32 protein-coding genes and 1 pseudogene are annotated in these 40,990 nt (G+C 44.9%); 19 read left to right on the top strand and 14 right to left on the bottom strand.

From position 1 onward, the window contains the following. Positions 1-72: 72 nt before the first annotated feature. Positions 73-570 (bottom strand): GNAT family N-acetyltransferase, encoded by a 498-nt coding sequence (locus R7F67_RS21675; RefSeq protein WP_054702612.1) that lies wholly within the window; start codon positions 568-570, stop codon positions 73-75. Between the two features lie 396 nt (positions 571-966). Between R7F67_RS21675 and napG the strand changes: the two genes are divergently transcribed. From napG to R7F67_RS21695, 4 genes are all read left to right on the top strand, one after another. After that, positions 967-1,737 (top strand): ferredoxin-type protein NapG, encoded by a 771-nt coding sequence (gene napG / locus R7F67_RS21680; protein ID WP_042521643.1) that lies wholly within the window; start codon positions 967-969, stop codon positions 1,735-1,737. Then, positions 1,737-2,591, top strand: coding sequence for a quinol dehydrogenase ferredoxin subunit NapH (napH, locus tag R7F67_RS21685; RefSeq protein WP_017635480.1), 855 nt, complete (start codon positions 1,737-1,739; stop codon positions 2,589-2,591). Before napG ends, napH begins: the two co-directional genes overlap by 1 nt. A 199-nt stretch (positions 2,592-2,790) precedes the next feature. Then, positions 2,791-3,972 carry an MFS transporter gene (locus R7F67_RS21690; RefSeq protein ID WP_005375129.1) on the top strand — a complete coding sequence of 394 codons (1,182 nt, stop codon included), beginning with the start codon at positions 2,791-2,793 and terminating at the stop codon, positions 3,970-3,972. Between the two features lie 206 nt (positions 3,973-4,178). Then, positions 4,179-4,460 carry a YrhK family protein gene (locus R7F67_RS21695; protein ID WP_025768568.1) on the top strand — a complete coding sequence of 94 codons (282 nt, stop codon included), beginning with the start codon at positions 4,179-4,181 and terminating at the stop codon, positions 4,458-4,460. Between the two features lie 122 nt (positions 4,461-4,582). Here R7F67_RS21695 and R7F67_RS21700 read toward each other — a convergent pair whose 3' ends face one another. From R7F67_RS21700 to deoD, 9 genes are all read right to left on the bottom strand, one after another. Continuing rightward, positions 4,583-5,422 (bottom strand): energy-coupling factor transporter transmembrane component T family protein, encoded by an 840-nt coding sequence (locus R7F67_RS21700; RefSeq protein WP_053307919.1) that lies wholly within the window; start codon positions 5,420-5,422, stop codon positions 4,583-4,585. Next, positions 5,419-7,158 (bottom strand): ABC transporter ATP-binding protein, encoded by a 1,740-nt coding sequence (locus R7F67_RS21705; protein ID WP_213904621.1) that lies wholly within the window; start codon positions 7,156-7,158, stop codon positions 5,419-5,421. The genes R7F67_RS21700 and R7F67_RS21705 overlap by 4 nt, the downstream gene beginning before the upstream one ends. A gap of 6 nt (positions 7,159-7,164) precedes the next feature. Next, positions 7,165-7,713 (bottom strand): ECF-type riboflavin transporter substrate-binding protein, encoded by a 549-nt coding sequence (locus tag R7F67_RS21710; RefSeq protein ID WP_005375133.1) that lies wholly within the window; start codon positions 7,711-7,713, stop codon positions 7,165-7,167. A 335-nt stretch (positions 7,714-8,048) separates the two neighbouring features. Beyond that, a complete protein-coding gene (locus R7F67_RS21715) occupies positions 8,049-9,179 on the bottom strand; it encodes an HlyD family secretion protein (RefSeq protein WP_005375134.1) in 1,131 nt (376 codons plus the stop codon). After that, positions 9,179-9,559 (bottom strand): DUF3302 domain-containing protein, encoded by a 381-nt coding sequence (locus R7F67_RS21720; RefSeq protein WP_005375135.1) that lies wholly within the window; start codon positions 9,557-9,559, stop codon positions 9,179-9,181. Before R7F67_RS21720 ends, R7F67_RS21715 begins: the two co-directional genes overlap by 1 nt. A 244-nt stretch (positions 9,560-9,803) precedes the next feature. Continuing rightward, entirely contained in the window at positions 9,804-11,387 is a 1,584-nt protein-coding gene (locus tag R7F67_RS21725; protein WP_017820511.1) for a GGDEF domain-containing protein, read from the bottom strand. Further along, positions 11,371-12,855: a hypothetical protein gene (locus R7F67_RS21730; protein WP_005375137.1), complete on the bottom strand. Its 1,485-nt coding sequence runs from the start codon at positions 12,853-12,855 to the stop codon at positions 11,371-11,373. The genes R7F67_RS21725 and R7F67_RS21730 overlap by 17 nt, the downstream gene beginning before the upstream one ends. Before the next feature lie 166 nt (positions 12,856-13,021). Further along, positions 13,022-14,491 carry a lactate dehydrogenase gene (locus R7F67_RS21735; protein ID WP_017635476.1) on the bottom strand — a complete coding sequence of 490 codons (1,470 nt, stop codon included), beginning with the start codon at positions 14,489-14,491 and terminating at the stop codon, positions 13,022-13,024. 70 nt (positions 14,492-14,561) lie between these two features. Continuing rightward, a complete protein-coding gene (gene deoD, locus R7F67_RS21740) occupies positions 14,562-15,272 on the bottom strand; it encodes a purine-nucleoside phosphorylase (RefSeq protein ID WP_005375140.1) in 711 nt (236 codons plus the stop codon). A 398-nt stretch (positions 15,273-15,670) separates the two neighbouring features. Between deoD and R7F67_RS21745 the strand changes: the two genes are divergently transcribed. The 4 genes from R7F67_RS21745 to R7F67_RS21760 are packed head-to-tail and all read left to right on the top strand — an operon-like array spanning position 15,671 to position 19,782. Further along, positions 15,671-16,621, top strand: coding sequence for a YbgA family protein (locus R7F67_RS21745; protein ID WP_017635475.1), 951 nt, complete (start codon positions 15,671-15,673; stop codon positions 16,619-16,621). Further along, complete coding sequence (locus R7F67_RS21750; protein ID WP_213904618.1) at positions 16,611-17,411, top strand: MerR family transcriptional regulator; 801 nt, start codon at positions 16,611-16,613, stop codon at positions 17,409-17,411. Before R7F67_RS21745 ends, R7F67_RS21750 begins: the two co-directional genes overlap by 11 nt. Positions 17,412-17,433: 22 nt before the next feature. Next, complete coding sequence (gene phrB, locus R7F67_RS21755; RefSeq protein ID WP_318057370.1) at positions 17,434-18,849, top strand: deoxyribodipyrimidine photo-lyase; 1,416 nt, start codon at positions 17,434-17,436, stop codon at positions 18,847-18,849. A 6-nt stretch (positions 18,850-18,855) separates the two neighbouring features. Continuing rightward, on the top strand, positions 18,856-19,782 hold the full coding sequence (locus R7F67_RS21760; protein ID WP_081886423.1) for a L,D-transpeptidase family protein: 927 nt from the start codon (positions 18,856-18,858) through the stop codon (positions 19,780-19,782). 26 nt (positions 19,783-19,808) lie between these two features. Here R7F67_RS21760 and R7F67_RS21765 read toward each other — a convergent pair whose 3' ends face one another. Next, positions 19,809-20,063 carry an Lpp/OprI family alanine-zipper lipoprotein gene (locus tag R7F67_RS21765; RefSeq protein WP_005375145.1) on the bottom strand — a complete coding sequence of 85 codons (255 nt, stop codon included), beginning with the start codon at positions 20,061-20,063 and terminating at the stop codon, positions 19,809-19,811. 550 nt (positions 20,064-20,613) lie between these two features. Between R7F67_RS21765 and R7F67_RS21770 the strand changes: the two genes are divergently transcribed. The 6 genes from R7F67_RS21770 (at position 20,614) to R7F67_RS21795 (ending at position 30,737) form a co-directional block, all read left to right on the top strand. Next, positions 20,614-21,957, top strand: coding sequence for a DEAD/DEAH box helicase (locus R7F67_RS21770; RefSeq protein WP_005383932.1), 1,344 nt, complete (start codon positions 20,614-20,616; stop codon positions 21,955-21,957). Between the two features lie 324 nt (positions 21,958-22,281). Then, positions 22,282-24,279: a prolyl oligopeptidase family serine peptidase gene (locus R7F67_RS21775; RefSeq protein ID WP_086047249.1), complete on the top strand. Its 1,998-nt coding sequence runs from the start codon at positions 22,282-22,284 to the stop codon at positions 24,277-24,279. Beyond that, positions 24,280-26,421 (top strand): TonB-dependent hemoglobin/transferrin/lactoferrin family receptor, encoded by a 2,142-nt coding sequence (locus R7F67_RS21780; protein WP_318057371.1) that lies wholly within the window; start codon positions 24,280-24,282, stop codon positions 26,419-26,421. It abuts the gene before it with no gap. Positions 26,422-26,430: 9 nt separating this feature from the next. After that, positions 26,431-28,683: a proprotein convertase P-domain-containing protein gene (locus tag R7F67_RS21785; RefSeq protein WP_318057372.1), complete on the top strand. Its 2,253-nt coding sequence runs from the start codon at positions 26,431-26,433 to the stop codon at positions 28,681-28,683. A 25-nt stretch (positions 28,684-28,708) separates the two neighbouring features. Next, positions 28,709-30,160 (top strand): DUF1566 domain-containing protein, encoded by a 1,452-nt coding sequence (locus R7F67_RS21790; protein ID WP_047104502.1) that lies wholly within the window; start codon positions 28,709-28,711, stop codon positions 30,158-30,160. A gap of 1 nt (position 30,161) precedes the next feature. Further along, positions 30,162-30,737 carry a DUF1566 domain-containing protein gene (locus R7F67_RS21795; RefSeq protein WP_017635423.1) on the top strand — a complete coding sequence of 192 codons (576 nt, stop codon included), beginning with the start codon at positions 30,162-30,164 and terminating at the stop codon, positions 30,735-30,737. A 108-nt stretch (positions 30,738-30,845) separates the two neighbouring features. On the opposite strand, the gene R7F67_RS21800 is transcribed toward R7F67_RS21795, so the two are convergent. After that, entirely contained in the window at positions 30,846-32,489 is a 1,644-nt protein-coding gene (locus R7F67_RS21800; RefSeq protein WP_017635422.1) for a methyl-accepting chemotaxis protein, read from the bottom strand. Positions 32,490-32,819: 330 nt separating this feature from the next. Between R7F67_RS21800 and R7F67_RS21805 the strand changes: the two genes are divergently transcribed. The 5 genes from R7F67_RS21805 to R7F67_RS21825 all read left to right on the top strand — a co-directional run bounded on the left by R7F67_RS21805 (position 32,820) and on the right by R7F67_RS21825 (position 38,821). Beyond that, positions 32,820-33,641: a phosphate ABC transporter substrate-binding protein gene (locus R7F67_RS21805; protein WP_005375153.1), complete on the top strand. Its 822-nt coding sequence runs from the start codon at positions 32,820-32,822 to the stop codon at positions 33,639-33,641. A gap of 100 nt (positions 33,642-33,741) precedes the next feature. Then, positions 33,742-34,674 (top strand): phosphate ABC transporter permease subunit PstC, encoded by a 933-nt coding sequence (gene pstC / locus R7F67_RS21810; protein WP_005375154.1) that lies wholly within the window; start codon positions 33,742-33,744, stop codon positions 34,672-34,674. 22 nt (positions 34,675-34,696) lie between these two features. Then, on the top strand, positions 34,697-35,560 hold the full coding sequence (gene pstA / locus R7F67_RS21815; RefSeq protein ID WP_005383923.1) for a phosphate ABC transporter permease PstA: 864 nt from the start codon (positions 34,697-34,699) through the stop codon (positions 35,558-35,560). 60 nt (positions 35,561-35,620) lie between these two features. Next, positions 35,621-36,370, top strand: a complete 750-nt coding sequence (gene pstB / locus R7F67_RS21820; RefSeq protein WP_005375156.1) for a phosphate ABC transporter ATP-binding protein PstB — start codon at positions 35,621-35,623, stop codon at positions 36,368-36,370. Between the two features lie 327 nt (positions 36,371-36,697). Then, entirely contained in the window at positions 36,698-38,821 is a 2,124-nt protein-coding gene (locus R7F67_RS21825; RefSeq protein ID WP_318057373.1) for a GGDEF domain-containing protein, read from the top strand. A 128-nt stretch (positions 38,822-38,949) separates the two neighbouring features. On the opposite strand, the gene R7F67_RS21830 is transcribed toward R7F67_RS21825, so the two are convergent. Next, the gene (locus R7F67_RS21830) at positions 38,950-40,596 is read right to left on the bottom strand and encodes a BatD family protein (protein ID WP_053303852.1); all 1,647 of its coding nucleotides are present in this window, start codon (positions 40,594-40,596) and stop codon (positions 38,950-38,952) included. 4 nt (positions 40,597-40,600) lie between these two features. Continuing rightward, positions 40,601-40,990, bottom strand: a pseudogene (locus R7F67_RS21835) (hypothetical protein); the annotation flags it as partial.

Consider the following 40,990-nt stretch of genomic DNA (forward strand, 5'->3'; position numbering starts at 1 on the left):
TTAAAATACAAAACGCCCGATGAAGTACATCGAGCGTTTTAGTTAAAAAGTGTCAACCCATATCAGGACGGGTCATTGGCCTGGTCTGATGCGCGCCATGTAATAGGTATTGATGAATTCACCATCACGGAAGGAACCGTCAATCGCTTCACCTTCAATTTGAAATCCATGCTTTTTATAAAGCCCAATGGCGGCGTCGTTATCGGCATTGACCTCTATCTGAATTCTTCTCACATTTAACCAGTTATCTGCTAGTTCAGTGACTGTTTCTATCAATTTGCTACCAATACCGAGTCCATGGAAACTATCATGTACTCCGATGCCAAACGATGCCGTGTGCATCGTTCTTGGACGTAGAGAGTGGTGAAAGCCAATATTTCCGACGACTTTACCATCAATTTCAGCGACATAGCTATAAACACCATCAGGTATGTTTGACAATCTTTCCACCCACATCGCGAGCGAAGGCTTTGGGAGTTGCAGGGTTTCACGTTGTGCTTTTGGTTGTGAATAGATTTCTACGAGTGCCGCTGCGTCTTCGACGGTCGTTGGACGTACGATAATTTCCATGCCTCTCTCCTTCGCTTTTTAGTTTTAATTTTTAATCTAACCACAGTTTTCTTATTTGGATAGTGTTTTTTTTATGTTTAATGGATAAATGCCTTTTAAATTAGCTTGTTATGATGTCATTTTTTGAATTTTTAGTAGTGATTTATCATCGAATTGAGCGAGTAGATTGCAAAGGTGTTGAATTATTGTACTGAGAATGGCGCGTACTGCAGAGTATCGTGGTGAATTTCATGTCGCAGTAAATAAACGCATTTAGTCAAACTGTGACGACGGCACTGTGCGTCAGTTGACTTGAATCAATAGAGGATGGGGTTACCTCCTATGAGGTATAGGGAAACGACACGTTTAGGGCTATTTATGCTTAACTTGATAAGGGAGTTTTGTTGAGGAAATAGCATGAAATCCTCTCAGTCTAAAATATCGCAAAGTCGGCGCCGATTTTTGCGTGATACAGCTCGAACTGCGGCTGGTGTTGGCGCAGCTGCGTGTGTATTGGGCTTACAATCGCTACAAAGCCAAGCTCGAGAAACCAAAGGTGTGCCTATTCGTCCGCCTGGTGCACTGCCGGAAGGCGATTTCGAATCAGCTTGTATTCGATGTGGCTTGTGTGTTCAGGCATGTCCTTACGATACCTTGAAACTTGCGACATTACTTTCACCCGTCGCGACTGGCTCACCTTACTTTACTGCACGCGATATTCCCTGCGAAATGTGCGAAGACACTCCTTGTGTTGTCGCTTGTCCGAGTGGGGCGCTGGATCCGAAACTAACCGATATTGATGATGCTCGAATGGGTACAGCGGTTCTTATTGACCATGAAACTTGCCTTAACTGGCAAGGGTTACGATGCGACGTTTGTTATCGCGTTTGTCCGCTGATTGATGAAGCCATCACGTTAGAGATGGTTCACAACGATCGAACTGGCTATCACGCCAAACTTATCCCTACAGTGAATTCCGAAGTGTGTACCGGATGTGGTAAGTGTGAACAAGCGTGCGTGTTGGATGTCGCTGCTATTAAAGTCGTCCCGACGGATTTGGCGAAAGGCAAAGTGGGCAGCCACTACAATTTTGGTTGGAAAGAGCTCGACAAACCACTCGAAAATATCCTCCCTAGTGAGACGCCTGTGCCGGAAGGTGCGCTTGAATCGCTAAAAGGAGGTAAGTAATGGCAAAGAATTTAGCTCAAAATGCTGGCAAAGAAGCGCTTGAAAAGCTTGGTTGGTGGCGCGCGCATCGGTTTTTGATTTTACGTCGGCTATGTCAGTTCACCATCATTGCGCTGTTTATGGCTGGGCCGACGCTGGGAATTCTAACTGGTAATCTGTCATCAAGTATGTTGCTCGATACCGTGCCGTTAAGTGACCCGTTAATTGTGCTTCAAGCTTTGGCGACAGGGCATGTTCCGGAGTTTAATGCGTTGTTAGGCGTAGTGATTGTCGTGGTGTTTTACGCGATTTTGGCGCCGCGCGCATTTTGTGCTTGGGTGTGCCCGTTGAACATCGTGACAGACTTGGCGGCGTGGTTGCGTCGAAAGCTCAACATTAAAGCGAGCTATCGTTGGTCTCCCGTGATTCGTTATTGGCTGATCCCTGTTTTGATGTTGGGCAGTGCGCTGTCTGGCGCAATTCTTTGGACATGGTTAGATCCGGTGGCGGCACTGCATCGCGGGTTGGTGTTTGGTATGGGCGCAGGTTGGGTGTTGATCGCCCTAGTGTTCGTGTTGGATTTACTCTTGGTTGAGCATGGGTGGTGTGGGCACTTATGTCCACTGGGGGCTACCTATGGCGTGATAGGCCGAAAAAGCCTGTTGCGCGTTACTGCTGTTCGCCGCGAAGATTGCACCAAATGCATGGATTGCTTTTACGTTTGCCCAGAACCAGAAGTGCTTCGGCAGCCTTTGAAAGAGGGAGATCGTCGAGTTATGGATCAAAACTGCATTAGCTGTGGTCGTTGTTTGGATGTATGTCCAGAACATGTGTTTGAATTTAAAAATCGCCTATCAGTAAAAGTCATTGATTAAGCCACTGAGCACATTTACTCATGCTTTATTTCTCTTGATACTTGAACATCGCGCTTAGCCAAGGAGTTAAGTGCGATGTTTATCTTCATAACAATATCCCTCAGCCATATTTGCTTGCTCTGGGCTGAAAATAATAATGATATTGCGAATTTGTTACATTTAAAGCTATGATGATGCCTTCATATTTAAAGGATACATCATGACTACCTCATCGCACGGCTGGAGAACGCCGCAAAATTTCCTCCTGTTAATTTCCATTATCGTGCCCATTGCTTTTTCTACCTGGATGGCGTTGTTGAACAACTTTGTTATCGAGAAAGCAAACTTTGATGGTGCCGACATAGGCCTATTGCAAAGTGTGCGCGAAATTCCGGGTTTTTTGGCCTTTACCGCCGTGTTTGTATTGCTGTTTATCCGAGAGCAACGCTTTATGCTCGTCTCTTTGGCGATGCTTACGCTTGGTACGGCATTAACAGGTTATTTTCCCACTTTGTACGGTCTACTTTTTACAACCTTGTTAATGTCCACCGGCTTCCATTATTTTGAAACACTCAAGCAGTCTTTGTCTTTACAATGGCTATCTAAAGAAGAAGCGCCAGAAATGCTGGGTAAGTTTATTTCTGTTGGAGCTTTGGCTTCTCTGTTTACCTACGGCGCCATTTGGGTTTCGCTCGAACAGCTCAAACTTGATTTTAAAACGGTCTATTTAATGGCTGGTGGTTTAGGTTTTGTGCTCATTTTGGTGATGGCATTTGCCTTCCCACAATTTAAGACAAAAGTGCCTCAGAACAAGAAGCTCATCCTGCGTAAACGTTACTGGTTATACTATGCGCTTACGTTTATGAGTGGAGCACGCCGTCAAATTTTTACGGTGTTCGCTGGTTTCTTGATGGTAGAAAAGTTTGGTTACTCCGCCGCAGATATTACGTTGCTGTTCCTGATTAACTATGTCTTTAACTTCTTGTTTGCGAAGCGAATAGGCCGTTTTATCGGCGTTGTTGGTGAGCGCAAAGCGTTGATGTTTGAATACGTCGGTTTGATCTTCGTGTTCGTCGGGTACGGTTTGGTGCAAACGGCAGAGTGGGCGGCAGCATTGTATGTTGTCGATCATTTATTTTTCGCGTTAGCGCTTGCGATTAAAACCTACTTCCAGAAAATTGCCGATCCTGCCGATATGGCGTCGACCGCAGGCGTTGCGTTTACGATTAACCATATTGCGGCGGTTGTAATACCTGTTACGTTTGGTGTGATTTGGCTGGTTTCACCTGCTAGCGTATTTTACATCGGCGCTGGTATGGCAGCAGTGAGCTTGCTGTTGTCACTCAATATTCCAGCGAAGCCGGAAGAAGGCAATGAAACTCGTTTGTTGAAGTGGAGTTAAGTTGGTACTCACTATCTAGCCATTGAAGTGAATACCTGTAATTAGACTCGCTGAAAAGGGTGCTTATGCGTCCTTTTCTTTTGATTGCAAATAGATAATCCCCCCAATGGTTGTCAATGCATGCCACGTCCGTTAGGGTTTAGAACTAAGTATTTCGAAATAACTTGGGCATAACTGACGCGAAACAATAAGAGGGGATCTATACAGTGCAGATACATGGCAGAGAGTTGGATTTAGATCTAGGAAGCCGTCACATCGTTATTCAGCGCCGCTATGAGGCGTTAGGAGCTGCAAACGACCTACTCATTGCTATTTGGTTTTTAATTGGTAGCTTTTTCTTTTTGAATGATTCGTTGATTGAAAGTGGTACTTGGCTTTTCATTGTAGGCAGTGCGCAGTTGATCATTAAGCCCCTGATAAAACTGATGAGTTTAGTTCATGTTGGTCGTTTGAATAAGCAACTTTCTGGCACATCAGCGAGCCGCTGAAATTACCGCTTCTTTTGAATACTTGCAAGCAAGAAGCCAACAGGCGAGTTATCGAGGGGAAAGACGGAAGATAACGTGGTCACAACACTAACCACGTTATGTTCAGTTTGAAGCTTCAGAATTTAAAACGGATACCAGAACAGTTGTGTGTCGATAACACGCTTGCTGATCGCCGCAATCACTATCACTGCAATCCCCGCCATGCAGATCATATCGGCTTTGGTCAGGGGTTTTAAGCTGTACCAAGTGCGAGAGGAGTGGCGGCCAAAACCACGTAGCGTCATCGCGTTTGAGATTTGATCGGCTCTGTCTAAACTAGAGAAAATCAGAGGTCCAAGAATCTTCGCGACGTTCTTCATACGATTGAACAACGGAGCCTTCTTGCTCAGTTCTACTCCGCGTGCTTGTTGCGCGTGCATGATGTTAACAAAGTCCTTTTTCACTTCCGGCAAGTAGCGCAGCGTTAAGCTTACGGCATAGGCGATTTTGTAAGGTACACCCAAGCGGTTCAAGCTGGCTGAAAACTCCGTCGGGTGAGTGGTAAATACAAACACCAACGCGATTGGAAACATGCTGAAGTATTTCAACGTCACTGTTACTAGGTAAAACAACGTCTCTTGAGTGAGCGAGTAATTACCGGGTAACGAGAGTAAAACCGTTGATGAGCCCATGAATTCAGTACCTTGTTGCGGTGCTAACGCGAACATAAACAGGGCATTGATCAGTAATACCGTGCCTGTACCGAATAACAGCGGTTTGTAGACATGAAAGGGCACTTTGGTCATTTTCAGTAAGCCTAAACCAAGCACGATCAACAGTGCGATGATTCGCAAGTCAAATGTGGTCAACACCACCGTTACCCAAGCAATGAAAAGCAAGAACTTAGTAATGCCATTCAACTTATGAAGTGGTGATTGGGTATCGATGTAGTTGATACCAAACTTCATCTTATTGTCTTTCATGCCACCGCTTTCTCTAGTTGGTTTACGTCGTCGCTTTTTTGTTGGCGGTGCGCTTTTTCTACATTGATAAAGTGCTGCATAAAGCCATTGGTGTCTTCGATGCCAACTTTCGTAGCCAACTCAAACAGACTTGTTGTGGTGAGGTTTGCTTGGTCTAGTAGCTCTGGACTGCTGAATACCTGCGTCATTGGCGCATCCGCGACTAATTTACTGTCTGCAATCACGATAGAGCGCGTGGTGTATTCCAGCACTAAATGCATGTCATGAGAGATGATCATCACGGTTACGCCCAACTCGCGATTGAGCTTTTCGATGAAACTCAGCATAGACGTGTAGTTTCGATAGTCCTGACCTGCCGTCGGTTCATCAAGGATCAGAAGCTCTGGTTCCAATACCAAAATTGACGCAATGGTTACGCGCTTTTTCTGGCCGTAGCTCAATGCTTCGATTGGCCAGTGGCGGTATTTGCTCAAACCGCACAGCTCAAGGACTTCAAGTACTTTAGCTTCGATTTGTTTCTCTTCAACGCCACGATTACGGAGGCCGAAGGCCACTTCGTCGAAAATAATGTGATGGGAAATCATGTGATTCGGGTTTTGCATCACCACGCCCACTTTCTGGCTGCGCTCGAAGATGGTCAGTTCGTTAAGATCTTGACCATTCATACTCATTGAGCCGCTATCCGCTTCAATAACGCCCATAATCAGTTTGGTGATGGTCGATTTACCCGAGCCATTTTTGCCAAGTACAGAGACAAACTCGCCACGCTTGATGTCAAAACTCACGTCTTCTAACGCGTTTTTCTCACCGTCGTAAGAATAGGTGAGGCCACGGACTTCAAGCAAAGTCTCGGCTGGCGTTTTGGGCGGTTGTGCTGTTGAACCATCAAACCATGCTTGTACTGCCGGTTTATATTGCTCCAACGGTAAGGTAGTTAAGCTAGAAGGTTTTGCATCGCCCTCAATCGCGCAGCCTGCTTCTTTCAGTGCTGAAATATAAAGCGGTTCGCGGATGCCGTAATCTTCTAGCAAAGGCGACGCTAAAATTTCATCTGGCGTTGTATCGGCAATGATTTTGCCACTTTCCATCAAGATAATACGGTCAACTGAGCAATGCAGAACGTCTTCAAGACGATGTTCAATGATTACGATGGTTTTGCCCGTTTCGCGGTGTAGATCATCGATGATCTCGATGGTTTTTTTACCCGTTTTAGGGTCAAGCGCAGCTAGTGGTTCATCAAACAAAAGGATATCGACATCATCGACGAGAATGCCCGCCAAAGAAACACGCTGTTTCTGCCCGCCAGATAAATCGTGGGGTGAGCGTTCTAGCATCTGTTCCAAGTCGACCATTTTGGCCGTGGCTTTGACCAATGGGTACATGTCGATATTTGAAGTTAGCTGGTTCTCCAGCGCAAATGCAATGTCTTCGCCAATGCTCAAACCGACAAATTGGCTGTCCGTATCTTGCAGTACGGTGCCAACTTGCTCAGTGTATTGGTGCATGTCGAAAGGGGCGGTGTCTTGACCATTGATGGTCAATGTTCCACTGGTTTCCCCTTTGATTGCGTGTGGGATCAGTCCGTTAAGACATTGCCCAAGGGTAGATTTACCACTACCACTTGGACCGATAATGACGATTTTCTCTCCTTTCTCTATCCTTAGATTGATATTTTTTAGCGTCGGTTTGTCCAGCGACTCATATCTAAAAGAGAAGTTAGAAAATTCGATTGTCATTCGACATTAAGCCTCTGTTAAGTTACGGCTTTGCTTGTTACGTTTAGCGACAGACTTAAGAATGAAGAAGCCAACAATAGCAATAAGAATGGTGTTACCGATCGCGATAATAGAAAGCTGGGTAAACACTTTAGTGAACGGTTCTGCGTATAAAATCGTGTCGAGGAATGCAGAGCAACCGTAACCAAATACGTTGCCTAATAGCGCAAGTACTACGAATAACGCGAAGTCTTTCATATTGAAATCACCTTTCTCCAAACGGTAGCGCGTTAGAGAAGGGAATAGACCGATAATCAAACCAACAATACCTGAACCAAGTACCCAAGTGAGCCATACGCCCCAACCTGCAAATAGGTCAGTAACCCAGTGACCAATAAAACCAACCAAGAAGCCAACAAGTGGTCCAAATAGTACTGAGAACAATGCTAATACTGCCATTGCTGGTTTTAGCGTTGTGTTTGCAAACACAGGGATGCCAAACATAGGTAAGCCGCCGATACCGTAAAGAGCAGCACCGATTGCAATAACCACAACAGTTTTAGCGGAAAGATTCATAGATAACCTCAGTTCAATAGTCGATTTTAAAGAACGTTCATTTATATTGTTGGAAAGCGTTAGTTATTTGATTGTGTAACATATATTCAAAACAACCAAGCTGCTTATTGTTTGCTCTATTTTTCTTCAGGAAATGTGTGATTTGATTCACGCATCCCTTTGACTGGCTTTGGTTTTAGCAAGCATTAAAAATAAGGCGCGCATTATACAGAATATTAATAAAAGTGGGAATGCTATCTATCTGGATGGCTAGAATGAATCAGGGGCTGATCGTCAGCCCCTGATTACACGGTTTGATGTTATTTTTACCAATAAATGAATGCGCTATATGTTCATTAATGGTCGAGGTATAAATAGTTCTGCCAGCTCTTCATACGAATAAGCACTTTGCGCATCACTGATACGTGAGTAAAGCTGTCTGAATAAACTGCAACTTCAACCGCAGTACCCATTGGTAGGTGGTATCCACTCAAGTCGTCGGTAATTTTCAGCTTCGCAAAAACACGTCCGCTCGTGCGCAAGGCATCAGTCCCAAGAAGAGCGCCTCGCGCTTGAATTTGGCTTTCACCAATGGCTGGAATCACGTCAATGACTTCGCCACGGAACACTTTGCCCGGAATTGCGCGGAACATAAATTCTGCTTCAAAGCCTGGCTTCAAGCGTTGTAATGAGTTCTGTCTGAATGCCGCGGTGTACGTAATGTCTTCGGTATGTACGAAGGTCATTGCCGGGGCAAGTGGCAACGGCACAGCCATCACTCCAGGACGTAAAGCCAATTGCGTAACGTAACCATCGGTTGGCGCACGAACGACGGTTTGCTCTAGGTTAAACTCTGCTTTACGCAGCTCGGCAAGAAGTTGCGCGACTTGGGTATTTTCGCCTCCGATTTCAGAGTCCAGAGCGATTTGCGCTTGTTCTTGTTGCAAAATCGCAACGTCTAACATGGCTTCTGCCGCTTTATACGCTTGGCGTCGAGTATCCAAATCTTGTTCAGTAAACGCGCCACGATCAAAGCCCCTTTGATATCGGCTAAATTCCCTTTGTGCTTTATCTCTGTCCGCTTGCGCTTTCAATACAGCAGCTTCTGCCTCTCTTAGATCAGACTCTAAGCCCAACGCACCTTGGCTTGCTTCTTTGACTTTCGCTTCCAGGCGAGCAACTTCTGCTTCAAAAGGCACAGGATCGATTTTGAAAAGAATATCGCCCGTTTTGAGCGGTTGGTTGGCCTGGACTGGCACTTCCACCACGCGGCCACGCACGCCAGAGACGATAGGCGTAGTCGGGAACACTTGGTTACCCAATTGAGTAAATGGGTGGTTGTAGTTCATAAGCAGCACGAGTGTGCCCACTAACACTACGCCGCCAAGTACGGCGGTTGGAACGGTCCATTTGTTTAGAGGAATATTGAAAATTTTAAAAATGGCAATACAAAGAGCTGCGTAAGTCAGAATCAGCAATAAGTCCATTATTCGTCCTCTTTACTTTGTTCAGGCAAAGGCTTTTGCTGAATCTTTTGTTGTTTCAACATCGATACTTCGTTTTTGAGTTCGTTGACTTCATCGATGAGTTCTTCAAGGCGGTGATGAATGTCGTGTGTTTCTTGTTCTAGTTGTTTAAAACCCCAGCCGCGTTCCTTGCGCCATAATGTTGCCCAGATCCATAAAAATGGCCACAGCGCATGCAAAGTGAAAAGGCTGACCCAGCCAGCGTAGTGAATTGCGTCTTGGTGCGGGTGCTCTCTCTCTTTGGCGATTTCATATGGAATATCATGGATGACAATGATTCCGTAAAAGATCACTAAAGCAACGAAGATGAGTAACCCAAGTGCAAAATAGTCTAGAAACATCTTACCTACCTGTGCGTATTGCGAAATGGAAAATCTACGTAAATTAACAATTTAAGTATTTGTCTTAACTACAGATGAATCAAGCGGTTTTTATGTAGGAATTATGTTTATGCGATGTAAGTATCCACTGATGTTTATTGGCAGTTAAGGTGTTGCTGAGTACTTATTTAAACAAGCAGTGAAGTGATATAGGAAGGATAAGTAAAAAGTATACTAAAGCCCCAGGTGTCAACCGGGGCATGGTTTAAAGTTCGGTACAGACTTGGTTTCTGCCATTGGCTTTGGCGCGATAAAGAGCTTTGTCTGCACGATAAAAAGTTCGCTGAGTATTCTCGCCTTCTCGATGCAAGGTAATCCCTATGGATACGGTCAGCCCCCGCTCACCAAGAATATCGTCCCAACCATATTGATAAATCCGTTCACGATAATTCTCGGCATGCATTTCTGCGCGTTCCAGTTGGGTATTCTCAAGGATCACGAGGAACTCTTCACCACCAAATCGTACGCACGATGCGCCTTTAAATCTGAAGTAGGACGCCAGTTCCTGTGACACACTTTTGATCGCTTTGTCGCCCACCAAGTGGCTTAGTTCGTCATTGATGGATTTGAAGTGATCGATATCGATGACCATCAATGCAAATGCAGTATCGTGCAGAAGTAGATCTTTTAGTTTAACTTCTAACCAGCGTCTGTTGTGTAAAGACGTAAGTGGATCGGTAAAGACGTCCTGCTGTAGCTGAGCAACAGTATTTTTATGCTGCTTGGTGGTTTCTTTTAGTTCTTTGTTTTCTAGCTCTGACAAAATGAGTTTGAGTTGTAACTCAAAGCGTGAAAGTCGGCGTAGTTGAGCAGACCCTAACTCACCGATCGGAATATGTTTTACAAGATCAGATTCGATTCTATGCGCTTTTTTTTCACAATTTAATGCTTCTTGATACAACCCTTGAGAGGCGTAAACTTGACTCATCGCGTTATAAAAATGCTGAGTAACGATAGGAGATAGTTGCTTTTGAATCCTTTTACTGATGGAGTCCAACGTTAAATTAGCTAAAGAAGTGTGCCCTACACCGTTTAGACAATACGCAGTCTCAATTTTGACCATCGTGGATAACCAGTATGTCGTGGCACTACCCGTTGTATACTGAACATTCGAAATAGCCAGCAACGCATTGGGGTAGTCTTCTTGCAGACGATGTAATTTGGCTCGGTAGAGGTGAATTTGTGCGGCGAGGTTTTTATCACTGACGAGAATGCTCAGTTCTTCACATTCACTCAATAGTTCTTTGGCGTCTGCGGTACGGTTCAAGCTGATATAACAGGCAAGCATGTACAGCTTGTAACGAAGGCGTAGGGATCGACTGCCAATAGCGTGATCGATAGCATCTATTTTTTGATAATAACGTAATGCACGTTGGTGATCCCCATGGGCATCGCACAAATTACCCATTCCAATAATGGCCAATACGTACTCATCAATATAGCCGTACTCGACGGCGATATTGGTTGAAGCAACATACTCGGTTAATGCCGCATTGTAGTCACCTACTTCAACCAAACGCTCACTCAAGCTTGCTTTCACAGAAAGAATATCTTCTACATCCTCTGGTAAAACAAGCAACTCAAGCGCTTGTTTCAATTCACTAATGCTGTCGTTGAGCTGTTTGATCTCTCTTCGATACTCGGCGCTAATGATATAGCAATGCGCTTTCTCTCGGTTTGTTGACGCAATATGTAACCCTATGTGTTCCCATAGCGTAATCGCTTCTTCACCTGAAACGGAAGAAGGATCGATACCTGCGTCAGTCACCTTGCTAAGCAGTTGTTCCATTCTTCATTACCTCAATATAACTTTCTTCGAGCTGTTCTAACGTGAATGGGAAGGTCAGGATATCTTGCAAATACAGTATCGGTTTCGGGCCTTTGATTCCGCGTCGCTTCCATGGATAGATGTCTAACATCGCTTGGACAGTGCGGTAGACCTCTTCTGCTGCTTGACCTTTTTCTGCAATTAACATTGCTAGCCTGTTACTGGAAATTCTCGAGATGAGGTCGCTGGAGGTTGTCAATGCATGAACGAGCTCGGTACAAACATCGAGAACTTCGGGGTTTGAATGCTGAATCATAATGATGGCGTGGTTAGAGCGTTTGAGCTCCGTTTTAAACAAAACTAACTGTTCCCACCAGTAGGTCTCAGAAACGACATTAGAGAACTGTTTTTCAGGGTCGTATTCGTGTTGAGAGCGAATATGATTGATCAGCTTACGTGCTCGCTGCTCTAGTTGGCGTTTAGAGCCTCTTGCTTTATCCATGCTGATTCGATGAGTTTGTTCTTTGAGCATTTTGAGTGCGTGCTTACGGTATTTCTTGAACGCGTTAAACGCAGACTCAAAGTCACCTTGTTCTTCAGCGACTCGTGATTGTTGGAAGCAAATTTGGCTGAGTAGCTCACCGTGGTCGAAACTGAGTGCAGACTCTTCTGCTGCAAGTAGCAACTTGGCAGCGCTGTCTGTATTTTGGCGCAAAAGCTCAAGTCTTGCTCGGCTAATAAAAGAGTGTGCTTTCATCCAAACGAGGTCATGCTCAATGGCGAGCTGGTGGGCTTTTTGGGTGGCTTCTTCGGCCGCATCAAGGCGTTCTAGTCCAAGCAGTGCTAACCCTTTAAAGTCCCAGATCTCGGCTTGCCACGTACTGTCATCATGATCTTTTAATACTTCGGTTGCTCCATCCAGTACCGTAAGCATCTCGACAAACTTATTTAGTAAGTAATAGTCCCAAGCTAATAGGATGCGCGCTTTGCCTTCTAACCAAGCAATACGAACATTGTTTGCCACTTTAACGGCTAACTCATGAGTTGAAGCGGCAAGTTGGTGTTCATTAGTGATGCGCCATACATTACCAAGCCCAATTAGAGATTCGATTTGAATTTCAACATCATCAACAAGAGCAGATTGTTCGAGCGCATTAATCCAATATTGTTGCGCGGAATAATACTTTGCTTGGCCCCAATATTGGAGTGCAAAAAGATGGAGAATTTCCGGGAGATGATCGTCGGTTTCAAGCTGTGTTTGTTTGCTGTAAGCGTCTTTGACGAGTTTTAAGCCTTGTCGGTAATCCATTAGGCACCAACAGCATTGCGCCATGATGAGTAAGGCTTTGATCTCTCCGTCCACAAATAAAATTTGTTCCGCGCGGATACGATATTGCTGCGCAATATTAAAGGTATGTTTAGGGGCCGATTTTATTTGGCCTTTAAGCTTAGTGAGATCATCTTCTAGCTGAATTTGGTTTTTATCCAACGTTCACATCCATGACTATCGAACTGGAAATCACACCTAATATTAAGTGGTTAGATGCATGTTTCTTTACCAAAGCGATGCGGATAACGTTTTGGTAAACGATCAGGGGCCGTAATGTATACCGTTACAACCCCTAATTACTACATCTAAATTACCAATAGAATAGCTACGATAGGAGCTGTTTGATTGTCAAAGGTGCATCAGAGACTTCCAACCTTTGTGCAGCGGTAAGACCTTGTTTATCCTGATAGCACAAATTATGCCAAGCTCTGAATATATCTAAAAGAGGTAAAATACCAGCAGGTCGTAATTTGCGACGTGGCTCGTTAATGAAGCTTTCGAAAAGAATCTGAAAGCGGTTTTGATAAAACTTCACATGACGAGTTGTCGCAACGTTAAACCATTTTTCAGGCTCATTTTGATCGCCAGCGAGGTAGCAAATGCCTTTGTGGTTTTCGTTTTGACTAGAGATTGCCCAACGATCGCGCCACCAACTCATATAGGCGATATCGACTTTGCCAAAGGGAGTGCTCATGTCCCAACTAGCGTCCTCTTCTACATACATCAAGTCGACACTTTTCTCTTTAATACGAGGTAAACAAACGCTCAATGCAGCTGAACGTAGTAGGGGATCTTGAGGCATGTATAGAGATACACGTTTGTTTGGGCAGCACATATCAAGTACGTGCAAATAGTGTGCATACGAGGTGTATGGCGGACGGACTAATGCCCCTTTTGAAGGGTAATGAAATACAGATAGATTACCAAGAGGGTCTTCTACGTTACCGCGAGCCAAAATTGTTTGGTATTTTTGGTCAATTCGCTCTCTGAGGTGATGAGAAGGTTCCGCAAGCGGCTCACTTGCTTCCGCTACGTACTCCTGGGAAACAAAACGAGACACCTCATCGTAAGGATTATGATCGAGAGTTGCGATTGGCTCTTCATCAGCGGAATAATTGACGTGCTGGCAAAGAATATAGCCAGAATGCGCTTCGCCAGAAACAATCCAATACACACCATTATTGCTGTTCGGTTGCAATGCAATATAGTTTGAGGCCAATTCATAATGCGTTGCGTGGTTTACCCAGCGCGCATCAATGGTTGCCAGCTTGCGGCGGCAGCGGCTAGCTATATGGTCAACATGATCGTAAAAGGTTTTTGGGTTAATACTAAGCTTGCGGCAGATTTCTCGTACGGAATATCCCGTAAACAATAAACCCATCAAGTTCTCTTGAAATTGAAGCTTCTTGTTGGCACCAGACCACTTGTCGACAAAGGTACATTGACACACTTTACAGCGGTAACGTTGGCGATCGCCACTGTAACCGAAAGCGTGATAGAGGTGTTTGTGAGTGTGGACAGAAAGTCCAAAGTTGTCGCAATCATCATTACGGCAAGCAGGCAACCCGTCACTGTGGACGTGCCGCAGGCGATGAAGTTCGTTCACGACATCGCGATTATTAAGTAAGGGGGGGAAAGCTCCACATTCACGGCATACCATCGCCGGACGCTTAGGGTTCGCATGTTGCAGAACGTAACGCTTTGCATCACTCAATCCAAAGTTGTCACACGCCAATGTTTTACAAAAGTTGAGTTGTAACCCATCTGCGTCTTTTGGCAGTTCGCCGTTAGACACAATCGCCCCCTCGGGATAATTCGGGCAGCCAGCATAACTCTGGCTGCAAATTATTACTTACTATTTGTTCTTAGATGTTGATTGCAGTTTCTAGTGCAACTTTCATCATGTCGTTGAACGACTTCTGACGCTCTTCTGAGCTTAGTTTTTCACCACGGATGATGTGGTCAGAAACTGTCAGGATAGTCAGTGCTTTCGCGCCTAGGTCAGCTGCTACGCCGTAGATACCAGCCGCTTCCATGTCTACACCTAGGATGCCTAGTTTTTCCATCTTCTCGAAGATGTCTGCTTCTGGTGTGTAGAACAGGTCAGCAGAGAATACGTTACCTACTTTTACAGGCACTTCCTGAGCGCGCGCTTGGTTAACTGCTTCTTCTAGAAGACCGTAATCAGCGATTGCTGCGAAATCGTGGTTGTTGAAACGGATACGGTTAACTTTAGAGTCTGTAGAAGCACCCATACCGATAACAACGTCCATTAGTTTCACGTCGTCACGTACTGCACCACAGCTACCCACACGGATAACGTTTTTCACGCCGTATTCAGCGATTAGCTCGTGTACGTAGATACAGCAAGACGGGATACCCATGCCGTGGCCCATTACAGAAACTTTTTTGCCTTTGTAAGTGCCAGTAAAGCCGAACATGTTGCGAACGTCACAAACTTGTTTCACATCTTCTAGGAACGTTTCAGCGATGTATTTAGCGCGCAACGGGTCGCCTGGCATTAGAACTGTTTCAGCGAAATCACCTGGTTGTGCGTTAATGTGTGGGGTTGCCATAAGTGCTCTCCAAAGTTTTGTTTTGATAAAACGCCTCTATTATAGAACGCTATTACCAATTCTGTTGAACTTGTTCGTTTTCGTTGAGGCAATAATATCGGGACGTACAGTGGCCCCTTGAGAGCTTAGTCACAAAAACCACGCATTTAGAAACTGCAACTACTATTGATAACCAAATCTGTTGAAATCAAAAGAGCAATCGATTTGCTTTTGAGCAGTTTGTCGATTGCGCGCACAAATTCTTTGTTTTTGGGCCAAACTTTTTTCTGACAGCTGGTTGATCGAAATACTTTCGAGTGAAGTAAAACGATTAAATTGTACAACTTATTTTCTTGTACAATCTGGAAAGGCTTGCTATAAGTTATACAACAAAACTTTTTGTATAGGGATGCGTCATCATGGAATCTTCGATCAAAGTAGGTATCAGTTCGTGTGTTTTGGGTGAACGAGTGCGTTTTGACTCTGGTCATAAGGTGAGCAACTTTGTGACTAAAGAGCTTAGCCCGTATTTTGACTTTATTTCGGTATGCCCTGAAGTCGGCGTAGGTATGCCAGTACCCCGTCCAACCATTCGTCTTGTTTCTAATGAAGAGCGTGTTGCATTGGTTGAAACCAAAAATCCAGAAAATGATCATACCGACAATATGCTCACTTACTCGGCCAATAAAGTAGATGAACTTCAAAGCGAGCAGCTTTGTGGTTACATCGTTTGTGCCAAGTCACCAACTTGTGGCATGGAGCGAGTCAAGGTTTACAGCAAGAACAGTGCTGCGAAAGAAGGTGTTGGCTTGTATACACAAACATTGATGCAAAAAATGCCTTGGTTGCCTGTTGAAGAGGATGGCAGACTTAACGACCCTGTATTGAAAGAAAACTTTATTACTCGAGTATTTTGTCTAAATGACTTTTACGACTCGATGGATGGTGAGCCTACTCGTGGCAAAATCATCGACTTTCATTCGCGCTACAAACTGACGTTAATGGCACACCACCCAGAGTCATACCGCTCCCTTGGCCGCTTAGTTGCCGATGTCGCTAATTATGAAATTGAAGACTTTTACCAAGAGTATCGTTTAGGACTGATGAAGGCGTTAACGAATCGGGCTAGCCGCAAAAACAACACAAATGTGTTGATGCATTTACAAGGGTACTTCAAACGCTCACTAACTAAAGAAGAAAAAGAAGAGTTAGCGACAGTGATTCACGACTACCGTATCGGAATGCTGCCTCTGCTAGCACCACTTACATTGATTAAGCATTACTTAAATACTTACCCAGACGAATATTTAGCAAAACAGAAGTTTTTAGAACCGTATCCGCAGGAGATGAGATTACGCTATGGTTTGTAGTTCAGAAGAAAAACTATACGCGATCCGAGATGTCGCAGAAATCACGGGTGTAAAACCAGTTACGCTGAGAGCTTGGCAACGAAGATACAACTTGATCCAACCTCAGCGAACTGAAAAAGGACACAGACTTTATCGCCAGCAAGATCTCGATACGATTCGCGAAGTCCAGAGTTGGCTCGCGAAGGGGATTTCGATTGGTAAAGTGAAGGGGCTGCTAGGAAAAAGCGCCGATGTCGAAGTCAAAAACGAGGTTCGCACACTCGAAGAAGTTGAAAACATGCTGCTTGCGCTGTCTACCCTGAATCGAGGAAAAGCAGAGAGTTTACTTGCCTCTGTTCTTAAAGAGTATCCACTAAAACTCGTTATTAATCAGTTTATTAGCCCAGTATTTGATGCGCTAGATATGGTAAAAGGATCGTTGCGATCCTTGCAGGTGGGGTTATTTCAGACTTGTTTAATCACTCGACTTGCCCTTGTAATCGATTCTGAAAACAAAGCCGCTTCCAAAGGAAAGTGTCTGCTCATTAGCTTTGAACAAAACAGAGAATCTGAGAGTTGGATTCAAGCAGCGAAGCTTTGTGAACAAGGGTATCACACGACTTTGATCGATAAGGTTGATGATGTTTCTGGTCTACTAGATCATGAGGTCATTGAAAATGGTTCGTTTATCTACCTTTTCTCCAATAAAGCACTAGCTGCTAAACAAGTAGCGTCCATCAAAATGCTTCACGCACAGCTAGGTGATCGGATGGGGTGCTCTGAAGTGATAGAGAAATTACACCTAACTTAGTAGACAAAAGACAGGAGCTACCATGATTTTAGTATGGTTTCGACGTGACTTGCGTACGTTAGACCACACGGCACTCAAAGCGGCATTGGATTCAGGTCAGCCTGTCGTAGCTTGCTTTATCGCGACGCCAGAGCAGTGGCGGGAGCATCACATGGCGCCGAAGCAGGCAGACCTCATTGCTCGTCGCTTAGCTTGTCTTAACGAGGAGCTTGAAAGCCTTAATATTCCTTTTTTGTACAAAGAGGTGCCGTCGTTTTCCGATTGTACAGATGTGATTAGTGGGTGGGCGGAAACACTTGAAGCCACGTCTGTCATGGCAAACATTCACTATGAGGTGAACGAACGAGAGCTCGATACACAAGTAAGTGAAGCGTTAGCTTCTCACGATATCGAATTTGAACTGTTTCATGACAAATGTGTGCACGCGCCAACGACGGTTCTTAATAAGCAAGGCGAATATTTTAAGGTGTTTACGCCATTCAAGCGTGCTTGGTTAACGCAGTTCCATATGCCGACGGTAGTAAAACCTCACGAGCAAGCGCCACTCAATAAAAAGGTACTCGAACAAATAGAGTCGGCTCGATTTAATTCAAGCTTCACATTTAACTATGCTCGAGAATCCAGTGAAGACTGGCTGGCTTCGACTAATGATATTTTGATGCAGCTTAGGGAATTTGCACGGGAGCGCAGTGACGCGTATCAAAGCGAGCGAGACTTTCCAGCTATTGATGGCACTAGCCAACTGTCTCCATACCTTGCGATTGGCGCGCTATCACCAAGGCAGTGTATTGCTCGTTTGTATGCTGAAAATCAACAAAATGACCTTACAGAAGGGAAAGCAACTTGGTTAAGTGAGATCATTTGGCGTGAGTTTTATCAGCACCTATTGGTTTTCGAACCAAAACTCGTCAAAGGCAAAGGATTTATCGATTGGGAGGATAAAATCCAGTGGTCCTATGATGAGAAAGCCTTTGAGCGATGGAAGACAGGAACAACAGGATACCCAATCGTTGATGCAGCAATGCGTCAGCTCAATCAAACAGGCTGGATGCACAACCGATTACGTATGATTGTCGCGAGCTTTCTTACCAAGGACTTACATATTGATTGGCGATGGGGAGAAGCGTACTTCATGAGTAAGCTGGTGGACGGCGATTTTGCAGCGAACAATGGTGGCTGGCAATGGTCTGCCTCTACGGGCTGTGACGGGCAGCCATACTTTCGTATTTTCAACCCGATAAGCCAAGGCGAAAAGTTCGATGCTAATGGTGAATTTGTGCGCCACTGGGTACCAGAAATCAAAAGTGTACCGAACAAATACATCCATAAACCTTGGACTTGGGAGGGCTTTTCTTTACTGGAATATCACAAGCCGATGGTTGATCACAAGACAGAAAGAGAGATAACCTTACAGCTCTTTAAAAGTGCCAAGGAATAGAGTGAAATGCTTAGCAAAAAGCGATCAATGAGTTTCGCAAAACGTACCCTGCTATCTGTGTCGTTATCTTTAGTGAGTGGTCTATCATTCGCTAAGATGTACGAATTACCAGAGGATGGAAGCCGTTTAATTGGTCGCCTTGAAAACCACGTCGTGCAAGAAGGCGAAACCATGGCAAATATCGCTAAGCTCTACGATGTGGGTATGCTAGGTTTAATGGCCGCAAACAAAGGCGTGGATCCCTTCTTACCAGAAGAGGGGCATGTTCTTACTATTCCGACACAGCTAATCCTCCCAGACGTACCTTATAAAGGTATCGTTATTAATCTAGCCGAGCTGCGCTTGTATTACTTTCCGAAAGGAGAAGATATTGTCCATGTATTTCCTGTCGGAATTGGCCGAATAGGGCGCGATACCCCAGTAATGACAACGCGTATCAGCCAAAAACGACCGAACCCTACATGGACTCCTCCAGCCTCTATTCGTGCCGAGTACAAAGCAAAGGGCATTGACCTACCAGCCGTTGTTCCTGCGGGGCCTGATAATCCACTTGGTATGTTTGCATTGCGTTTAGCTTACGGGAATGGCGAATACCTAATTCATGGTACCAACAAGGACTTTGGGATTGGTATGCGAGTCAGCGCGGGTTGTATTCGTATGGACCCAAGTGACATTGAGTGGTTATTTGACAAGGTTCGTAACGGCGAAGACGTTAACATCATTAACCTGCCTATCAAAATGACACTTGAGCCTGACAGAAGTGTGTTCTTAGAAGCACATGAGCCTTTGACTCGTAGTAATGGCGAGAAAGATGAACTCAAAGTGCCGAAAGAGTTAAAGTGGTGGCTGGATGAATTCGGTATGAAAAACGTGAAGGCTAAAGCAGCAATCGCTGCACAGAATGGGGTTCCTATCGAAATAACCGCGCCTTAACGGGCGTTAAGACGCGGTATTAAATCTTACTTAGTGTAAGACTGAGCGATGTTATCGATACGCTCGTTAGCACGCTCGGCTTCTTCTTGAGCAGCCATTGCTGCTGCGCCTGATTTTTGAACGTCAGATTGAAGAGCTTGTACGTCTTGGCTTAGTTGGCTAACTTGGTTGCTTAGTTCGTCTAATTTTGCTGCATTTGCTGTAGCTGCGTCATCAGAAGAAGCACAACCGGCTAGTAGAAGTACTGAAGTTGCTGCAGCTGCGATCAACGTTTTGTTCATATAAGAACTCCTTGCTTATAGTGAAAGTCTCGCCACTAACTATTATTTTATACAGTAGCGAGGTTAAATGTGGTTACATTTTATCAGTACATGATGTAGCAAAAGTCAAAAAAACCCAAGAATTTCATGGAGTACCTGACGTCAACTTTTACCTGAACTTAACAAAGTTTAACTACCTATCCTTTATTTCGTTCTCACAACAGTTTTCATAGCAGGTGTATTTGCCACGTTCCTGATATCAATAATTTAGACGATATTGACACAAATGAAAGTTTATTGGCCCAAATAACTGCTATTTAAGTCGTTTTGTTGATGGATAGAAGGCATATTTGAACGGCTTTTCTCTAAACTTCCTGTCCAGCTGCTCATCAAAAAGACTAGTCTTTACTCTGAACTGAGCCACAAATGATGTTTTACCGTTACCACAGGGAATTAGTTTGTGTGATCTCTATCTATACTCCTATGATTTGCGGTATTATACCGAGCTTTATTTTTTTGCTGCGTTAGAGCGGAAACGACACTACAGAGCGCTCAGACGCTGACTGATTTATTGGAGAATACTTTGCAATTTAAAGATCTAGGCCTAGACAACCGATTGTTGAAGAACCTAAAACACTACGATTTTAAAAAAGCGACTGACATTCAGCAGCAGGCGATTCCTGTTGCGATTGCAGGCAAGGATCTATTGGCATCTTCGAAAACAGGTTCGGGCAAGACTTTGGCGTTTGTATTGCCAATGCTTCATAAGTCTTTAAAGACAAAATCGTTTTCTGCGAAAGACCCTCGCGCGGTAATCCTTGCTCCTACTCGTGAGCTAGCGAAACAAGTATATGGTGAGCTTCGTTCTATGCTAGCTGGCCTATCTTATGAAGCAGCACTGATTTTGGGTGGTGAGAACTTTAACGATCAGGTAAAAGCTCTGCGTCGTTACCCGAAATTTATCGTGGCGACACCAGGACGTTTGGCTGATCACTTAGATCATCGTTCGCTTTATCTGGATGGTTTGGAAACGCTGATTCTTGACGAAGCAGACCGTATGTTGGATTTGGGCTTTGCACCAGAGCTTCGTCGCATTCATAAAGCAGCCAAGCATCGTCGTCGTCAAACGTTGATGTTCTCTGCGACATTAGATCATGCAGACGTCAATGAAATCGCGGCTGAAATGCTCAATGCGCCAAAGCGTATTGCTATCGGCGTTTCTAACGAAGAACATAAAGATATTACGCAAAAATTTTACTTGTGTGATCACCTGGATCATAAAGAGGCAATTTTAGATCGTGTTCTTTCTGAGGCTGAATACCGTCAAGTTATTATCTTTACGGCAACGCGTGATGATACTGAGCGACTAACAGAAAAGCTAAACGAAAAGAAACTGAAGGCTGTAGCACTGAGTGGTAACTTGAACCAGACTCAACGTAACACCATTATGAGTCAGTTTGAGCGCGCAGTATTTAAGATCCTTGTAACGACTGATGTTGCTTCCCGCGGTTTGGATATTGCAACTGTGACACACGTCATCAACTTCGATATGCCAAAGCATACCGAAGAATACGTACACCGAGTTGGTCGTACTGGTCGTGCTGGAAATAAAGGGGATGCAATCTCTCTTGTTGGTCCAAAAGACTGGGATAGCTTTAAACGTGTAGAAGCATACCTACAACAAGATCTTGAGTTTTCAGTGTTCGAAGATTTGAAAGGTAAGTTTAAAGGCCTTAAGCCACCTAAACCAGATTTCCGCAATAAGAAAGCGACCGCAAAGAAAGCTCGCCCTCAAGCGAAAAAATCGGCGAAAAAACCAGCTAAGCGTGACAAGAGCTTCTACAAAAACGTATCTGTAGGTGATGATGTCTTCATCCCTAAGAAAAAACCAGCGGCACCGAGCTCTGAAGAGTAAAAGCTGCTGTAGTTTCCCATTGATTTTAGTTCTTAAAAATCCGAGTGTTCGCACTCGGATTTTTTATGTCTGTCGCTAGGTGAAATAGCGTCTTTCCATACTCACTCGTTTGTCAGCTTTTATATTTGTCTAGTTGTATATAAACAGCATAGAGCGCTAATTTAGGAAGTTATTAAGTTTTATTACCTCGGTCAAAGCAAACGTTTTTCCTCACACACTAGATAAAAATCTCACATGATCATGAAAATGATAATTGATCTCATTTTTATTTAAGGGCAGAATACGCGCCATTGTATTAATCCTATAAATGAATTCGCTCTCTATATGAAATTTACTCATGTTTTTTTAGGGCTCATAATTACCTCTAGTTCTGGCTTTGCTGCTGATGATTTCAACTGGCTTCGAGATGATGCTCGTAAAGATGAGCGAGTTCTTACCTACCTAACAGAACAAAACCACAAAACTGAACAGCACCAAAAAAGTTATCAGACGTTGACAAAAAACCTACTCACGCAGTGGGGTACCATGGTGGCAGACAAAGGTGATAAGCCATGGTCGATCATGAGTGGAAGAGAGTGGACGCTAACGCGTCGCGATGGTCGTTACTTACTGTTATCCCGTGCGAGTCAACATGCGCCAGAAAACGTGGTGTTCGATTTCGATAAACGACAATCTGCGCATCAGTACTACCAACTTGGTCAATGGCAAGTGAATGGTGACACATTACTTTTCACGGAAGATATCGACGGCAGCGAACAATATCGCGCCGTGGTTGTTGATTTACTCTCCGGTCAATCTACGGAACTGGTGACGCACGTCGATAGTGGCGTATTGTTGTCACCTAACGGGAAAGTGGCATTCCTCGTTGCAAAGGAAAAGCGCACTCAGCGACCTCATCAGATCTTACGTATCTCCACTGAATCTTTGGCAAAAACAGTCCTATGGAATGAACCCAAGTCAGATTGGTTACTTTCTTTCTATCGTGCGGCAGATAGCCGTTATGCTGTGCTGCAAAGCAACAACGAGTCAACAACAGAGCAGAAGCTTGTCGACCTAGAAACGGGCACTGTCTCAGATTCATTGCGAAAGCCTGAAGTGGGTGTGGAATATTACGCGGATGTGGCGAAAGGTTACATTTATCTTAAAAGCAACCTGGAAGGAAAGTTCGCCCTTTACCAAGTCGAACTCGCACCGCTTGGCGCAACATGGCAACGCTTCACCAATCCTCGTGAGCCGCTTGAACAGTTCTACCTTTATGATGCAGGAGTTGTGGCACTTAGCAAGCCAAACAATGTGTCGACTTTGACGGTGTATTCTTACCAAGGTCAGGAAAAAGTGATACTGCCATTGGAACACGATGGTAATGTCGCTTGGCTAAGCACGTTGGGCGATTTTGAATCAAACAAGATTCGTATCCGAAGCATGTCGATGACTACGCCTCCTCAGTGGGAAGAGTTCGATGTAAAAACGCTGAATAAATCCTTGTACTCTCAAGATGCTTACCAAGACTTTGATAGTCAGCGTTATGTATCCCAACGTATTTTTATTAAGCACGACGGCGTTTCTGTCCCGGTCTCTTTGGCGTATCGCAAAGACAAATTGCACCCACAATCTCCTGTGATGATTTACGGTTACGGCGCGTATGGTTTTACGATGAAACCGTACTTTATGCCTCAGGTTATCAGTTTACTCGACCAAGGTGTGATTTACGCTATCGCCCATGTCCGTGGCGGTGGGTACTTTGGCGATGAATGGCACGAGCAAGGCCGTGGTGTGCGAAAAGCCAATTCTATTGGTGATTTTGTCGCGGCCGCGAAGGCGCTGCAAACATTCGAACGTGGCAATAGAGAGGTTTTCGCCATCGGTTCTAGTGCTGGTGGCACGTTGGTGGCCGGAGCGGTTAATCAAGATCCTAAATTGTTTTCAGGTGCCGTACTTAAAGTGCCTTTTGTTGATGTGGTTGCAAGTATGTCGGATACCTCACTTCCGCTTACCACACAGCAGTATGGCGAATGGGGTAACCCAACCAAACCTGAACAATTGGCGTTAATGAAGGCGTACGATCCGATTCTCAATATCCATAAAGACGCTTACCCACCCATGTTTGTTCAAGTCGGTTTAATTGATCAGCGCGTGCCATATTGGGAAGGCGCAAAGTATCTGGCTAAAGTTTCAGCGTTAAGTGAGCGCAACGGGCCGTACTTGTTGCAAACTGATTTTAATTCGGGCCACCAAATGGACCCACGACAAGCGCAAGAACAACAAGCAAAAGAATACGCATTTCTACTATCACTCATTAAAACATCTAAAGCGGAGCAGTAAATGAAGCTTACCCCAGTGTCAGCGGCAGTACTTTCGGTACTTGCTGCCAGTCAAGTGCACGCCGAATCTAAGGTTTTCTCAATGGAAGAGGTGGTGGTAACCGCCAATAAAATCGATCAGCCATTGTCAAAAGTGGCAGGTAGTGTCGCGGTTATCACAAACGAGCAAATCGAAGAAAGAGGCGAGACCGAGCTATATGACGTGCTGCGTAACGAACCTGGTGTAAGTGTGACGGGCGGTGCAGGACGTCCGCAAAACATTACCATCCGTGGTATGACGGGTAACCGCATTATGATCGTTCGTGATGGCATTCGTTCTGCGGATGGCTTCGGTGCGAATGACATTAATGATGCCGTTGGGCGAGATACTTTTGATTTATCCAATTTTGAATCGCTGCAAATCATTAAAGGGGCAAGTTCTTCGGTGCATGGCTCTGGCGCGATTGGCGGTGTGGTGATTTTAGAATCCAGTCAGCCGGGTGATTTCTTAAAAGACAAAGACTTCTACACCGATGTTTCCGGTACTTACACCGATATCAGCAACAAGTACAAAGGCACGAGTAATCTAGCTTTTCGTTCCGGTGATACAGAGAGTTTGTTTAACGTTTCATACTGGCAAGGACAAGAAACACGTAACTTTGATGAAGATTTGTATAACCGCGACCTCGATGGTTACAGCGGTGCTTATACGATCAACCACTTTTTCAATGAAGAGGTGATGTTGAAAGCCAAAGCGGAACTCTACACCCAGAACCAAGAGCGTTTGGAGGGTTCGCCGTCCATTCAACCTGATGGAATTTGGCATATTGAAGACTTTGCTGAGGATGAAACCACAGAAGAGTACAGCGCTTATATTGGTGCAGAGGTGACTCCGATTAATCCAACTTGGTTCGAAGAGTTGGATACCAAAGTTTACTGGCGTCACACCGAAGTGGTGGAAGACACCAACCGTTTAATGCGCCAAGTGGATCATAATGGTTTGATCACCAAGCGTCGCGAGCTGGAACACAAAACCTTCATTGACGAAACAATTGGCTTCCGTGGCGATTTCACCAATACGATTTATGCAGCAAATGCTGAGCACCAATTGGCTTACGGTGTTGAGCTTTCTACAGACTATTACGAGCGCACAGATAGCGATTCCAAGATTGATTGGAACGGGGTAACGCCTTCGACCAAACAACCTTTCGCTCCTGCTCGTGCTTATAACATTGGCTTGTATGTTCGAGACATGGTGGAACTGGATAAATGGACCATCACAGGTGGTCTACGCTTTGATGCGCACCGTCTCACGCCAGACGGTGCGAGTGAAGTGGGCGGCTTCCCATTAAAAGACATGGATAGCTCAGAGGTATCTCCAAGTCTTTCGGTTTCTCGTGAAGTATTTGCCAACAACATTGCTTATGTATCTTATAACCATGGTTACCGTGCTCCGGAATACGATAAAGCGTATGGCTTCGTAAGCCACGACTTTGTGCCGCTCACGCCGTTTGTCATTGCACCAAACATGGATCTAGAAGCTGAAACTTCCGACTCATTTGAAATCGGTAACAAGTTCGATAACGGTCGTGCGTATGTCTATGCGTCTGTGTTCTACAACAAGTTTGAAAACTTCATCGATGTTGTGACCACAGGCTTTGATTCAAGCACTGGTAATTACATCAAACAGTACCAAAACCTTGATGGCGTAGAGACTTATGGCGCAGAGCTTTCTGCGGGTTACGCGCTCACCAAACAATGGGATATCAGCACTAAGTTTGGCTACGTAGATGGCAAAGACGCGGAAGGCGAATACGTTCGAAGCATTACGCCATTCGAAGGTAACGCTCAACTGAAATACGCCAACCAAGACTTCAACGCTTACGTGGCTTGGAACTGGGCCGCTGCCATGGATCGCGTTCCTAAATGCCAGACCACGCTTGGTCTAGCGACAGAGTGTGCTCAGACAAGCGCGTGGAATACGTTTGATCTTGGCGCAACTTACTACGTTTCCAAAGACCTTCGTGTTAGCGCAAACATCGTCAACTTGTTCGACAAAGAGTACATCCGATACCAGGACGTAGCGGGTATCGCTGAGGAAAGTAAGCGTTACTCAACTGAGCCTGGGCGCTACTTCACGCTAAATGCAAAATACGAATTCTAGGACGAAATCATGAAGCTAAAACCATTGGCGTTTTCACTACTTATTGCTTGTACCCCTGCGGCGCAGGCTGCAGAGTGGGATTATCCCGCAACGGACTCTGTGGTAACGAATGAAGCGCAAGCGAAAACTTATCTAGACAGCCACTACTCAGAAACGGGCGAGTTTAAGTTCCGTTACAAAACCCAGTCTCAGCTTGGTGAGCATTACAATTTTGATGTTTGGGTAAACGGTGAATATCAAGCACAGCGTGCCCTAGTAGTAACAACCGATAAAAATCATCACGTTGTGCGAGTGTTTAAGAGCCTTGAAGATACGATCATTCGCAACGGTAAACCAACGGTTGCAATGGAATTGGAATCGCCTCGCCAACTGCAAGCACAAGAGCCACCTGCTCTGAGCTCTGGAAGTCTGGTTGATGTTGAGGTTTCTTTATTCAACCCAGATCTTCGCACCATGCAACAGCAAGCGGCACCAGAATCGACGTGGTCAGCACTGTCCGATTACCCTCAGCCGATCGAGTACGTCACCAAGTCGATTGAGGTTTTAAAGTCGGGAGGTAAGTTCTATCTCTCTAACCCAAGATTAAAGCAAGTGGATGCGACGGGTTTATTTGCAGCCCCAACACCTGGTGAAGCACCTGTGCTTGATACGTTGGACTTTCTCAGCGCAGAAGGAGTTCAAGCGTTTGACAGTGTTGATGAGATGCAAAGCACCGAGTTTGGTGACAATGCGTTCCCACAGTTGATGGCTTTTTATCATCTTGATAGCTCGATCCAATATCTGACAAGCCTGACTTACGACTTGTTTGACGAACCGCTTCGTTTTGACGCTCGCGGTTTATCAAAAGATAACTCTACTTACTATTACGGTCCGAAAGCACTCATGCTAGGTGTCGGTGGTGTTTCTCCGGATGCAGTTGATGCTGATGTGGTGATACACGAGCTTGGGCATGGCATTCATTACCAAATCGTACCGGATTGGGCGTACGGTCACACTGGTGCTATCGCAGAGGGTTTTGCTGATTACTGGGCGGGCAGCGCGAGCTACCGCATTCAATATTTGGATGCTTCGCGTCGTGGTCAAGAGTTCGAGCTAGATACGGTGTTCAACTGGGACGGTGTGTTCGGAACACGCAAAACAACTCGTAGCTTATGGAACCAAAGAGCACGTTACTTCGAAAGCTCAGAGTATCCAGCGCACGTCAGTGTGGGCGGTGAACTAGGTGACGAGCTATGGTCAACGCCGCTGTTTCAAGCGCTTAAAGCATCGGTTGAACGATACGGTGATGATACCGATAGGGTGTTCCGCGAGTTTGACGCCATTGTTCTTGAAGGCATGTACGGCATTGGTCGTGGCGTGAAAATGCATGATCTGGCGGAGTCGACCGTGTTTGCCGCAAACATCTTGTTCCCAAATAAAGACTACGCCCAATTCCTGACGGACAGCTTCAACAGACACAACTTACTTAAAGCGCCTCTTCGTGTTCGCTATGACGCTCGATACATCGCACAAGGTCAAGACGTTGGTTTGAGCCTGAGCCAAACTGGCCGTGAAGCGAGCATCAAAGGGCAATGGCAGCTAAACAACGCATCTGTTTTCGATTTTGATGAAACGCTTTCTGACTCGACCTCAATGAAGGTGGCGTTACCAAGCGGTCTAACATGTGGCACGCAATTCGATTCCTCTATTTCATTGGATTATCAATTTTCTGAAGGCCTAAAGACTCACCAGTGGAGTGAAAAGGTGGTGCTGGTTAATGGTACGCCAGAGCTCGATATCCAGCCTCAACCAGTGAACTCCGCTTTGCCGGAACAGGGCGACAGACTGTTCTCTCAGACGCTATCGGACAAGTCACGCACGATTGATGATTCGTTTGCGGTTTACCTGAACATCGAACATGACTCACTGCAAGATCTGCAAGTGACGCTAGTGTCTCCACAAGGCAAATCGGTCGTGCTACTTAGCCATCAATCAAGCAATACCAAAGGATTTAAAGGTTACTTCACCGCTCAGTATGACGAGGAGTTACAAGCACTTGTCGGTCAACCGAGTTGGGGTACTTGGCGTCTCGAAGTGTCTGACCGCGTGTCAGGGAACTCTGGGGTGTTGAAAGAGTGGGGTGTGAGTCACTTTGCTCAGTATCAGTGTAGTGCTGATACCACTAAAGAAAGCAGTGGCGGTGGTTCAGGTGGCAGTGGTTCGCCTTGGACCTTGTTAGGACTTTTCCTGCTTTCAATGGTGAGAGTGATTCGCTCTCGTTAATTAAAATCAAAAGAAGATAAAATCTATGAAGTTTCAATATTCTTTCGTTGCTATGTCACTAGCCCTTGCTGGCTGTGGCGGAGGTTCTGGTGGTGACACGTCGGCACCGACCTATGATGTAGCTGGCACCATCGTTTCTGCAGGTACACTTCTTGATACGCCAGTATGTATCGATTTAAACCAAAACTACGTTTGTGATTCCACTGAACCGAGTGCTAAAACGGATAATGCCGGTAAATTTAGCCTGACTTCAAGCGACAAAAACGTACTAACCAGCACCATTCTTGCTCAAGTTGATCAAGGTTCAAACCAAACGTTGCGTCTTGCGGCTCCGGGTCAAAATTTAGCAACGGGTAACACGGTCAATGGTGTAACAACGTTGCTCGCGGGTCTTGTAATTGACGGTAAAACCGTTGCTCAAGCTGAAGAGATTGTGAAAGCGCAACTCGCCGATGCCGGCGTTTCTCTTTCTGGTACGGTGATGTCTAACGCAGAAGCTAGCGAGCTAGACAAGCTAGAGCAAAACACGGTTGTGCTATTAGCTGCGATGCAGCCACAACAAATGACCCAAGGCGTAGCGCTGCTTGCTCAAAGCCTTAGCTTCCAGGGTAAATCATTGGCCTCTGATCTTCTGTCTGAAGCGGAAGTAAGTGCATTTGCTGAAGAAATTGTAGCGGTTGCTGAACAAACGGTTGGTAGTAACGATACGGGCGCCGTTCTTTATTTTGCTGAAGGAGCAGCAGACGTAGCAGAGGTTCAAGCGTCTTACCCTGGTCAAGATGCGGAATACGGCTTCGACAAAGAGGACAAGCAAACGTCGACAGGCGCTGGCTTTAAGTTCGTTAAGCTAGATTCACAAGGTGCAGCTTTAGCTGCAGATGCGACTGAGTGGGCTTGTACTATGGACGAACGTACTGGTCTTGTTTGGGAAAATAAGAGTGCGGATGCGAGCTCGGTTCAATTTAAAGATCGCCTGTTTGCGTTTGAGTCTGAAGCATTTAAGCCATTTAGCAAAGATGTAGAGCTTGCAGGTTGTAAAGACGCTGGTGATGAAGTTTGTACCACTAGCCAATATGTTGAGTACATAAACAAACAATCGTTATGTGGAATCACTGGTTGGCGCTTGCCTACTTACCGTGAGACTTATGACTTACTAGACTTTGGTGAACAAACACTGTTTGCTCCGAACGATGAATATGCAAAATACAACGTCTATGGTTTTAATGTTAAATACTTTCCACAGCAAACCATAGGTAGCCCTTATTTAGGATATGGTGCGTTTTGGCATAGCGACTTTAAGTTTACGAATGCATCATCACAACTTATTGATGGCGAGATTTATTTCCCTGCGATTGTCTCCCGGGGCAAAGATAGAGGCACTATTTCATACGTCGAGATTCGATCAAGCAATACAAGTGCGGGTGCCGATGATTCTTACCAATTCCCAATCCGTCTAGTCGCAGTTAAGGGGCAATAAGATGAAGAAATTAATAACTGTACTATCTCTTACTTTGGCTTCTCAAACTGCAATAGCTGCACAAGAGTGTTCTACTGACTTTGCTAAAACGGCACCTAACACGCGTTATACATATTCTGAGAGCGGTACCGTAACTGACCTGAAAACAGGTCTAACATGGATGCGCTGTCCAGTTGGTATGACATGGAATGTAGGAAACCAAGAATGCCAGGGGACGCGATCTACAATGTCATGGCAACTCGCTCTCTCCACAGCCAAACAAATTCGTAATAAGGACGGCAACCATCCTCTTCACAATTTTGCTGACAAAAAAAATTGGCGACTAGCAAATATCAAAGAGCTAGTATCTCTAACTGAGCGAGCTTGCCACAGCCCAGCCATAAATAGTACAGGGTTTGCTAGCGGCTATAGTCTGACAGATGGAGATGATGTTCTAGGGCGTTATGTCTGGAGCAACACACCTAATGGCGACGGTAAGCATGTTGCAACTTTTGATACGACTAATGGTGAGGTTTTCAATAGAGATCCGTTAAACTCAAGTTTCAAAAGTTCTCTCTTGTTAGTGACAGATGAATAATAATTATTACGTTAATAAGGGTTGATAGCTTTGCCTTTAAAATAAGCTCCGCCAGTGCGGAGCTTTTTCTTTTCTAACCTTTGGAACTTATCGTGTTGAGCAGAGAATTTAAACTTGGAACTGCTTAAGCTGATGTTTTTGGTTTTCTGCTAAACCAGACAACTCTTGCGCTGCCGCGGCTGATTGAGTGATACCAGTGACGTTCTGGCTCACTAGTTCATAGATGTTCGTTAAGTTGTTGTTGATATCAGCCGTGACCTGCTTCTGCTCTTCTGATGCGGTCGCAACTTGAGTGTTGATTGAGTTCAGATCGGCGATAGCATTACTGATATTAGCAAGTGATTGGCTAACTTCTTGTGTCAGAGCTTGGTTGTCTGACAACATCGCTAAGCTGAAATGCATACTTTCATTTGCGTGACCAGATTGTTGCTGTAGCTCTTCTATAATGGTTTGGATCTCTTTGGTGGACTCCTGAGTTCGCGCTGCCAGCATACGTACTTCATCGGCCACTACCGCAAAGCCTCTGCCACTTTCGCCCGCTCGTGCAGCTTCAATCGCTGCATTCAGTGCAAGTAGATTCGTTTGCTCAGAAATACCTTCAATCACTTCGATCACGCGACCAATGTGTTCTGATTGATCTTTTAGCGAAGTTACGACGGCAGCGGCTTCGTTAAGTTGTTCCGCCATCTTTTCACTTGCGCGAGTGCTTTCCCCAAACATGCTTATACTTTGTGAGGTTAACGTACGTGCTTGATTTGATGCACTATCGGCTTCTTGTGCATTGGTCGATACTTCAGCTGCGGTCGACTCTAGCTGATTGATCGCCGAGGCTACTTGCTCAACTTCTTGCTTTTCTTGATCCGAGTTGACGCTGCTTTGAGTCATAACAGTTGCTAACTCGGTTGATGCTGATGCCACATCTTCACTAATGCGAACCAATGCGCTTACAGTTTCACGCAGTTTTTCTATGGTCTGGTTTACATCTCGAGCCAGCTGAGACACTTCGTTTTTCCCGATGGCTTCGGCCTTAACTAGTAGGTTTCCCTTCGCGACTTCCTGCATCGTTACTTGAAGGTTACGAATCGGCGCAACGATGTAGCTGGCGAGTACCCAACTAATAAGTGAAGCGGCACTCAAGATCACCGCAAGCGAGACGGCGCTGTAAGTTAGCGTGGTTGAATGTTGTTCGCCATTCGTTTCGACTTCATCGGTGACGATTTGATTCAATTGTTTAGATAGTTTGTCGATGGCGTTGATCATCGCTTCGCCAGCTAATCGATACTCAGCCATTGTAGATTCGTACTTTTGATTGAAATCAGAGGTGGTGTAATCAGAAGAGTGTTTAGTGGTGAGCAGAGGTGTCATGGTAACGCGAGTGAAATCAACATAGTGATTCATGGCCTTACGCATAGCATTGACTTCATTTTGAACGCCAGGGAGATTGTCGATGGAGTTAAGAAAATCGCGGTTTTTGTTTTGTCGCTCAGAAAGCTCTTGGTTGAGAGACTGAACATCTTCGGCTCTAAATAGACTATAAATGGCTTTGATGCGCATGGCGTAAGTGTTGTCTACGATGCCGCTAAGTTCCTCTTTGTGAATGATTAGCTTATGGGTGGAAGCCGAAACCTTATTGAATGCTTGATCGAGTTTACCGATTCCGACACTCAGTCCAATGATGAGTAATATAACTGTGAATAGAACAGGCAGAAAAACCTGAAGTTTAATAGAAAGCGTACTAAGAAATTGACGCATGAGATTGACCCTCTATCGGTTTAATTATTATCTTTTTTATAAATAAGCATTTCGATTTTAATTGTTATATTTGCCAAATCAATGAGTTACTCATATCTAATTGTTATGAAATGTACCAAAATCGATGGGGTTATCATCTTGAACATGAGGCAACTTATAAAAACGTTACGTTCAAATTGAGAGAGGGATAAGTCGCGGAATTAATAGTTAGAAATGACAACGTGTCATAGAGGGTTCAACTAAGTGAAACACAACTGTCATATTCAAATTCTAAAGTGAGCACCGTTCAAGTGAAACACAACGGCAATAAAGCCACTTAAGGAAATTGTGATGAAAAAGACAGTAATCGGTGCAATCGCACTTCTAGGCGCAATGGCAGTGACTCCTGTTTCTGCTAAAGAAACTATCTCTGCAGTGGGTTCTAGCAGCGTAACTCCACTGATGGAAGTTTTCTCTGAAACGTACATGAAGAAGAACCCTAACGTATTTATCGAAGTTCAAGGTCCTGGTTCTTCAGCTGGTGTAAAAGCAGCGAAAAATGGTTCAGCAGACCTTGGTATGTCTTCTCGTAATCTAAAAGACTCTGAAAAAGAATCAACACTAATCGAAGAAGTGGTTGCTCGTGATGGTATCGCAGTGGTTGTCAACCCACAAAACAAACTGCCAGGTCTAACAGCCGAGCAAGTGACTGCAATCTACAAAGGCGAAGTATCAAACTGGAAAGAAGTCGGTGGTGCAGACAAGCCAATCGTAGCCATTACTCGTGACACAGCTTCTGGTACTCGTGGCGCATTTGAAGACATCATGTCTCTAAAAATGAAGATTTCTGGTAAGAAGGTATCAGCTATCTCTCAACGTGCTCAAGTTGCAAACGGTAACGGCGCACTGAAAACAATGGTTGCATCTAACCCATACGCAATCGGCTACATTTCTCTTGGTACTGTAGACAACACTGTTAATGCGCTAGCAATCGACGGCGTTGATGCAACGGTAGCTAACGTTAAAAACGGTTCTTACAAAGTAGCGCGTCCATTCCTTGTTCTTTACAAAGAAGGCAAGCCATCAACAGAAACGCAAAAATTCCTAGACTGGATGCTAACTGATGAAGCGCAAGCGCTAGTTGACCAAAAAGGTTACATCTCAGTTAACTAATCCCATCGGGACTCTAAAGTTTGCTCAGCCCAACGTTTCGGGCTGAGCCTTTTCTATCCATTGTGTTCAACGGCATTGCCCAGAACCGTGAGATTTTTAAATGACCATCGCAACAAATAGTGAAAAGCTTATGAATACTGACGCTAGAGCTATCAGCAAGTCAGGCCTACGCGAGAAGCGTCGTGTAGACTGGAAAGAGCGCATCTTCCACGGCTTGTTCCTAACGAGTGCCGTAATCGGCATTGTTTCATTGGCCGTTATTGCATACTTCATCGTTCGAGAGAGTATTCCGGCATTCCAAGAAGCAGGCGTATCGGGCATTGTCTTAGGACAAAACTGGTTACCACCTGCGCTTTACGGTGTCGCCACCATGATTGTGGCATCTATCGTATCGACGGCTGGTGCTGTCATTGTTGGGGTTCCAATTGGTGTTCTGACCGCCATTTTTATCGCTGAAATCGCACCAAAGCGATTAGCAGACATCATCCGTCCAGCGGTTGAGCTGCTAGCCGGTATTCCTTCAGTGGTCTACGGTTTCTTCGGTCTGGTTATTATCGTTCCATTGATTCAGAAAGTATTTGATGTACCTGCAGGTAACACTATCTTGGCCGGTATTATTGTTCTTGGTGTGATGATTCTACCAACAGTAATTACGGTTTCTGAAACGTCTATTCGCGCTGTCCCTCGTACTTATAAAGAAGGTTCTTTGGCACTGGGCGCATCGAAAATCTACACCATCTTTAAGTTGCTCGTTCCAGCGGCTCGCTCAGGCATCATGACAGGTGTGATACTGGGTATCGGTCGTGCGTTGGGTGAGACCATGGCGATTATCATGGTTATGGGTAACGCGCCGGCAATGCCAGAAGGCATCTTGGATTCGGCTCGTACACTAACTGCAAACATCGCTATTGAAATGTCTTACGCAAGTGGTGTTCACGCGAACGCACTTTACGCTACAGGTGTAGTACTTCTGGTCTTCATCATGTCGTTGAACGCTGTACTACTGTACCTAAACCGAGAAAAAGCGAAGTAATCGCTCGTTAAAGGTGACTATTATGGATCGCGCAAAACTGAAAAAAGCACGCCAGTTCAAAGATAATGTCTTTAACGCATTTGTCTGGATCTCGGCAGCACTAACGGTAGGTTTTTTGTTCTGGATTATCTGGTACATCCTATCAAACGGTCTACAACACGTAGATTGGAACTTCATTACTGATAACTATACGCGTACAGGTGAAGAGCATGGTATCTTCCCAATGATTGTGGCGACCATTTACATGGTTATCGCTTCTATCGCAGTGGCAGCGCCACTCGGTATCATGACGGCAATCTACTTGACCGAATACGCGAAAGTGGGCAGTCGTTTGGTGAAAATCATCCGATTCTGTACCGAGTCATTGGCGGGTATCCCGTCGATCATTTTCGGCCTGTTTGGTATGACTTTCTTCGTGGCGATTCTTGGCCTTGGCTTCTCGATTCTGTCGGGTGCATTGACGCTAAGTATCCTAATCCTGCCAGTGATCATCCGTACAACGGAAGAAGCGCTGATGGCAGTGCCACAAACTTACCGTGAAGGCTCTTATGGCCTCGGTGCTTCTAAGATTTACACTATCTGGCGTTTGATTCTTCCGAGTGCAATGCCAGGTATCTTAACCTCGGTCATTCTAAGTATTGGTCGTGTCATTGGTGAGTCTGCTCCAGTATTCCTGACAGCAGGTATGGTTGCACGTATTCCGGACTCTTTATTGGATTCAGGTCGTACGCTAACCGTTCACCTATACAAACTGACTACCGAACTGTTTACCGTTGAAGAATGGAATCAGGCTTACGGTACGGCAACAGTGCTTATCGTAGTTGTTCTCTTGATCAACATGGTAACGAAACTGATTGCTAGACGTTTTAACACCGCAACTTACTAACAACACTAATTAAGAACGCACGTTAAAAGACACGAATTCAAGAATTAAGAGATTAAGACAATGAACAAATTTGATATTGAAAACCTAGACCTATTCTACGGTGACAACCAAGCACTGAAATCGATCAACTTACCAATTCCAGTTCGCCAAGTAACTGCACTTATCGGCCCGTCAGGTTGCGGAAAATCAACGCTTCTACGCTGTTTGAACCGAATGAATGATCTAATCGAAGGCGTGAAAATTACAGGTAAATTGGCGATGGACGGCGAAGATATTTACGGCAACATTGATGTTGCTGACCTTCGCATCAAAGTCGGCATGGTATTCCAAAAGCCAAACCCATTCCCGATGAGCATTTACGAGAACGTGGCTTACGGCTTACGTGCTCAAGGTATCAAAGACAAAAAGACAATTGATGAAGTGGTAGAGCGTTCGCTGCGCGGTGCTGCACTTTGGGATGAGGTGAAAGATCGCCTTAAATCACACGCATTCGGTCTTTCTGGTGGTCAGCAGCAACGTTTATGTATTGCACGTACAATCGCGATGGAGCCGGATGTGATTCTGATGGATGAGCCAACGTCGGCACTTGACCCAATTGCGACACACAAAATCGAAGAACTGATGGAAGAGCTAAAGAAGAACTACACCATCGTTATCGTGACTCACTCAATGCAACAGGCGCGTCGTATCTCTGACCGCACTGCGTTTTTCCTAATGGGTGAACTGGTTGAGCACAACGATACGCAAGTGATCTTTAGCAACCCTCAAGACGACCGTACTCAAGGCTACGTAAATGGTGATTTCGGTTAATCCACCGTATTTACAAGCATAACTAAATAACTATAAGCGATGGTAACTTTGCCCCTCTTGATGAGGGGCCTTTTTCTTTTTAAGTCGTAGGCTTAAAACATCTACCAACACAAAAATCTTGTAAATAAGTACAACTTTCCTCCCCAGTTTATAAAGCATGTAACTTATGTGAAACATGGCTTTAAAAGTGCTGAAGAGCTCTCGAATGTAACACTAAGTCTGATAATTTTGCGAATGACTTAACAGCTCAAATTTGAACGTATTGATTGCATATCATGGCCTAAGTAGTTTTTTATCGAGGATAAAAAAGTAGATTAGGTTGGTAGGGTGAGTTTAAGAAGTTTTACAAGAAAAGTGTCTTCAACGAGGGACCATCGGTTGCTAGCGGAGGCAATCTTTGATCATTTAGAGAGTCTGTTCTCCCCTCAAGCCCTCGCTATTTTTGAAGATCCTTCAATTAACCCTCGTCATTCGATGAGCTTCTCTCGCGGAGAGCTTTACCCAACCCAAAACTATCCTGAGACATTCTGGGAGTGGGCAAGTCAGTTTGACACCTCTGAAAGCATCATACCTCTGGCGATCAACACTTGTAACTGGAATCACACCCGAGATTTAGGCGGTGATAGTTACATCATGATGCTCGACAACACGCCTATCAAACGTACCTACCTACTGATTCAATCTGTACATGCTCGCACAGCACATAATATCTATGAAGAAAGTTACGACGCAATGCAGCTCGCAGCGGCGCGTTGGCAATGTATTCGTGCTGAAAAAAATGCCTCGAAAGAGATCAGGCACAGAGATATTCGTGAAGCGCAATATGTTGATGAGATTAGCCAACGCGAGCGCTTTATCGAAAATATGAAGTTAGTTCAGCAAGTTGCACTCGAAATCTCTAACCCTGATTCTTTAAAGGACTTGTACTACAAAGCCGTCGAAGCGTTACGTGAACGACTTGGGTTTGATCGCTCTACACTGATGCTTCTCGATATGAAAAAGCGCAGCTTCAGTGGTACATACGGTACGGATGAGTCAGGAATTACGATTGATGAATTTCACACACAATACGATTTACACCAACTTAGCGAGGAGTATATCACCGCGTTATCTAGCCTCGAGAGCAACTTAGTTATTGTAGAAGACGCGCCAATATACACAGCAGGCAAGGTCATCGGGCAGGGCTGGAATGCGATGTTGATTTTACGCGATGGCAATGAACCGTTTGGGTGGTTCGCGCTAGATAACTTTATTCATCGTAAGCCGATAACGGCATATCAAAAACAGATGTTGGACTCGTTTGGTTCACTCTTCTCTCAAATTTACATTCGTAAGCGCCAAGAACAAAACGTACGCATGCTGCATTCAAGCATGGTTGAGTTATCACGTTGCACTACTGTCAGTGGAGTATGCAAATCGGCCGTCACTTTCGCCATTAAAAATCTTGGTATTGATCGAATGGCGGTGTTTTTAACTGATGAAAATTGCTCTTACATGCAAGGAACGTGGGGTACCGATATTCAAGGTAATGTGGTGGATGAATCTTACTTCTTTGGCAAAACCCAAGATTTCTCTCTTATAAATCTGGCTCGCTCAATGCCAAACGAAGTCGCATTTGAAGAATCAGTGCCTATTTATCATGACTGTAATATTGTTGGCTTTGGTTGGGCTGCGATGACGGTATTGACTTCAAATAGCAGTGGTCCTATCGCCTTTATCGCTGTTGATAATTTGCTGACACGTGCGCCCTTAACTTCTCAGTTACGTGAAGTGATTCGTATGTTCGCGTCCAGCTTAGCTGAAGTATTGCAACGTACTCAAGCTCAAGAGGCGATTCGCGAATTAAACGAAAACTTAGAGCTGGAGGTTCAGAACCGAACAAAAGAGTTGGAGGAGGCCAATCGACAGCTTGAGGTACTTTCTAAGCTCGATCCTTTGACGCGTCTTGGTAATCGCCGCATGTTAGAACATGTGATGCAAAAATATTGTGCCCTAGAGTGTGAAGACGACATGTCGTTTGGCCTGATCCTGATTGATATTGACCATTTTGGCTTATTCAATAATCACTATGGTCATCTCGAAGGCGATATCGCATTGATGCGAATTGGCTATATCTTGGATCATCATACCAAAGGTGAAGATGAAGTTTTTTGCCGTATCGGAGGTGAGGAGTTTGCATTGCTCATGATTGGTTCTGAGCAAGAGGAGGTTCGACTGAGAGCAGAGTGCATTCGTCAGTGCATCGAGGGCGAGGGGATAAAGCATCGACATAACCCAGAAGGGGAGTTACTTACCGTTTCAGTCGGTTACTCCTGTTATAAAGCGAAAGGCAAAGACTTTAATTTCGACCATTTATATCAGTTGTCGGATAAGGCACTCTATCAAGCGAAGAATCATGGGCGAAATTGTGTAAGGCGATACGAATACGAGCCCCAAGTGTTTGTTGAGTGAGTTATGTTCATAAGAGCAACTTGATAGGGAAGGGGCGGCGGTTGGTGCTCTAGATAAAACCGCTAAAGCAAATTTGGCCGGATATGAGAATGGGCAGCTCATGAGAGCTGCCATTGTTATCTAGTTATTTATAGCTTTTCGAGTTGGTGGTCGGTTTTCGTTACGTTTGCTTTGCCAAGGTTTTGAATTTTCGCTAGCAGCGAATCAGGGCTCCAAGGTTGTTGGTTGGCACTAAAATACGCTTGATTCATGGCATTAAGCTCTTGCTTAATTGCTTGTACGTCACCAGGGTTTAACCTGTCTTGATGAGTGGTTAAATACTCATTTACAGAGCGTTCAATTTTCGCAGCATCGCCCTCTTCGATGACTTTTTTTAGCGCGTCGATGCAAAGTGGTTGTTCAGTATTTGAAACCGTTCCACTCGCTGTTATTGACCGCTTTTTCCATGCCCAAATAGCGATTCCCAATGTCATTATCCAAAGCCCTAAGAAAACAAAGGTTAATGTTCGCCAGAGACTGTTTACATCGCCGCTTGATTCAGGACTAGGGGCTGACACTAAAGGCGCTGAAAGAGGCGATTCCGGCAACGTGATTAGCCCAGTGTCATTTTTCTCTACGTCTAATGTTAGCTCTGGTAACGTTGTTTTCTTCGCTTCATCATTTTGACTGTCCCACCAGTTCAAGTCGTATCCTGGTAAGGTATATTTCCCGGCCTCTGTAGGAATAATGACTTGCTTCACCGTCATGGTAACGGTGCCATCTCTCGCGCTATCGAACTTAGGTTGTTCGGGATACACGCGCAGTGAACTCGGGTAACTAATATTGACTCGTGGCAGATATTCGGCTTGTGTACCGCGAGCCTTAACTTGAATGGTTCGAGTGAGTGAAGAGCCTTGTTTTACTGTGTTGATTGCGTTAGTCGACAATAGATTACCTTGATCGTCTTGCCAGCTCTGTGTCATTTCTAACGCTGAAGCAGGAAGCCATTCACCTTTAAATTCGCTCGGAATCGGTTTGACCGTGATTGGCATGCGTTCCGCTTTGGTGTTGATAGGCATTATTTTGGTTGAGCCCGTCAAGCTGTCGCCATAAATATAAGAACCGGTCAGTTTAGGACCTATCAAGGTATAAGTGCCTGGTTGATTTGCCGTTAAGCGAAACGACTGCTCTATGACCGCTACTTCTAACCCATTTAAGATCTTCTGTCTTTGTTGTAAGCCACCCAGTGCCTCAAGCTTCATGCCTTCAATCTGCGGAGGTACTATTTGCGGGTTATCTAGGCGTCGAGTGTCCGCTTTAATTAGAAGTTGTATACGTAATGTTGCAGATTGCTGAGGGTAGAGCGTACTGTTGTCGACCGTAATATTGAAGCTAAATAGATCATCAAGATTGGGGTCTGTTTGGCTCGCGTTGACACGTAGTTTGATCGGCTCCGTTTTCATGCCATCAGCGGAAAAACTTGGAATAGTCAGAACACCTTCTTTCATTGGTGCAATTGAGATACTCCACTCGGTACGCACCGATTTTCTTCCGTTAATGTTATTGCTAGAGCGGCCATAACGAGGTTGACCCAAGAAGAAGTCTTTCTCTAGAACGTTGAAGTCGATTGAGTCTGAGCTGAGCTCAGTATCTGAAATGATTCTGAGGTTAATCACTTCATTCTTGGCTATTTGTGTTTTATTCACACTAGCTTGAAGTGTCTGTGCCATCACCGAGAAACTGGATATTAGGCTGGCCACAAAAATAAAGACCAGTTTTACGCCTTTGTTCATCACAGGCTTACCACTCCTTTTGAGATTGTTGTGGAGGTTGTTTTTGTTGCGCTTGAAGTTGCATTTGCGCACGGATCAAAAAGCTTGGGTCGCGAGCACTTTCTACTGCTTCTAGTCGACGGAACTCAGGATCATCCTGATGCATTTTTTCGGGATGCGCTTTAGCCTGTATTGGTTCACCTTGATCATTCACTTGCTTGTCATCTCGTTGCGGTTGATGTTGTTCCGTTTTTTGTTTTTCTTTTTTATTTTCAGAATCTTGCTGATTTTGTGACTGTTGTCCTTGCGCTTCTTTCCCTTCGTTTTGAGACTTTTGTTGCTGTTGCTGTTGCTGTTGCTGTTGCTGTTGCTGTTGCTGTTGCTGTTGCTGTTGCTGTTGCTGTTGCTGTTGCTGTTG

It is taken from the genome of Vibrio sp. YT-17 (assembly GCF_033337375.1).
Lineage (GTDB): Bacteria > Pseudomonadota > Gammaproteobacteria > Enterobacterales > Vibrionaceae > Vibrio > Vibrio alginolyticus.

What these genes read in the sequence shown, in the direction of transcription:
- pstB (WP_005375156.1), top strand. Translation starts at nt 35,621, where the DNA reads ATGAACAAATTTGATATTGAAAACCTAGACCTATTCTACGGTGACAAC.
- R7F67_RS21765 (WP_005375145.1), bottom strand. Translation starts at nt 20,063, where the DNA reads ATGAACAAAACGTTGATCGCAGCTGCAGCAACTTCAGTACTTCTACTA.
- R7F67_RS21690 (WP_005375129.1), top strand. Translation starts at nt 2,791, where the DNA reads ATGACTACCTCATCGCACGGCTGGAGAACGCCGCAAAATTTCCTCCTG.
- R7F67_RS21805 (WP_005375153.1), top strand. Translation starts at nt 32,820, where the DNA reads ATGAAAAAGACAGTAATCGGTGCAATCGCACTTCTAGGCGCAATGGCA.
- phrB (WP_318057370.1), top strand. Translation starts at nt 17,434, where the DNA reads ATGATTTTAGTATGGTTTCGACGTGACTTGCGTACGTTAGACCACACG.
- pstC (WP_005375154.1), top strand. Translation starts at nt 33,742, where the DNA reads ATGACCATCGCAACAAATAGTGAAAAGCTTATGAATACTGACGCTAGA.
- R7F67_RS21705 (WP_213904621.1), bottom strand. Translation starts at nt 7,158, where the DNA reads ATGACAATCGAATTTTCTAACTTCTCTTTTAGATATGAGTCGCTGGAC.
- R7F67_RS21785 (WP_318057372.1), top strand. Translation starts at nt 26,431, where the DNA reads ATGAAGCTAAAACCATTGGCGTTTTCACTACTTATTGCTTGTACCCCT.
- napG (WP_042521643.1), top strand. Translation starts at nt 967, where the DNA reads ATGAAATCCTCTCAGTCTAAAATATCGCAAAGTCGGCGCCGATTTTTG.
- napH (WP_017635480.1), top strand. Translation starts at nt 1,737, where the DNA reads ATGGCAAAGAATTTAGCTCAAAATGCTGGCAAAGAAGCGCTTGAAAAG.
- pstA (WP_005383923.1), top strand. Translation starts at nt 34,697, where the DNA reads ATGGATCGCGCAAAACTGAAAAAAGCACGCCAGTTCAAAGATAATGTC.
- R7F67_RS21700 (WP_053307919.1), bottom strand. Translation starts at nt 5,422, where the DNA reads ATGAAAGACAATAAGATGAAGTTTGGTATCAACTACATCGATACCCAA.
- R7F67_RS21790 (WP_047104502.1), top strand. Translation starts at nt 28,709, where the DNA reads ATGAAGTTTCAATATTCTTTCGTTGCTATGTCACTAGCCCTTGCTGGC.
- R7F67_RS21710 (WP_005375133.1), bottom strand. Translation starts at nt 7,713, where the DNA reads ATGAATCTTTCCGCTAAAACTGTTGTGGTTATTGCAATCGGTGCTGCT.
- R7F67_RS21725 (WP_017820511.1), bottom strand. Translation starts at nt 11,387, where the DNA reads ATGGAACAACTGCTTAGCAAGGTGACTGACGCAGGTATCGATCCTTCT.
- deoD (WP_005375140.1), bottom strand. Translation starts at nt 15,272, where the DNA reads ATGGCAACCCCACACATTAACGCACAACCAGGTGATTTCGCTGAAACA.
- R7F67_RS21675 (WP_054702612.1), bottom strand. Translation starts at nt 570, where the DNA reads ATGGAAATTATCGTACGTCCAACGACCGTCGAAGACGCAGCGGCACTC.
- R7F67_RS21715 (WP_005375134.1), bottom strand. Translation starts at nt 9,179, where the DNA reads ATGGACTTATTGCTGATTCTGACTTACGCAGCTCTTTGTATTGCCATT.
- R7F67_RS21750 (WP_213904618.1), top strand. Translation starts at nt 16,611, where the DNA reads ATGGTTTGTAGTTCAGAAGAAAAACTATACGCGATCCGAGATGTCGCA.
- R7F67_RS21720 (WP_005375135.1), bottom strand. Translation starts at nt 9,559, where the DNA reads ATGTTTCTAGACTATTTTGCACTTGGGTTACTCATCTTCGTTGCTTTA.
- R7F67_RS21800 (WP_017635422.1), bottom strand. Translation starts at nt 32,489, where the DNA reads ATGCGTCAATTTCTTAGTACGCTTTCTATTAAACTTCAGGTTTTTCTG.
- R7F67_RS21795 (WP_017635423.1), top strand. Translation starts at nt 30,162, where the DNA reads ATGAAGAAATTAATAACTGTACTATCTCTTACTTTGGCTTCTCAAACT.
- R7F67_RS21780 (WP_318057371.1), top strand. Translation starts at nt 24,280, where the DNA reads ATGAAGCTTACCCCAGTGTCAGCGGCAGTACTTTCGGTACTTGCTGCC.
- R7F67_RS21775 (WP_086047249.1), top strand. Translation starts at nt 22,282, where the DNA reads ATGAAATTTACTCATGTTTTTTTAGGGCTCATAATTACCTCTAGTTCT.
- R7F67_RS21745 (WP_017635475.1), top strand. Translation starts at nt 15,671, where the DNA reads ATGGAATCTTCGATCAAAGTAGGTATCAGTTCGTGTGTTTTGGGTGAA.
- R7F67_RS21760 (WP_081886423.1), top strand. Translation starts at nt 18,856, where the DNA reads ATGCTTAGCAAAAAGCGATCAATGAGTTTCGCAAAACGTACCCTGCTA.